General features: G+C 70.9%; 49 protein-coding genes. 28 read left to right on the top strand and 21 right to left on the bottom strand.

Features of this window, described 5'->3' with window-relative positions:
• The first annotated feature begins 103 nt into the window (after positions 1 to 103).
• Together DLJ59_RS20990 and DLJ59_RS20985 are read left to right on the top strand one after the other, a co-directional pair.
• Positions 104 to 751, top strand: coding sequence for an acVLRF1 family peptidyl-tRNA hydrolase (locus DLJ59_RS20990; protein ID WP_124774335.1), 648 nt, complete (start codon positions 104 to 106; stop codon positions 749 to 751).
• 183 nt (positions 752 to 934) lie between these two features.
• Positions 935 to 1,294, top strand: coding sequence for a YybH family protein (locus tag DLJ59_RS20985; RefSeq protein WP_124774334.1), 360 nt, complete (start codon positions 935 to 937; stop codon positions 1,292 to 1,294).
• Positions 1,295 to 1,360: 66 nt separating this feature from the next.
• Here DLJ59_RS20985 and DLJ59_RS20980 read toward each other — a convergent pair whose 3' ends face one another.
• Both DLJ59_RS20980 and ypfJ read right to left on the bottom strand, forming a co-directional pair.
• Positions 1,361 to 2,353, bottom strand: coding sequence for a DUF6454 family protein (locus DLJ59_RS20980; RefSeq protein ID WP_124774333.1), 993 nt, complete (start codon positions 2,351 to 2,353; stop codon positions 1,361 to 1,363).
• Between the two features lie 139 nt (positions 2,354 to 2,492).
• Entirely contained in the window at positions 2,493 to 3,416 is a 924-nt protein-coding gene (ypfJ, locus tag DLJ59_RS20975; RefSeq protein ID WP_124774332.1) for a KPN_02809 family neutral zinc metallopeptidase, read from the bottom strand.
• 263 nt (positions 3,417 to 3,679) lie between these two features.
• Here ypfJ and DLJ59_RS20970 point away from each other — a divergent pair, with 263 nt between their 5' ends.
• Positions 3,680 to 5,284, top strand: coding sequence for an ABC-F family ATP-binding cassette domain-containing protein (locus tag DLJ59_RS20970; protein ID WP_124774331.1), 1,605 nt, complete (start codon positions 3,680 to 3,682; stop codon positions 5,282 to 5,284).
• Between the two features lie 25 nt (positions 5,285 to 5,309).
• Here the strand turns inward: DLJ59_RS20970 and DLJ59_RS20965 are convergent, their stop codons facing one another.
• The gene (locus DLJ59_RS20965; protein WP_124774330.1) at positions 5,310 to 5,909 is read right to left on the bottom strand and encodes a cadmium resistance transporter; all 600 of its coding nucleotides are present in this window, start codon (positions 5,907 to 5,909) and stop codon (positions 5,310 to 5,312) included.
• A 216-nt stretch (positions 5,910 to 6,125) separates the two neighbouring features.
• On the opposite strand from DLJ59_RS20965, the gene DLJ59_RS20960 reads away from it, so the two are divergent.
• The 3 genes from DLJ59_RS20960 (at position 6,126) to DLJ59_RS20950 (ending at position 9,259) form a co-directional block, all read left to right on the top strand.
• The gene (locus tag DLJ59_RS20960; protein ID WP_007462679.1) at positions 6,126 to 6,353 is read left to right on the top strand and encodes a helix-turn-helix domain-containing protein; all 228 of its coding nucleotides are present in this window, start codon (positions 6,126 to 6,128) and stop codon (positions 6,351 to 6,353) included.
• Positions 6,354 to 6,399: 46 nt separating this feature from the next.
• A complete protein-coding gene (locus DLJ59_RS20955; RefSeq protein ID WP_124774329.1) occupies positions 6,400 to 7,167 on the top strand; it encodes an enoyl-CoA hydratase/isomerase family protein in 768 nt (255 codons plus the stop codon).
• Positions 7,168 to 7,282: 115 nt separating this feature from the next.
• A complete protein-coding gene (locus tag DLJ59_RS20950) occupies positions 7,283 to 9,259 on the top strand; it encodes an ABC transporter ATP-binding protein (protein ID WP_208648781.1) in 1,977 nt (658 codons plus the stop codon).
• An 88-nt stretch (positions 9,260 to 9,347) separates the two neighbouring features.
• On the opposite strand, the gene mug is transcribed toward DLJ59_RS20950, so the two are convergent.
• The 6 genes from mug to DLJ59_RS20920 all read right to left on the bottom strand — a co-directional run bounded on the left by mug (position 9,348) and on the right by DLJ59_RS20920 (position 13,621).
• Positions 9,348 to 9,950 carry a G/U mismatch-specific DNA glycosylase gene (gene mug / locus DLJ59_RS20945; protein ID WP_124774327.1) on the bottom strand — a complete coding sequence of 201 codons (603 nt, stop codon included), beginning with the start codon at positions 9,948 to 9,950 and terminating at the stop codon, positions 9,348 to 9,350.
• Complete coding sequence (locus tag DLJ59_RS20940) at positions 9,947 to 10,708, bottom strand: SDR family oxidoreductase (RefSeq protein WP_124774326.1); 762 nt, start codon at positions 10,706 to 10,708, stop codon at positions 9,947 to 9,949. The genes mug and DLJ59_RS20940 overlap by 4 nt, the downstream gene beginning before the upstream one ends.
• Entirely contained in the window at positions 10,693 to 11,226 is a 534-nt protein-coding gene (locus DLJ59_RS20935; RefSeq protein ID WP_244236147.1) for an SCO6045 C-terminal-like domain-containing protein, read from the bottom strand. Before DLJ59_RS20935 ends, DLJ59_RS20940 begins: the two co-directional genes overlap by 16 nt.
• Complete coding sequence (locus DLJ59_RS20930; RefSeq protein ID WP_124774325.1) at positions 11,223 to 12,041, bottom strand: MbnB/TglH/ChrH family RiPP precursor modification enzyme; 819 nt, start codon at positions 12,039 to 12,041, stop codon at positions 11,223 to 11,225. Before DLJ59_RS20930 ends, DLJ59_RS20935 begins: the two co-directional genes overlap by 4 nt.
• Entirely contained in the window at positions 12,038 to 12,967 is a 930-nt protein-coding gene (locus DLJ59_RS20925) for a TIGR04222 domain-containing membrane protein (RefSeq protein WP_124774324.1), read from the bottom strand. The genes DLJ59_RS20930 and DLJ59_RS20925 overlap by 4 nt, the downstream gene beginning before the upstream one ends.
• 81 nt (positions 12,968 to 13,048) lie before the next feature.
• Complete coding sequence (locus DLJ59_RS20920; protein WP_091403732.1) at positions 13,049 to 13,621, bottom strand: TetR/AcrR family transcriptional regulator; 573 nt, start codon at positions 13,619 to 13,621, stop codon at positions 13,049 to 13,051.
• A gap of 77 nt (positions 13,622 to 13,698) precedes the next feature.
• Here DLJ59_RS20920 and DLJ59_RS20915 point away from each other — a divergent pair, with 77 nt between their 5' ends.
• The 3 genes from DLJ59_RS20915 to DLJ59_RS20905 all read left to right on the top strand — a co-directional run bounded on the left by DLJ59_RS20915 (position 13,699) and on the right by DLJ59_RS20905 (position 16,400).
• Positions 13,699 to 14,559 (top strand): carbon-nitrogen hydrolase family protein, encoded by an 861-nt coding sequence (locus tag DLJ59_RS20915; RefSeq protein ID WP_244236146.1) that lies wholly within the window; start codon positions 13,699 to 13,701, stop codon positions 14,557 to 14,559.
• A gap of 65 nt (positions 14,560 to 14,624) precedes the next feature.
• Positions 14,625 to 15,269, top strand: coding sequence for an HAD family hydrolase (locus DLJ59_RS20910; protein ID WP_124774322.1), 645 nt, complete (start codon positions 14,625 to 14,627; stop codon positions 15,267 to 15,269).
• Positions 15,270 to 15,467: 198 nt separating this feature from the next.
• On the top strand, positions 15,468 to 16,400 hold the full coding sequence (locus tag DLJ59_RS20905) for a serine protein kinase RIO (RefSeq protein WP_124774321.1): 933 nt from the start codon (positions 15,468 to 15,470) through the stop codon (positions 16,398 to 16,400).
• Between the two features lie 44 nt (positions 16,401 to 16,444).
• On the opposite strand, the gene DLJ59_RS20900 is transcribed toward DLJ59_RS20905, so the two are convergent.
• A complete protein-coding gene (locus DLJ59_RS20900) occupies positions 16,445 to 16,693 on the bottom strand; it encodes a DUF2630 family protein (RefSeq protein WP_124774320.1) in 249 nt (82 codons plus the stop codon).
• A gap of 432 nt (positions 16,694 to 17,125) precedes the next feature.
• Between DLJ59_RS20900 and DLJ59_RS20895 the strand changes: the two genes are divergently transcribed.
• The 9 genes from DLJ59_RS20895 to DLJ59_RS20855 all read left to right on the top strand — a co-directional run bounded on the left by DLJ59_RS20895 (position 17,126) and on the right by DLJ59_RS20855 (position 26,853).
• Entirely contained in the window at positions 17,126 to 18,463 is a 1,338-nt protein-coding gene (locus tag DLJ59_RS20895) for a cytochrome P450 (protein ID WP_208648780.1), read from the top strand.
• The gene (locus DLJ59_RS20890) at positions 18,460 to 19,377 is read left to right on the top strand and encodes a terpene synthase family protein (protein ID WP_124774318.1); all 918 of its coding nucleotides are present in this window, start codon (positions 18,460 to 18,462) and stop codon (positions 19,375 to 19,377) included. Before DLJ59_RS20895 ends, DLJ59_RS20890 begins: the two co-directional genes overlap by 4 nt.
• Positions 19,370 to 20,986, top strand: a complete 1,617-nt coding sequence (locus tag DLJ59_RS20885; protein ID WP_124774317.1) for a prenyltransferase/squalene oxidase repeat-containing protein — start codon at positions 19,370 to 19,372, stop codon at positions 20,984 to 20,986. The genes DLJ59_RS20890 and DLJ59_RS20885 overlap by 8 nt, the downstream gene beginning before the upstream one ends.
• A gap of 124 nt (positions 20,987 to 21,110) precedes the next feature.
• Positions 21,111 to 23,669 (top strand): sensor histidine kinase, encoded by a 2,559-nt coding sequence (locus DLJ59_RS20880; RefSeq protein ID WP_124774316.1) that lies wholly within the window; start codon positions 21,111 to 21,113, stop codon positions 23,667 to 23,669.
• Positions 23,670 to 23,759: 90 nt separating this feature from the next.
• Entirely contained in the window at positions 23,760 to 24,182 is a 423-nt protein-coding gene (locus tag DLJ59_RS20875) for a roadblock/LC7 domain-containing protein (protein WP_030337269.1), read from the top strand.
• Positions 24,183 to 24,187: 5 nt separating this feature from the next.
• Positions 24,188 to 24,574 carry a DUF742 domain-containing protein gene (locus DLJ59_RS20870; RefSeq protein WP_030337267.1) on the top strand — a complete coding sequence of 129 codons (387 nt, stop codon included), beginning with the start codon at positions 24,188 to 24,190 and terminating at the stop codon, positions 24,572 to 24,574.
• Positions 24,555 to 25,166 (top strand): GTP-binding protein, encoded by a 612-nt coding sequence (locus tag DLJ59_RS20865; protein WP_124774315.1) that lies wholly within the window; start codon positions 24,555 to 24,557, stop codon positions 25,164 to 25,166. Before DLJ59_RS20870 ends, DLJ59_RS20865 begins: the two co-directional genes overlap by 20 nt.
• Positions 25,167 to 25,252: 86 nt before the next feature.
• Positions 25,253 to 25,588 carry a YciI family protein gene (locus tag DLJ59_RS20860; RefSeq protein ID WP_124774314.1) on the top strand — a complete coding sequence of 112 codons (336 nt, stop codon included), beginning with the start codon at positions 25,253 to 25,255 and terminating at the stop codon, positions 25,586 to 25,588.
• Between the two features lie 29 nt (positions 25,589 to 25,617).
• The gene (locus DLJ59_RS20855; protein WP_124774313.1) at positions 25,618 to 26,853 is read left to right on the top strand and encodes an RNA polymerase sigma factor; all 1,236 of its coding nucleotides are present in this window, start codon (positions 25,618 to 25,620) and stop codon (positions 26,851 to 26,853) included.
• 353 nt (positions 26,854 to 27,206) lie between these two features.
• Here DLJ59_RS20855 and DLJ59_RS20850 read toward each other — a convergent pair whose 3' ends face one another.
• Both DLJ59_RS20850 and DLJ59_RS20845 read right to left on the bottom strand, forming a co-directional pair.
• A complete protein-coding gene (locus DLJ59_RS20850; protein ID WP_112588675.1) occupies positions 27,207 to 27,395 on the bottom strand; it encodes a DUF397 domain-containing protein in 189 nt (62 codons plus the stop codon).
• On the bottom strand, positions 27,386 to 28,153 hold the full coding sequence (locus DLJ59_RS20845) for a helix-turn-helix domain-containing protein (protein ID WP_124774312.1): 768 nt from the start codon (positions 28,151 to 28,153) through the stop codon (positions 27,386 to 27,388). The genes DLJ59_RS20850 and DLJ59_RS20845 overlap by 10 nt, the downstream gene beginning before the upstream one ends.
• 294 nt (positions 28,154 to 28,447) lie before the next feature.
• Here DLJ59_RS20845 and DLJ59_RS20840 point away from each other — a divergent pair, with 294 nt between their 5' ends.
• A complete protein-coding gene (locus DLJ59_RS20840; RefSeq protein WP_244236145.1) occupies positions 28,448 to 28,711 on the top strand; it encodes a hypothetical protein in 264 nt (87 codons plus the stop codon).
• 60 nt (positions 28,712 to 28,771) lie between these two features.
• Here DLJ59_RS20840 and DLJ59_RS20835 read toward each other — a convergent pair whose 3' ends face one another.
• From DLJ59_RS20835 to DLJ59_RS20825, 3 genes are all read right to left on the bottom strand, one after another.
• Positions 28,772 to 28,963 (bottom strand): type II toxin-antitoxin system VapC family toxin, encoded by a 192-nt coding sequence (locus DLJ59_RS20835; RefSeq protein ID WP_425271447.1) that lies wholly within the window; start codon positions 28,961 to 28,963, stop codon positions 28,772 to 28,774.
• 32 nt (positions 28,964 to 28,995) lie between these two features.
• On the bottom strand, positions 28,996 to 29,175 hold the full coding sequence (locus DLJ59_RS20830; protein WP_124774310.1) for a type II toxin-antitoxin system Phd/YefM family antitoxin: 180 nt from the start codon (positions 29,173 to 29,175) through the stop codon (positions 28,996 to 28,998).
• A 107-nt stretch (positions 29,176 to 29,282) separates the two neighbouring features.
• On the bottom strand, positions 29,283 to 32,135 hold the full coding sequence (locus DLJ59_RS20825) for an aconitate hydratase (protein WP_124774309.1): 2,853 nt from the start codon (positions 32,133 to 32,135) through the stop codon (positions 29,283 to 29,285).
• 212 nt (positions 32,136 to 32,347) lie between these two features.
• Between DLJ59_RS20825 and DLJ59_RS20820 the strand changes: the two genes are divergently transcribed.
• Positions 32,348 to 33,049 (top strand): DedA family protein, encoded by a 702-nt coding sequence (locus tag DLJ59_RS20820; protein ID WP_244236144.1) that lies wholly within the window; start codon positions 32,348 to 32,350, stop codon positions 33,047 to 33,049.
• Between the two features lie 79 nt (positions 33,050 to 33,128).
• Here the strand turns inward: DLJ59_RS20820 and DLJ59_RS20815 are convergent, their stop codons facing one another.
• A complete protein-coding gene (locus DLJ59_RS20815) occupies positions 33,129 to 33,791 on the bottom strand; it encodes a C39 family peptidase (protein ID WP_124774308.1) in 663 nt (220 codons plus the stop codon).
• Positions 33,792 to 34,286: 495 nt separating this feature from the next.
• Here DLJ59_RS20815 and DLJ59_RS20810 point away from each other — a divergent pair, with 495 nt between their 5' ends.
• Genes DLJ59_RS20810 through DLJ59_RS20800 form a run of 3 tightly spaced genes read left to right on the top strand, consistent with a single transcriptional unit; the run spans position 34,287 to position 36,943 of the window.
• Entirely contained in the window at positions 34,287 to 35,507 is a 1,221-nt protein-coding gene (locus DLJ59_RS20810) for a macrolide family glycosyltransferase (RefSeq protein WP_124774307.1), read from the top strand.
• Between the two features lie 3 nt (positions 35,508 to 35,510).
• On the top strand, positions 35,511 to 36,002 hold the full coding sequence (locus tag DLJ59_RS20805) for a hypothetical protein (RefSeq protein ID WP_124774306.1): 492 nt from the start codon (positions 35,511 to 35,513) through the stop codon (positions 36,000 to 36,002).
• Entirely contained in the window at positions 35,999 to 36,943 is a 945-nt protein-coding gene (locus DLJ59_RS20800; RefSeq protein WP_124774305.1) for a hypothetical protein, read from the top strand. The genes DLJ59_RS20805 and DLJ59_RS20800 overlap by 4 nt, the downstream gene beginning before the upstream one ends.
• 4 nt (positions 36,944 to 36,947) lie before the next feature.
• Here the strand turns inward: DLJ59_RS20800 and DLJ59_RS20795 are convergent, their stop codons facing one another.
• From DLJ59_RS20795 to DLJ59_RS20790, 3 genes are all read right to left on the bottom strand, one after another.
• Positions 36,948 to 37,955, bottom strand: coding sequence for an FUSC family protein (locus DLJ59_RS20795; protein ID WP_244236143.1), 1,008 nt, complete (start codon positions 37,953 to 37,955; stop codon positions 36,948 to 36,950).
• A gap of 235 nt (positions 37,956 to 38,190) precedes the next feature.
• Positions 38,191 to 38,343: a hypothetical protein gene (locus tag DLJ59_RS36395; protein WP_158630879.1), complete on the bottom strand. Its 153-nt coding sequence runs from the start codon at positions 38,341 to 38,343 to the stop codon at positions 38,191 to 38,193.
• Positions 38,344 to 38,385: 42 nt separating this feature from the next.
• Positions 38,386 to 38,574 (bottom strand): hypothetical protein, encoded by a 189-nt coding sequence (locus DLJ59_RS20790; protein ID WP_124774303.1) that lies wholly within the window; start codon positions 38,572 to 38,574, stop codon positions 38,386 to 38,388.
• Between the two features lie 19 nt (positions 38,575 to 38,593).
• On the opposite strand from DLJ59_RS20790, the gene DLJ59_RS20785 reads away from it, so the two are divergent.
• The 5 genes from DLJ59_RS20785 (at position 38,594) to pulA (ending at position 46,942) form a co-directional block, all read left to right on the top strand.
• Complete coding sequence (locus tag DLJ59_RS20785; protein ID WP_124774302.1) at positions 38,594 to 39,283, top strand: hypothetical protein; 690 nt, start codon at positions 38,594 to 38,596, stop codon at positions 39,281 to 39,283.
• A gap of 37 nt (positions 39,284 to 39,320) precedes the next feature.
• Positions 39,321 to 39,710: a hypothetical protein gene (locus DLJ59_RS20780; RefSeq protein WP_124774301.1), complete on the top strand. Its 390-nt coding sequence runs from the start codon at positions 39,321 to 39,323 to the stop codon at positions 39,708 to 39,710.
• A gap of 98 nt (positions 39,711 to 39,808) precedes the next feature.
• A complete protein-coding gene (locus DLJ59_RS20775; RefSeq protein ID WP_124774300.1) occupies positions 39,809 to 40,489 on the top strand; it encodes a hypothetical protein in 681 nt (226 codons plus the stop codon).
• A gap of 110 nt (positions 40,490 to 40,599) precedes the next feature.
• Positions 40,600 to 41,295, top strand: a complete 696-nt coding sequence (locus DLJ59_RS20770; RefSeq protein WP_124774299.1) for a cellulose binding domain-containing protein — start codon at positions 40,600 to 40,602, stop codon at positions 41,293 to 41,295.
• Positions 41,296 to 41,404: 109 nt separating this feature from the next.
• A complete protein-coding gene (gene pulA, locus DLJ59_RS20765) occupies positions 41,405 to 46,942 on the top strand; it encodes a pullulanase-type alpha-1,6-glucosidase (protein ID WP_124774298.1) in 5,538 nt (1,845 codons plus the stop codon).
• An 86-nt stretch (positions 46,943 to 47,028) separates the two neighbouring features.
• Here the strand turns inward: pulA and DLJ59_RS20760 are convergent, their stop codons facing one another.
• Positions 47,029 to 48,684 carry a hypothetical protein gene (locus DLJ59_RS20760; RefSeq protein WP_124774297.1) on the bottom strand — a complete coding sequence of 552 codons (1,656 nt, stop codon included), beginning with the start codon at positions 48,682 to 48,684 and terminating at the stop codon, positions 47,029 to 47,031.
• 291 nt (positions 48,685 to 48,975) lie between these two features.
• On the bottom strand, positions 48,976 to 50,943 hold the full coding sequence (locus DLJ59_RS20755; protein WP_124774296.1) for a right-handed parallel beta-helix repeat-containing protein: 1,968 nt from the start codon (positions 50,941 to 50,943) through the stop codon (positions 48,976 to 48,978).
• Between the last annotated feature and the right edge of the window lie 652 nt (positions 50,944 to 51,595).

Here is a 51,595-nt window from a genome sequence, read left to right as displayed (position 1 = left end):
GCGCGGCTCGGGCCGGGCCGCGCTGGCCCGCGCCGGGCCGGGCCGCCTGGCTCGCGTGCGGCCCGGGGGTCCGGTCGGGCTCGCGGTGCCGTACGGTCGGGCGGTGACCAGTCGACCCGCAGCCGGCGGAGGCCGGTGGGTCGAGGTCGATCCGGCCCGCGTCGGCCGCTGGGTCGAGGGCTTCGCCGACCGGCACGGCCCGCCCACCACCAGCGCACGGGAGTACGGCCTGCTGCTCGCCGCCCCGGACGGGGCGACCGCCGAGCTGTACGCCCCACCGGGTGCGCCGGCCGGCGTGGATGTGGCCGGGTTCGTGGCCTCCGCCGTCACGCCCCGCCGGATCGGTCTGCTGCTGGCCCGTAAGGGCGCGGTGGCGATCGGGGTGGCCGAGGGCACCGAACTCGTGGCCTCCAAGGTGGACACCCGGTATGTGCAGGGGCGCACCGCCGCGGGGGGATGGTCGCAGCACCGGTTCGCCCGTCGGCGCGACAACCAGGCGAAGGCTGCGCTGGGTGACGCGGCGGACCTGGCCGTACGGCTGCTGTTGCCGGAGGCGGCGGCGCTCGCCGCGCTGGTCTGCGGTGGTGACCGGCGGGCGGTGGACGGGGTGTTGGCCGACCGGCGGTTGGCGCCGCTCGTGCCGTTGCGGGCGGAGCGGTTGCTCGACGTGCCGGAGCCGCGGCACGCGGTGCTGGTCGCGGCGGTGGGCGCGGCCCGTGCGGTTCGGATTCTGGTACGCGACCCCGACTGAGCTCGGCGGTTCCCGGCGTCGGCGGGGAGATGGCCGCCACCCAAAACGGGGGTTCCCGGGCGTGCCGCCCGGCTGGCGGCCGGAGGATGGACGCGTGGAGTTTCTGGTTGACCTGGTGACGGCGGTGCCGTCCGGAACATCGGGCGACGACGTCGCCGGCATGCGCGTAGCGGGGAGACCGTCATGTCCGAAGCGCAGATTCTGCGTACGGTCCTCGACCTGTGGAAGTCGGCTGTCGACGCCCACGAGCCCGATCGGGTCGCCGCCTGTTTCACGGACGATGCGATCTTTCAGGGGTTGCAGCCGTACACCGTCGGTCGGGCCGGTGTCGCCGCCTACTACGCCGCCCAGCCGCTCGGCCTGACCGCCGCGTACGACATTCGGGAGATCCGCCGTCTCGCCGACGACCTGGTCCTCGGCTACCTGGAGGTGGAGTTCGGCTTCACTGACCGGCCGGCCCTGACGGTCAACCTCGGCGTACTGCTGCGGCGGGTCGACGACGACTGGCTCATCGGGCACTACCAGGTTTCGCGGCTCGCCTGACCGGGGCCCGCCCGTCGGCAATCCTCTCCCGTGCACGGCAGGTGGGTGGCCGACGGGCGGTGCGGGCTACGGGGCGACAGTGGCCTGGTAGGTCAGAATCTCGGTGCCGTTGCCCTCCTCGCCGTTGTCCGGCGCGGCCCACATGGTGAGCCGGTTGCCGTCGGCGGCGAGCTTGACCGGGTTGCGGGTGGCCACGTGCCCGGCGGTGGACCACTGCTGGAAGGGCACCTCACGAAGCACGTTGTGGCTGCGCAGGTCGATCAGGGCCAGGCCACCGAGTTCGTACGTGGCCGTGCTGCCACCGGCGGTGGGGGTCTGGGGCAGGTTGGTGACGCCACCGCAGAGCATCTTGCCGTTCGGCACGTACTGGCAGTCCTGGTAGTCGACGAAGAAGTTCTCGTTGTCCCAGGTACGCAGCTGTTTGCCCGATGCGTTCCACTCCGCGAAGCGTCGCGATCCCCAGGTGTTGCCGACGAGGTGGCCGGTGGTCTTGTCGAGTACCACCCCGCCGAAGTGGTCGGTGACCTCGAACTGCCGGTGGACCCGGAGGTTGGAGGCGTCGACGCGGTAGACGATCGTGCTGCTGTCGGGGCGGTACTGCGCCACCGGCACCCAGACGTTCGTTCCGTCGAAGTCGATGCCGCCGGGGTGGTACATGTCGCCCTCGCCGAGGACGAGGTCCTTCTGCAGGTTGCCCTGGCGGTCCATCACGAACAGGTGGCCGATGCCCTTGCCGGGGCTGCGGTCGTACCCGTTCTGCGGGGTGGGGTATTTGACGGTCGGTTCAATGATCTCGACCGAGGAGAGGAAGATCCGGTCACCGGCGAAGGCGATGCCCTCGGTGTGGAACGTGGGGAAGTTCAGCTTCAGCTTGCTGGTCTGCTGCCAGGCGGTGTTGCGGTCCACGGCGCCGAAGGCGGTCGCGAGCGCGGTGTCCCGGGAGTGGCCGCCGCTGGTGTGCCCGGTTGCCGGCCCGGTGGCCTGGGCGGTGGCGGTGCCACCGAGGATGGCGGTCAGGGCCACGCCGACGGCCAGGGTCCACCTGGTGGTCGTCTTCATCGTTACCTCTTCACAGCGGGTTGCAGGGACCCGGTGAACGTAGGTAGTCGTCGTGAACGCCCGCTGATGCTGCGGTGTCATGGCTCCGAACGATCGTGGCGGGCCCGCCGAGGGGGCCCGCCACGGTCCGGTGGCGAGGTCAGAGCTGGTCGGTGCCGAAGGTGTCGCAGGTCTTCGGGTCGCCGCGGTCGTAACCCTGGGTGAACCAGCGCTTGCGCTGCTCGGACGTGCCGTGGGTGAACTGGTCGGGGTTGACCCGCCCGCCGGAGCGTTCCTGGATGCTGTCGTCACCGATCGCCTCGGCGGTGTCGACGGCCTGGTCGATGTCGGTCTCGGTGATCGACTTGAACAGCGGCTGCTGGCCGGTCTTGTCCTTGCTCTCGGTGGCGTGCTTGGCCCAGGCGCCGGCGTAGCAGTCGGCCTGCAACTCCAGCCGCACGGACGCCGAACGAGGGCCGCTCTGGTCACCCTGGCCGGCCTTGGCGTTGGTGCCGAGCAGGTTCTGGATGTGGTGGCCGTACTCGTGGGCGAGCACGTACGGCTGGGCGAACTCACCCTTTGCGCCGAACCGGGTGGCCAGCTCGTCGTAGAAGCTCAGGTCGATGTACACCTTCCGGTCGGCGGGGCAGTAGAACGGGCCGACGCCCGAGTCGGCCTGCCCGCAGCCGGTGTTCACGGCGGCCTGGAAGAAGTTGGTGGTGGTCGGCTCGTAGTTGCCGTTGCCCACCTCCGGGTACGCCTTCTGCCAGTAGGCCTGGATGCTGTTGACGTAGAGCAGGTTGCGGCAGCGCGCGTCGTCGAGCCGGTCGGGGTTGGCGGTGGAGCAGGCCTGGTCCAGATCGCCGCCCCCGGCCTGGCCGCCCTCGTCGCCGTTGGTCATGGCGTTGAGGCCGAAGCCTCCGCCGAGCAGGGCGACCAGCACGGCCACCACGATGCCGATGATGCCTCCCCGGCCGCCGCCGCCCGGGATGGGGATGCCGATGCCGCCGCCGCCCGACCCGCCGCCCCGACCCAGGTCGTTGGCCTGGGAGGTGTCGAGCTCGGCCCGCTCGTTGAGTTCCATGCTGACCCCGATCGCCGTATGTCGGTGAGTGTCTGTTGTGTGTCGTTTCGTCCATCGAGTGCCGGATGGGGTCCGGACAGGCGTTCCCGTACCCGATGATCTTGATTGGTAATCCGAGCGGACCGCGCGGCGCCGCCCGGTACACTTGTCGGGTGCTGCGCTGCGAAGGCTGAACCGCCCCGCGCCGTCGGGCCCCTCGAGCCCGCCGGCCGTTTCGCGTGCCCCGAGTCAGCCTTCCGAACCCCGAGAGCGAGCCCGCAAACATGATCACTGCCACCGGCCTGGAACTGCGTGCCGGTTCCCGGATCCTGCTGTCCGACACCACCCTGCGCGTGCAGCCCGGTGACCGGATCGGCCTGGTCGGCCGCAACGGCGCCGGCAAGACCACCACCCTGAAGGTGCTCGCCGGCGAGGGGCAGCCATACGGCGGGCAGATCGACCAGCGCAGCGCCATCGGCTACCTCCCGCAGGACCCGCGTACCGGCGATCTTGAGGTGACCGGCCGCGACCGGGTGCTCTCCGCCCGTGGCCTGGACGTGCTGATGGCGCAGATGAAGGAGATCGAGGAACGCCTCGCCGAGGACGCCAGCGAGAAGCTGGTCCGTCGCTACGGCGCACTGGAGGACCAGTTCGCCGCCCTGGGCGGGTACGCGGCCGAGGCTGAGGCCGCCCGGATCTGCGCCAACCTCGGCCTGCCGGACCGGGCGCTCGCCCAGACCATCGGCACCCTCTCCGGCGGTCAGCGCCGCCGTATCGAGCTGGCGCGGATCCTGTTCCGCGACGCGGGCGAGAACGGCGGCGGCATCCTGCTGCTCGACGAGCCCACCAACCACCTCGACGCCGACTCGATCACCTGGTTGCGCGGCTTCCTCGCCAACCACAAGGGCGGCCTCATCGTGATCTCCCACGACGGCGCGCTGCTGGAGTCGGTGGTCAACAAGGTCTGGTTCCTCGACGCCACCCGGTCCGTGGTCGACGTGTACAACCTGGGCTGGAAGGCGTACCTGGAAGCGCGCGAGACCGACGAGCGGCGTCGCCGTCGGGAGCGGGCCAACGCTGAGAAGAAGGCCGGCGCGCTGATGGCGCAGGCCGACAAGATGCGGGCCAAGGCCACCAAGACCGTGGCCGCGCAGAACATGGCCCGCCGTGCCGAGAAGCTGATCTCCGGCCTGGAGGAGGTGCGGGTCGCCGACCGGGTGGCCAAGGTGCGCTTCCCCAACCCCGCGCCGTGCGGCAAGACGCCGCTCACCGCGACCGGCCTCTCCAAGTCGTACGGCTCGCTGGAGATCTTCACCGACGTCAACGTGGCGGTGGACCGGGGCTCCCGGGTGGCCATCCTCGGGCTCAACGGTGCCGGCAAGACGACCCTGCTGCGGATGCTCGGCGGGCTGCTCACCCCGGACACCGGCGAGGTGCACGCGGGGCACGGCCTGCGGCTGGGCTACTACGCCCAGGAGCACGAGACGCTGGACGTGGAGCGGACGGTGCTGGAGAACATGCGGGCCGCCGCCGTCGAGCAGTCCGACACCGACCTGCGCAAGATCCTCGGCGCGTTCCTCTTCTCCGGTGACGACGTGAACAAGCCGGCCGGGGTGCTCTCCGGCGGCGAGAAGACCCGGCTGGCGCTGTCCACCCTGGTCTGCTCCGGTGCCAACGTGCTGTTGCTCGACGAGCCGACGAACAACCTCGACCCGGTCAGCCGCGAGCAGGTGCTCGACGCCATCGCCAACTATCCGGGGGCGATCGTGCTGGTCACGCACGACCCGGGCGCGGTGCTGGCGCTCAAGCCGGACCGGGCCATCCTGCTGCCCGACGGCGACGAGGACGCCTGGAGCGACGACCTGCTCGAACTGGTCGAGCTGGCCTGATCCAGCACGGCGGCTGGTCGGCCTCTCAACCGAGCAGGTCGACCAGTCGGCCGAGCACGCCGGAGCTGACCAGGATGACCAGCCCGATGGCGATGAAGATCGTCGGCACCAGCCAGGCGCCAGCGCGTTCGACCAGCCGGATCACCCTCCGGTGCCTGCCCAGCCACGCTCCGGCCACGCACCAGAGCGCGATCAGCAGCACGAAGACCAGCAGGAACACCGCGCTGTCGGCCACACCGAGGGCCCGGAAGACGGGGACGTAGACCGCGACGTTGTCCGCGCCGTTCGCGATCGTCACCCCGGCCACGCCGAGCGCTCCGGTGACGACCGCGGGTGCCTCGTCGTCGGCCGAACCTCGCAGTGCGCGTACGCCGAGCGCGATCGGCAGCAGACCGAGCAACCCCGTCCACGGGTCGGGCACCACCAGGAGGCCGCCCGCGATCACCGCGCTGGCCAGCGCGAGCGCGCCGATGCCGAGGTATTGCCCGGCGACGATCTCCCACGTGCGCGGTTGGCCGGTGGTGCGGGCCGCGACGAAGAACAGCGTCAGGAGGACGATGTCGTCGATGTCGGTGGCGGCGAAGACCACGGCCGCCGCGCTGGCGGCGCTCAACAGGTCGATCACGATCGAAGGCTACGGGTCGTCGGCAGCCACCAGCTCCCAGCGGTGGTACGCCCGGACACCGCGGCGGGCCGGATCGCCAGGATCACTCTATCGGGAAGCTGACATTGCATAGCGTGTCGGTTGGCGAAGAGTTGATATCTGGCGCATGATCGTTCGAGGCGGTCTAATAGGTGGGACCGTATCCGAACCGCACAGTCTGGGACGTGAGGACACAGCATGGCAGCCACTGGCACAGCCACCAGCACTGAGAAGGGTCGCCGGATCGTCGGAGCCGAGCGTCAGACGCTCGCCAAGGACCTGGTAAAGCGGTACACCTCGGGGGAGAGCATCCGCGCGTTGGCGGCCTCGACCGGCCGTTCCTACGGGTTCATCCACCGAGTGCTCACCGAGTCCGGGGTGCAGCTGCGTCAGCGCGGTGGTGCCCGGCGCCGCAAGAAGGCGTGACCCGCCCCTCAGCGTCGTTCACCAGCGCCGCGCCCCGGGACGTCCGGTGACCGCCGAGGCGACCGGGGTTCGGCTGACCTGCGACGGGCCGGTCGCCACGGTGACGTTGTGCCGGCCCGACGTGCTCAACGCTCAGACGCCCGCGATGTGGCGAGCGATGAGCGACTTTTCCCGCGACCTGCCCGGCGACGTGCGGGTGGTGGTGGTCCGCGGTGAGGGTCGGGCGTTCTCGGCCGGCCTCGATCTCGCGGTGGCGGGCGCCTCCGGCCCGGGGTCGTTCGCCGAGTTGGCCACGTTGCCCGAGCCTGAGTGCGCCGAGCGCATCGCGGAGTTCCAGGCCGGTTTCACCTGGCTGCACCGGCCGGATCTGGTCTCCGTCGCGGCCGTGCAGGGCCATGCGATCGGCGCCGGCTTCCAGCTCGCGCTCGCCTGCGACCTTCGGGTGCTGTCCGCGGACGCGAAGCTGTCGATGGCCGAGGTGACCCTCGGTCTGGTGCCCGACCTGGCCGGCACAAAACGCCTCGTCGAGTTGGTCGGCTATTCGCGGGCGTTGGAGATCTGTGCGACCGGCCGCCGGATGGACGCCGCCGAGGCGGACCGGATCGGGCTGGCCACCCTGGTCGTGCCGGCGGCTGACCTGGACGGCGCGGTACGGGACCTGACCGCCGGCCTGCTCTCCGGGCCCCGCGACGCGGTGGTGGAGATCAAGGCGTTGCTCGCCGGCGCGGCCGGGCGGTCGCACGCCGACCAGCAGCGCGCCGAGCGGGAGGCACAGACCCGTCGGCTGCGCGATCTCGCCGGCAGGGGAGAATAGGTAAGGACCGCACGGGAAGATCCGGGTTACGACTGAGGTTGTCACACTCGTCGGGAGAATCGACCTGACGGATGCGGTCTGCCCGGCAACCCGGAGGTGAGCGATGTCCAACCCGATGTCCGGCGGTGGCATGGCCGGGTGGAGCATGCTCCGGTCGATGCGTAACAGCGACGAGGTCTCCGGCCACCAGCTCAAGCGCGGCACCGCCAAGCGGATCATCGCCTTCGCCAAACCGTACCGGCGCGACATTGTGATCTTCCTGGTCACAGTGGTGATTGCCGCAGTGATCGGCGTGGCGACTCCGCTGCTGGCGGGTGAGGTGATCGACGCCATCGCCGATCGGGGGCCGCAAGCCGGCTCCATCGTGGTCAAGCTCGCCCTGGTGATCGCCGCGCTGGCTGTCGCCGACGCCCTCTTCTCCCTCGCCCAGCGCTGGTACTCCGCGCGCATCGGCGAGGGCATCATCCTCAACCTCCGCACCCGGGTCTACGACCACGTGCAGCGGATGCCGTTGCAGTTCTTCACCCGTACCCAGACCGGTGCCCTGGTCAGCCGGCTCAACAACGACGTGCTCGGCGCTCAGCGGGCGTTCACCTCCACCCTCTCCGGGGTGGTCAGCAACGTCATTCAACTGGTGCTCACCGCCGGTGCGATGATGATCCTGTCCTGGCAGATCACGGTGCTGTCGCTGATCCTGCTGCCGGTGTTCATCATCCCGGCTCGCCGGGTCGGCAAGCGACTGGCCGAGATCACCCGAGAGTCGTACAACCTCGACGCCAAGATGAACGCGACAATGACCGAACGGTTCGGAGTGGCCGGCGCGCTGCTGGTGAAGCTCTTCGGCCAGCCCGAGATCGAGGCCCGTCGGTTCGCCGACCGGGCCGAGCGGGTCCGCGACATCGGCATCCAGTCGGCTATGTATTCCCGCACCTTCTTCGTGGCGATGTTGCTGGTCGCCTCACTGGCGCAGGCGCTCACGTATGGCCTCGGTGGTTGGCTGGCGGTCGCCGGCGCGGTCAGTGCTGGCACCGTTGTGAAGCTCGCGCTGCTGCTCACCCGGCTGTACGGCCCGCTCACCGCACTGTCAAACGTCCGGGTGGACGTGATGAGCGCGCTGGTCTCCTTCGACCGGGTGTTCGAGGTGCTCGACCTGAAGCCGGGCATCGTGGAGAAGCCCGACGCCGTGGCGGTGCCCAGGGGCACCGGCCGGGTCGACTTCCGCGACGTGCGATTCCGTTACCCGAGTGCCGCCGAGATCTCCCTCGCCTCCCTGGAAGAGGTCGCCACCCTCGACCGGACGGTCAACGAACCGGTGCTCAAGGGCGTCTCGTTCAGCGTCGAGCCGGGGCAGATGGTCGCGCTCGTCGGCCCGTCCGGGGCCGGCAAGTCGACGCTGTCGATGCTCATTTCCCGGATCTACGACGTCACCGACGGGCAGGTGCTGGTCGGCGGGGTGGACGTGCGTGACGCGACGCTCGCCTCCCTGCGTGACGAGATCGGCGTGGTCACCCAGGATTCGCACCTGTTCCACGAGACGATCGCCGAGAATCTTCGCTACGCCAAGCCGGACGCCACCGACGACGAGATCTGGGCCGCGCTCGCCGGAGCCCAGGTCGCCGATTTGGTCCGGTCGCTGCCCGACGGTCTGGACACCACTGTGGGGGAGCGCGGTTACCGGTTCTCCGGCGGCGAGAAGCAGCGCATCGCGATCGCCCGGCTGCTGCTCAAGGCCCCGTCGATCGTGATCCTCGACGAGGCGACCGCCCACCTGGATTCGGAGAGCGAGGCGGCGGTGCAGCGGGCGCTGTCGGTGGCGCTGGCGGGGCGGACCGCCCTGGTGATCGCGCACCGGCTCTCCACCGTGCGTGACGCAGACCAGATCCTGGTCCTGGACGGCGGGCGGATCGTCGAGCGGGGGCGGCACGACGAGTTGGTCGCGGTCGGCGGGCTCTACGCCGAGCTGTACCGCACCCAGTTCGCGGTCGCCGACTCGCCCACCCCGTTCGTCGACGCGACCGGCCCCGAGCCGGTGGTCATGCCGCTGGGCACCTACCGCGCCGACGAGGTGCTGCCGCCCGCCGCCGCCAACTGACGGCTGCGCGGTGTCGGTCGACTCGGGTTGCTGAAAGTCGGGGTGTCCTGGTCACGTTGACACTCCGACTTCCTTGAAGCCGAGTCGATCAACGGTCGGTCTGACGGTCCGGCAGATCGGTCGCCACCCGCAGCTCGGCGAAGGCCAGGCCCAGGGTGACCGGGGTGAAGTGCGCGTTCAGGCCGCTCGGGTTGGGCAGCACCCACAGCCGGGCGCCGGCCAGCGACTCCGGCTGCGGCCCGAAGGTGGCCTTCGGGCGCTGAAAACCGATCCGGTACGCGGTCACCCCCACCACGGCCACCCAGCGCGGCCGGTACCGGGCCACCTTGTCAGTCAGGATCGCCGCGCCGTCGAGGAGTTCCTTGGCGGTCAGCTCGTCCGCGCGGGCGCTGGCCCGGGCGGCCATGTTGGTGATGCCGAGCCCGAGCGCCGGTAGTTCGTCCTGCTCGCTGGGATGCAGCAGTCGGGGGGTGAACCCGCCCCGGTGCAGGGCGGGCCAGAACCGGTTGCCGGGCCGGGCGAAGTGCCACCCGGTCGCGGCCGACCACAGGCCCGGGTTGATCCCGACGAAGAGCACCGCCAGCCCCGGCGCGAGGACGTCGGGGATGGTTCGGTCCGCAGCCGCCGCCAGCTCAGCCCGGGTCGGCCGGACCGTTCCGGGACGGGCCGGCCGGTTCCCTTCCGGGGTCACAGCCCGCGTAGCGCGCCGCCATCCACCGGCAGGGTGATCCCGGTGAGGTAGCTCGCGGCGGGTGAGAGCACGAACGCGGCCACCCGGCCGAACTCGGCCGGGTCGCCGACGCGGCGCAGCGGGATGCCGGCCTCCGCCTCGGCGCGGGCCCGCTCCGGGTCGCCGGTCGCTCCGAACAGCTCCCGGTTGCGATCGGTCATGATCCGGCCGGGCAACAGGCCGACCACCCGGACCCCGCGCGGGCCGTAGTCGTCGGCGATGTCCTTGGCGGCCCCGACCAGGCCGGGCCGCAGACCGTTGGAGATGCCGAGACCGGGCACCGGGCCACGCGCCGAGGTGGAGAGCACGAGCCCGATCGCGCCGCCCTCGGGCAGGGCGTTGGCGACCGTGCGTACGGCGCGGATGGTGCCCAGGAAGACGGTCTCGAAGGAGAGCCGCCACTGCTCGTCGGTGACCGCTGCGGCGTTGCCCGGCGGTGGCCCACCGACCGAGATCAGCGCGCCGTCGAGCCGGCCGAAATGCTCCTGGGCGGCGGCGACGAGCTGCTCCGGGGTCTCCGGGTCGGCCAGGTCGCCGGTCAGCCCGACGGCGTGCTCCGGGCCACCCAGCTGCTTCGCGGCAGCCGCCACGGCATCCGAGTCGCGGGCCGAGAGCACCACCCGCGCACCGTCGGCCACCAGGCACTGCGCGGTCGCGTAACCCAGGCCGCGGGACGCGCCGGTGAGGACGTACACGCGGTCGGTCAGTCCGAGATCCATAACGCAGATCCTGCCGCATCCGAAACGCCGTCGCCAGCAAGGGTGGATACCCGTGGAGCGGGGCGCAACAGGCGTACCCGGCCGGCGATCTGCACCGCGACGGCGCCGCCGGCGCGGCCCACCGCCGGCAACCGGCGCGGACGCGGCGACCGCAGCCCGTCGTAACGCAGGCGTGCCTCCCGGACGGCCAGCTCCTCGGCAGCCACCGGGGGCAGCGCACCGTCGGCGTGCAGCGCGCGGGCCAGGTCCCAGCCGTCGCGCAGCGACCCGGCGGTGGGTCGCCGGGCGGCCCAACCGGCGAAGGTCGTCGTCCACCTGGCACCGAGGCCGGCGGCGAGCAGCGGCCAGTGTCGGGCGACGTCGCCGGCCCGCTTGCGCAGCAGGGCCGCGCGGGTGGCGGCCAGCGGGCCCGGCGCGAACCCGGGCGGGGGTGGCCCTCCGGCGACCAGCGCGGCGACCAGTTCGGCCTGCCGTTCGGCGAGCCCCGCGCGGGAAGTGGGAACGGGTGCGCCGGTCATGTGACGGCCGGGTAGCCCGCAGCGGCGGCCAGGGCGTCCAGTTCGGCGCGGAGTTCGGCGGCCGGCGGGTAATGGCCGTCGCGTTCCAGCAGCAGCGCCGGTGGTCGCCGCCGGGCGCAGAGCGCGCCGACCAGCTCCAGCACCGCCGGCGGCACCGGGTCGGTGTGGGTGTCGTGGTAGAAACCGCAGTGCTCCGCGCCGCCGGCCACGTGGGCGTACGCGACCCGCTCCAGCGGCAGCCGGTCCAGCAACGCCAGCGGGTCGGCGCCCCGGTTGCGGGCGTTGGCGTGCACGTTTGCCACGTCCAGCAGCAGCAGGGCCCCGGTCCGGTCGAGGATCTCGGTGAGGAAGTCCGCCTCGTCCAGCTCGTCGTCGGGCCAGTCGACCAACGCGGCGATCGGTTCCAGCGCGATCGGCACCGGCAGCTCGGCCTGGGCCCGCGCGACGTTGGCGCAGACCGCGTCGACGGCTTCCCTGCTGCGCGGCAGCGGCAACAGGTGCCCGGCCTCCAAGCCACCGGCTCGGACGAACGCGATGTGCTCGCTGACCAGCGGGGCGTCCAGGCGTTGCGCCACCGCGGCCAGGTGGGCGACCCGGGCCGGGTCGACCGGCTCCGCGCTGCCGAGGGAGAGCCGCACCCCATGCGGCACTACCGTCACCGCGCGCTCCCGCAGCTGCGTCAGGCCGGACGGGAGTGGTCCGGACGCGGATACTCCCTCGGCCACCACCTCGACGAAGCGCAGCCCGGGCAGCTCGGCCACGAAGCCGGCGATCTCCGGACGCCAGCCGATGCCGACCCCGGTCGGTCCGGTCATCCGCCGCACCCGCCTCCGCCACAGCCGCCACCGCCACCGCCGCAGGAGCTGCCCCCGTCTCCACCGGAGCTGTCGCCTCCGCCGCCGGACGATCCGTCGGAGCCGCCCGTCCAACCGCTGCCGGCGGCGGCCTGGCGTTGAATCTCGGCCTGTTCGGCGAAGCCCGGGTCGAGCGCCCAGAGTGAGGCGGTGCCGTACAGGGCGACGCCCATCGCCGCGCCGGCCGCTCCGTAGGTGGCGTAGGCGGGCGCGGAAGCCGGCGCGAGGTGGGTGTGCGCGCGGCGGACGGAGCGTAGGGCGGCGCGACCGGCCCGGGTGACCACGGGCGCCCGGCGCAGCACCAGCGTGATGATCAGCAGCGGAACCAGGGTCAGCAGCAGGTAACCGACCGGGTGATCGTTGAACAGGCCGGAGACCAACCGGAACACACCGATGCCCAGCAGGGTGGTGAGGATCGTGGCCCAGAAGCGGGCCCGAGCCCGCTGCGCGTCATCGGTGAGCAGTCCGCGCTGCTCCAGGCCGTTGCGGATCTGGTGTAGCGCGACGCGTACGCGCTCGTCCCGCGGTAGGTCGCCGGCGCGGGCGTGCTGGTGCGCGGCCCAGTGGATGGCCTGATCCAGCGGGGTGAGCCCGGCCGGCGGGGCCCCGGTGGTGGTCAGCCGACGGTCCGGTCGCACGCCGATCGCACCGCTGCCGCGCAGCCCGCCGAGTGCGGCGTGTACGGCGAGCCGAGGCCCGCCGTTGAGGTACGCGAGCTGCTGCGGCCCGAGTGGGTCGGCGGTCATGGCGGCCGTCGATCCGGCTGCGAGACGGACCCGGTGGTACGCCGCGATCGCCACCACCAGGATGGCCGCCGCGATGTAGTACCGGAGGAAGGTCGGGCCGGAGATGCCCCAGGTGTCACCGGACGCGGCATTGGCGATCATCGACTGCTCCTGTCACCGGAGGGATCGGCGGCCCCATTGTGGAGCAGCCTCGCCACGGTCGACCAACCGGCATCCGCGCGGTCAGTGCCGGCGGACCGCCTCCTCGACGAGGTCGAGCACCGGGCCCAGGTCACCGGCGGGTCGGCCCATGGCCAGGTGCAGCACCAAACCGTCGTAGGCCAGCTCCAGGAACTGGGCCAGCACGTCGATCGGGACGTCCTCGCGCAGCACCCCGGCGTCGCGCTGGCGGGCCAGCCGGTCCCGGGTCGCCTCCGCGATCGCGGCGGACCGCTCGGCCCAGCGCCGGGCGAACGCGGGGTCGGTGCGCAGCCGCCGGGAGACCTCCAGTTGGCTGCCCAGCCAGCCGGTGGTGTCCGGGGAGACGGCGCGGGCGAGCAGGTCGCGCATCACCTGCACCAGACCGTTGCGGGCCACGGTCTCGACCATGGCCGCGGCGTCGTCCTCGGCGACCGCCAGGAAGAGCGAGTCCTTGTCGCGGAAGTGGTGGAAGATCGCGCCGCGGGACAGGCCGGTGGCCTCCTCAAGGCGGCGTACGGTCGCCCCCTCGTAGCCGAGCCGGGCGAAACACGCCCGCGCGGCGGCGAGGATCTCCTGCCGGCGCGCGTCGAGCTGGTCCTGGCTTACTCTGGGCACAGGGCGATCGTCGCAGGTCACCTCGGGCCATGCAAACCGTACGTACGGCTTGGGACGTTGCCGATTACCATCGCCCGGTGACCCAGCCCCGCACCCTGCCCAGTTCCCCGCTGACAGTGGCCGCCGTCCAGGCCACCCCCACGCCGGGCGACGTCGCCGGTAACGCGGTCGTCGCCGCCGACCTGGTCCGCCAAGCCGGTGAGCGGGGCGCCCGGGTGGCCGTCCTGCCGGAGCTGTTCCTCTGCGCGTACCACCCGCCGGCCCTCGCCGCCGACCCGGCCGGCACTGACGTCGCGGCCGATCCGGCCGGGATGGTCGCGGATCCCCGGCTCGACCCGCTGCGCGTCGCCGCGCGCGAGTCCGGCGTCACCGCGCTGGTCGGTGCGGCCGTCCGGCACCCGGACGGCCGGCGGACCATCGGGGCGCTGGTGGTCGACCGGGCCGGCGAGGTGCGGGTCGGTTACGACAAACAGCAGCTGTGGGGTGACGAACGGGAGCTGTTCACCCCCGGTGATCGGGGTGCCACGCTGCTCGTCGACGACTGGCGGCTCGGGCTGGGTATCTGCTACGACGGCTGTTTCCCGGAGCACGGCCGGGCCGCCGCCCTCGACGGCGCAGACGGCTACCTGTGCCCCAGCGGATACCTGGCCGGCTCCGAGCACCGTCGGGATCTCTACTACGCCGCGCGGGCGCTGGACAACACGATGTTCGTGGTCTTCGCCAACGCCGTCGGCGGCGTCGACCCGTGGCGGTTCAACGGCGGCGCGGCTATCTACGACCCCGAGGGGCGGGTGCTGGCCCGGGGGGCCGACGACGGCACGGCGGTGCTCGTGGCGACGCTGGATCCCGCCGTGCTCGCGGCCACCCGGGCGGCCCACTCGATGCTCGTCGATCGGCTGTCGGAGCAGGGCGGCCCGCGGGTGTCGATGCCTGGCTGAGCGCTTCGTCAGGTCGATACCCGCCGCATCTGTTGGCGGACACGTCGGTCCCGTAGGGTGCCCGAGTGCCACTGCTCCTGCTGGACCTGGACAACACCCTGCTGGACCGGGCCGGGCCGTTCCGCCGCTGGGGTGAGCGCTTCCTGGACAGCATCGACGCGCCCCACACCGACATCGACTGGCTGGTCTCGATCGACGCCGACGGTCTGACCGACCGCTGGGACCTCGCCGACGCCATCAGGGACCGCTACGAGCTGCGCATTCCCTCGATCGACCTGGTGGAGGAGCTGCACGACGGGGTGGTGGCGCAGACCCGCCTCGACCCGCTGACCGCCTGCGCGCTGCGGATCGCCGATGACGCCGGCTGGGTGCCGGTGGTGGTCTGCAACGGCACCGTACGCGTCGAGGACGCCAAGATTCGCCGGACCGGGCTGGACCAGTACGTCGCCGACTGGGTGATCTCCGAGGAGGCCGGCGTCAGCAAGCCCAACCCGAGAATCTTCGCGCTCGCCGCCCAGCGGGTGCGGATGCCGCTGCGCGGCTCGTGGGTGATCGGCGACAGCCCGGAGGCCGACATCGGCGGCGCCGCTGCCGTCGGGCTACCCAGCGTCTGGCTGCACCGAGGGCGCACCTGGTCGGACGTCCGGTTCGCGCCGAGCCGGACCGTGGACGGGTTGATCGCCGCCGTCGCCACCGTCCTCGCCCGCTGAGGGTTTCCCGCGTTGGCCGTCGCCTTCGAGTGATGGCTCGGTAATTCGGTTGACCAGCCGCAGTGGTGGTACCAGCATTAGCCGCGCATCGTGCATCCCGGGTGTGTGCCCGGTTGAGGAGAGGGGGTCGGTAATGGCCGTCTTCACAGGTCGTTTCCAGCAACCTATCTCAGTCTCGACCAAGGGAACCTCACCACAGTGCGCGATCATGACCTTCCGGCGCTTGAGCGCCGGACCCGCGGCAAGAGCCGCTTCGACGACGACGAACCGCAGTTTCTGAAGCGCGGGCGGCCCACCGAGCCGCTCGCGGACCCGGACAGCGAGCCCGACCCGGCCACCGGTGAGCGCTGGTCTTCCTGGGACGACGCCGTGCACGGGCCACAGCCGCACCCGGCCTGGCTGATCACCGAGCTGGCCGCCAAGGACACCGAGTTGGGTGTGCTGAAGACCGGCAAGGAGGCGGACGTCCACCTGGTCCGTCGGGCGGTGCCCGACACCGACCGGTCCTGCCTGCTCGCGGTGAAACGCTACCGCGATCCCGAGCACCGGCTGTTCCACCGCGATGCCGGCTACCTGGAGGGCCGTCGGGTGCGCCGGTCCCGGGAGAACCGGGCGATGGCCAGTCGGACGGCGTTCGGCCGGCAGATGATCGCCGGGCAGTGGGCCGCGGCAGAGTTCGCGGCCCTGAGCCGACTCTGGGAGATCGGCGCCGGGCACGACCGGATCGCCGTGCCGTACCCGGTGCAGTTGCGGGGCACGGAGCTGATGCTGGAGTTCGTCGGTGACGCCGAGTCGGGGGAGGCGGCGCCCCGACTGGCCCAGTTGCGACCCGACCCGGCCGAGCTGCGTGACCTGTGGGCCCAGCTGGTGGAGGCGCTGCGGGTGCTGGCTCGGGCTGGCTACGCGCACGGCGACCTGTCGCCGTACAACCTGCTCGTGCACCAGGGTCGGCTGGTCGTGATCGACCTGCCGCAGGTGGTCGACGTGGTGGCGAACCCGCAGGGGCCGGAGTTCCTGGCCCGCGACGTGCGGGTGGTCGGTGCCTGGTTCGCGGCCCGGGGTCTCTCCGGCGAGCAGACGGATCCCGGCCCGTTGGCCGGAGAGCTGCTGCGCGAGGCGGGGCTGCGCTGATCGGAGCGGGTCGGGCGGACCCGCCGCCCGACCCGCCGCGTCGGCTATTGCATGTAGCGCTCCACCTCGGGCTTGGGGCGTTCGCCCTGGGCGTCGGCGTCGCCGTGGGTCTCCCGGGCGGCCCGCCGGCGGCGCAGCAGATCCCAGCACTGGTCGAGGGACTGCTCCAGGGCGCGCAGTCGCTCGCTGGCTTCGCCCTCGGTGCCCGACTCGTGGGCCTGGGCGTCGGCACGCAGCTTGTGTTCCTCGTCGACCAGCTCGGAGATCCGGTTCAGGATGGTCTTGTCGTCCATGCCACAGAGCCTGGCACAGGGTGCCGGGCGTCGCCCGGATTCGGGGGTACCGGTGCGTCCTGGGTCACCGACCCGCACCGGCCAACCCGCCGTCGCCCGTCTGGTGCCGATGCCGCGCAGCCAGGTCGGCGACGCGCGGGGCCGTCCCACCCCGCCGCGCCGATTCGCCGCTCGCCTGAGTGTCCAATCAGGATCCGCCCGCATTGGAATATCGGCATGCGTGCGTTGGTGTAGACGGAAATTGCGCCGTCCGCAAGTCTGGAGGTGCTCCTCGTTTGGTGAGATGCTTCCCGTTGGCCCAGAAGGTGAAAGTTTCATCAGCCTGCCCGACCGAAGTGGATCGCTGCGGTCGCCGGGACGACGAGGAGACGTGGTTCGATGTCGCAGGTGTCCGAGGCGCGCCCCGCCACCGTCAGCACCGAACCCCGGACGATCCCGTTACGACGCGCGTTACCCGCGCTGGTCCGCGATCCACTGGGAGCGCTCGTCGACTTCGCGGAGGCCGCCGACGGCGAGGTCGTCCGGCTCAACCTCGGCTCGTTCCGCCCCTATCTGGTCAGCCATCCTGAGCACCTGCAACGCGTGCTGCGGGACAACGTTGCCAACTACATTCGGGACGGCGACGGGTTGCTCTGGCGACCCGTACGTCGGATCGTCGGTGACGCCATCCTGGTCGCCGAGGGTGAGATCTGGGAGTCCAGCCGAGGCGCGCTACAACCGTTGTTCACCGCCAAGCGGGCCGAGACGCTCGTCGACAAGATGGCCGAGGCGATCAACGAGGCGGTCGACGAATGGCTCGAACCGGCCCTCGCCGATCGCCCGATCGACGGCGGCGCCGAGCTGACCCGGATCGTCCTGCGTACCACCATGCGGGTGCTCTTCGCCGACCGGATCTCGGTGCCGGACGCGCTGCGGATCAGCGGCGCGCTGGACACCCTCACCACCGCGATGCTGCCACGACTGGTGATGCCCGCCGTGCCGTACGCGGTGCCGATGCCCGGCGACCGGCGCTTCCGCGAGGCGGTGCGCACCATCGACGAGGTGGTGCTGCCGATCATCCGGGAGGCTCGGGCCCGTCCCACCGACGGCGACGACATCATCTCCACCCTCTGCCGGCCGCGCGCCGACGGCAGCGAACCCGACGAGTACGCGATCCGCGGCGACGTGGTCGCGATGTTCTCCACCGCCACCGAGACCACCATCGCCCTGCTCTCCTGGCTCTGGCCGGTGCTGGCGTCCCGCCCCGACGTCGCCGAGCGGATGACCGACGAGATCGAGCAGGTGGTCGGCGCCGAACGGGTCGGCCGTGCCCACCTGCCGCAGCTGCGCTACGGCCGGATGGTGCTCGACGAGATGCTGCGGCTCTACCCGGCCGGCTGGATGATCCCGCGCACCGCGGTCCGCGACGACGAGCTGGGCGGGGTGCGGATCAAGGCCGGCGGTACCGTGCTGGTCAGCCCGTACGTGACCCAGCGGATGTCGACGTTCTGGGACGACCCGGCGCTCTTCGACCCGGAGCGGTTCGCGCCGGAGCTGCCTCGGCGGCGCTACCGCTACTCCTACTTCCCGTTCGGCGGGGGCCCGCACCAGTGCCTCGGGCAGTACCTGTTCCTGCTGGAGGCCCAGCTCATCGTCAGCACCGTGCTGAGCCGCTACCGCTTCCGGCTGCGCGAACCGGTGGACCTCACCCCTCGGATGGGCGCCTCGCTGCAACCCAAGCAGCGCGCCGAGCTCTTCCTCACCCCGGTCGAGCGCACGGCCGCCTCGTGACGGAGACCCCGCGACCGGCACGGGCAGGTCAGGACGCGATCGCCGAGCAGGGCCGGGTGTGCGCACTCGCCGTGCGGGGCGTACGCGACCTGCAGAGTGTCACCGCCGCCCATCCCGAGCTGTTCGACGCCGCGCCGTTCGACCCGGCGCTGCTCAGCTCGGTGGCCACCACTGTCGCCTTCATCGCGCCCTGGCACACCGTCGCCGAACTGCGGATCACCACCCGTACCGTGCTCTGGGTCTTCGCGGCCGACTGGCAGGTCGACTACCTCGCCCGGTCCGTGGACGACATCCGGGAGGTGGTGACCGACTGCCTCGCGGTGGCCGACGGCGCCACCCCGCCGCCGGGCCGCCACCTGGCGCGACTGCTGGCCGACCTGCGCGACGAGCTGGCCACCGTGCCGGCGTTCGCCCGGCTGCGCCCGATCTGGCGCGACGAGCTGGCCCGGATGCTCGCCGCCATGGCCCGGGAGTGGGACTGGAAGAACCTGCCGACCGACCCGACCACCGGGCGACGCCTGCCGGACCTGGACCGCTACCTGGACAACGCCGACAACTCCGGCAGCTCCTTCGTCAACGTCACCCACTGGATCGCCACCGGCGACGAGAAGACCCTCGCCCAGCTGACCGACCTGCTGGACGCCGGACGTGGTGTGCAGCGGGTGCTGCGGCTGGTCAATGACCTCGCCACGCAGGGGCGCGACGCCGAGTGGGGTGACCTGAACGCCCTTTCGCTGGTCGACGACCCGGCGCAGGTGCACGACCGGCTGGCCGAGCTGACCGCCCGGTCCCGGGGGGACCTGGCCGCCCTCGCCGAGCGTTGCCCCCGCCAGGCGGACTACCTCAACCGGCAGATCTCCTTCACCGGCGGCTTCTACCAACTGTCGGACTTCTGGGGGGCGCGCGATGAGTGACGGCGCCACCCGGGTGTTCGCCGACGCGGCGACCGCAGCCGACCCGGTCGACGACGCCGCCCGCGGGTTGATCGCCGGTCTCGGCCTGCGGCCGTGGGGGCAGGTCGCCGCTTCGGTGTACGAGACCGGGCGGCTGGTCGCCGACGCTCGCTGGCTGCCCGGGCACCACCAGCGGATCGCGTTCCTGCTGCGCAGCCAGCGCCCGGACGGGGCGTGGGGCCCACCCGAGGGGTACGCCCTGGTGCCGACGTTGAGCGCCACCGACGCGCTGCTCGCGGCGTTGGCCGACGGGCGGGCCGGGACGGAGCTGCTCGCCCCGGTGGCCGGTGGCCTCGGCGCGCTCGTCGGCACGCTGCTCCGCGCCGACGCCCGGACGCTGCCGGACACCCCGGCGTTGGACATCATCGTTCCGGCGCTGGTCGACACGATCAACGACCGGCTCGCCGGGCTGGCGCCGGCCACCGCCGACCGGCTGCCCCGCCCGCCGCTGCCGCTGCCCACCGGGCTGAACCGGGACCGGCTGCGCGCGGTGCGGTCCGCGGTGGCCGCCGGAGTGACGCTGCCACCGAAGCTGGCCCACTTCTACGAGATCCTGGACGCGGTACCCGCCGACGCCGGCCCCACCCTCACCGCGGTCGGCGCCTCACCCGCCGCGACCGCGGCCTGGCTGACCGCGGTCGGCCCGGCCGCCGGTCCCGCCGCGCACGCCTTCCTGCTGGCGTTGATCCGTGACGGCGGCGGCCCGGTGCCCTGCCCAGCCCCGATCACCGTCTTCGAGCGAGCCTGGGTGCTGAGCGGCCTGCGCCGCGCCGGGATCACGATCAACCCGCCGGCCTCCGTGCTGGAGAGCCTGACCGCGGCCACCGCCGGTCAGGGCATCGCCACCGGCGACGGCCTGCCGACCGACGCCGACACCACCTCGGTGTCCCTCGACGCGCTGGCCCGGCTCGGCCGCCCGGCGGACCCGGCCAGCCTGTGGGCGTACGAGACGGCTGACGGTTTCTGCACCTGGCCGGGGGAGGACGGCTTCTCGGTCACCACCAACGCCCACGTGCTGGACGCTTTCGGTCAGCACCTGACCCGGCATCCGGACGCGGACGCGCGCTACCACCGGGCTGTCGATCGGCTCAGCACGGTTCTGAGCGGGCATCAGCGCGCGGACGGCGCCTGGCAGGACCGGTGGCACGCCTCGCCGTACTACGCCACCGCCTGCTGCGTGCTGGCGCTGGCCGAGTTCGGGCGGGGTGCGGCGGCCGCCGAGGCGGTGGACCGGGCGGCCGGCTGGGTGCTGAACAGCCAACGCGCGGACGGCTCGTGGGGGCGGTGGGACGGCACGGCCGAAGAGACCGCGTACGCCCTCCAGGTGCTGCTGGCGGTGCCGACGACCGTGGCCCGGGTCGACGACGCCGTGGCCCGTGGACACGCCTACCTGCATGAATCCGCCGACCGGGAACACCGTCCACTGTGGTACGGCAAGGAGCTGTACTGTCCGACCATGATCGTTCGTTCCGCCGTGCTCGCCGCCTGTCGGCTGGCCGCAATTCGGGCCTCCGGAGTGGACCGATCGGTGGCGGATTGCGGCTACCAGTCAAGAAAAGCAACAACTTGAGGGGTTGTGTGGACACTGCTAGCGTACGCAGAGCCTCAGCCCCGGATGCCCCACCGCGGTGGGACGTCGCCCCCTCTGATCATTCGTTGATGAGCTGAGTCAACGCCCGGCCTGGGACGGTTCAATGCGTTCTCGCGGTACGAGTATCCGCACCAAGGTTGTTGCCCTGTTGCTCTCCCTGGTCGCGCTCTGGATGTTCGCGGCCTGGGTGACCCTGCGCGACGGCTTCAACCTGCTCGGTGTCCAGGTGATCAACAGCAAGGTCTACACGCCGACCGAGCCGTTGTTGCAGGAGCTCCAGTTGGAACGGCGGTTGACCCAGGCGTACCTGAGCAACCCCGAGGCCGCGCAGCGGACGGCGCTCGAGGCCGAGCAGCGCAAGGCCGCCGAGCTCGCCGCCGACTTCGCCGACTCGGTGCGCGACTGGCAGGTCGACGTCGCCGGCAGCTCCGCACTGGACACCCAGCTCAGCATGACGATCGCCCAGGTCAACGCGTTGGAGCAGACCCGCGCGGAGGTGCTGGACCGCAAGATCGACCGGCTCGGTGCCGCCGAGGCGTACACCGAGGCGATTGAGTCGATCTTTCAGATCTACGACGTGACGGGCAGCCTGGACGACAAGCAGATCGCCGGCGAGGCCGCGGCCCTGATCCAGCTCAACCGGATGAAGGAGCTGATCTCCCAGGAGGACGCGCTGCTCAGCGGGCTCTTCGGCAACGGCCGGATGAGTGGGTCGGAGTACGCCCGCTACGTCAGCCTGGTCGCCGCCGAGCGGTTCCTCGGCGACGAGGTCCGCACCCGCCTCTCCGACGCCGACGAGCGCCGCTACCAGCAGCTCGTCGGAGGAGAGGCGTTCACCCGACTGCGCGCCGTGCAGGACAGCATCATCCGCGAGGGCCGGCCGTCGACCCAGCTACCGATCGGTGCCGAGCAGTGGCGGGGCACCGTCGAGCCGGCACTGACCGAGGTGAACGACGCCGTCACCGCCGGCGGCGAGGGCATCGTGGATCGGGCCACCGGCGTGGCCGTGATGGTCGTCGTCCGGCTGGTGCTCGCCACCGGTCTGGGTCTGCTCGCCGTCATCGCCTCCGTCGTCGTCTCGATCACCACCGCGCGGAACCTGCTGCGCCAGTTGGACCGGCTACGTGAGGCCGCCTGGCAGCTCGCCGACGAGCGGTTGCCCCGGGTGGTCGAGCGGCTCGGCCGTGGCGAGGAGGTCGACGTGGCCACCGAGGCGCCCCCGCTGGAGTTCGGCACCGACGAGATCGGCCAGGTCGGCAAGGCGTTCAACGCCGTTCAGGAGACCGCCCTGCGCACCGCCGTCGAGCAGGCCGACCTGCGTCGCAACGTCCGCGAGGTCTTCCTGAGCCTGGCCCGACGCACGCAGGCGCTCGTACACCGTCAGCTCACCCTGCTCGACGCGATGGAGCGCCGCGAACACGACGCGGAGGAGCTGGAGGACCTGTTCCGGGTCGACCACCTGGCCACCCGGATGCGGCGCAACGCGGAAAACCTGATCGTGCTCTCCGGCTCCACCCCCGGTCGGGCCTGGCGGCGCAACGTCCCAATGGTCGACGTGGTGCGCGGCGCCGTGGCCGAGGTGGAGGACTACACCCGGGTCAACGTGCTGCCGCTCGGGCCGGTCTCGCTCGCCGGCCGCGCGGTCGGCGACATCATCCACCTGCTCGCCGAGCTGATCGAGAACGGCCTGTCGTTCTCCCCGCCACACACGACGGTCGAGGTCCGTGGCCAACTGGTCTCCAACGGGTTCGCCATCGAGATCGAAGACCGGGGCCTCGGCATGAGCGAGGAGGACCTGGCCGCGGCCAACCACCGGATCGTCGACCAGTCCGAGCTGAACCTCGCCAACGCCGCCCGGCTCGGGCTCTACGTGGTGAGCCGGCTGACCGAACGGCACGGCGTGCGGGTCCGGCTCAAGGAGTCCGCGTACGGCGGCACCACGGCCGTCGTGCTGATCCCGCTGGAGCTGGTCACCGAGGCCGACGCCGCCCCGGAGGACTCGGGCTCGTTCCGGGCCGGTTCGGGCATCCCGATGTCGTCGACGCCCGCCACGGAGAGCGGCCGTCCGGCGTCGTCCGCACCGGTCGCGCTCGCCGCACCGACGACCACCGCGCCGGACGTACCGGCGACGTCGGCGGCGCCGACGCCGACCGCCACCACCACCCCGACGTCGGACGAGGAGGCCGAGGCGGACACCGTTCTCCCCACCCGGCAGCGGAGCACCCCGGCAACCAGCACACCCGACCTGCCCACCCGCGCCCGGCGCGGCCCGGGTCAGCCGGCCCTGGAAGCTCCCACCGTGCCCACCGGCCTGCCCGCCGTCGACCGCACCCGCCCGGAGGCCCGCGACGCGGAGCCGGTCGCGGCCGGCGACGGTGGTCCGGTGCCCGCCCGCGCCGACGCGGAACGGACCGACTCCGGCCTGCCCGTCCGGGTCCGACAGGCGAACATCGTTCCCGAGTTGCGAGACGACCCGGCGATGTCGGAGACCGACGACGAGGATGTGGTGCGGCCACCGGAGCAGGTCCGCCGGATGATGAGCTCCTACCAGACCGGCACCCGGCGTGGGCGGACCGACGCGGCTCGGCTGCTCGGCGGCGCCTCCGGCACCCCGGCGGCGACACCGTCCGAGTCGACCGACGAGGATCCACAAGCGACCTGACCGAGCACCGATGACGCGGGTTTCCACGCGGTGTGACGGTCAAGCCCCAGACGAACACGGCGCACAGCCGGGCGAGAAGAGGACGACGAAGTGACCCAGAAGACGGCTTCGAGCGCCGACCTGACGTGGTTGCTGGATGACCTGGTGGGCCGGGTGAAGCAGGCCGAACACGCGGTCGCGCTCTCCACCGACGGCCTCTTGATGGCCTCCTCCCAGGGGTTGAGCCGGGACGACGGCGAGCACCTCGCAGCGATGGCGGCCGGCATCCAGAGCCTCGCCCGAGGGGCCGGCAAGCGTTTCGGTGGCGGGCAGGTGCAGCAGACCATCATCGAGATGCAGTCGTCGTTCCTGTTCGTCACAGCGGCCGGCCGCAACGCCTGCCTGGCGGTGCTGGCCACCGAGGACGCCGACGTCGGCCTGATCGCCTACGAGATGGCGATGCTGGTCACCCGCGTCGGCAAGTACGTCGCATCGCCGTCGCGCGGCACCGATCAGCAGGTCGGCGAGAGGTAGCGGCGATGACGGTCCAGGGGGAGTCCGCAGACCATCAGTGGGTGGATGACCATGCGGGTCCGGTGGTGCGTCCGTACGCGGTGACGCGCGGCCGGGCCCGCCCGGTCACCGGCACATTCGACCTGATCTCCCTGGTCACGGCGACCCGAGCCGAGGTCACGCCCGAGGTCGGTCTCGGTCCCGAGCATTTGGCGATCGTCGGGCTGTGTCAACGAATACAGTCCGTCGCCGAGATCGCCGCCCATCTCGACCTGCCGGTGGGCACCATCCGGGTGCTTCTCGGTGATCTGGCAGCCCGCAGCCTGGTGCAGGTCCGCGAGCCGCAGACCACGGCCGGTCTTCCCGACAACAGCATCTTCGAGGCGGTAATCAATGGACTACGGGCACTCTGACCGGCCGGCGGGAGCGACGCCACTGCCCACCGCGATCAAGATCCTGGTCGCGGGTGGCTTCGGCGTGGGCAAGACGACCATGGTCGGCGCGGTCAGCGAGACCCGGCCGTTGCGCACCGAGGAGGTGCTGACGGAGTCGGGGGTCGGCATCGACGACCTGTCCGGGGTGGAGGGCAAGACCACCACCACCGTGGCGATGGACTTCGGCCGGATCACCATCAGCGACGACCTGGTGCTGTACCTGTTCGGTACACCGGGGCAGGACCGGTTCTGGTTCGTCTGGGACGAGCTGGCGTTGGGCGCGATCGGTGCGGTGGTGCTCGCCGACACCCGCCGACTCGCCGACTGCTTCCCGTCGATCGACTACTTCGAGGGTCGGGGCACGCCCTTCGTGGTGGCGGTGAACTGTTTCCAGGGCGCCCGGGCGTACCGGCTCGACGAGGTGCAGGCCGCGCTGAACCTGGACCCGGGCGTGCCGGTGCTGCTCTGCGACGCCCGGCAGCGTGAGTCCAGCAAGGAGGTGCTCGTCACGCTGATGGAGCACGCCATGAAGACCCGCGAGGCCCGCCGCCGCGCCGCCAACGGAGACTGACCAGAAGTTTTTCGGGGGACGGTGTCCGGAACCCTGTCGGCCGATCGTCATGCTGGCGATACCCCGAGAGACCAGGGAGTGACCAGATGAAGTACATGATGTTCGTTTGCAGCGACACCGAGCCGGACACCGACCCCACCGAGCTACCCGACATCGACAAGTGGGTGACGGAGAACGACTCTCGTGGCCGCCGCCTGACCGGCGACGCGCTGGCACCGACCAGCGCGGCCACCACCGTCCGGGTTCGCGGCGGCGAACTGCTCGTCTCGGAGGGCCCGTTCGCGGAGACCGCCGAGGTGATCGTGGGCTTCGACCTGCTCGACTGCGCCGACCTCGACGAGGCCATCGAGGTGGCCCGCACCCACCCGATGGCCCGCGAAGGGCGACTGGAACTGCGCCCGTTCGCAGACCTGCCCGACTGACCGGGTTGCCCACCTCGCAGCGCCGGCCGATGCCCACCCAGGCGCCGGCCGGCGCGGCGGTGGCGGAGGCCGTCGCGGCCGCCAGCGTCGAGGCGTACCCCCGGATCGTCGCGACCCTGATCCGGGTGACCGGGGACTGGGCGTTGGCCGAGGACTGCGCCCAGGAGTCGCTGACCGTCGCGCTGGAACGCTGGCCCGCCGACGGTGTGCCAACCAACCCGGGCGGCTGGCTCATGACGGTGGCGCGCAACCGGGCGATCGACGTGCTGCGCCGGGCCACCGTGGAACGGCGCAAGCTGCACGACCTGGCGTTGCTCACGCCGGACGACGCGTCGCCGGAGCCGCAGGTGGGCCGGGACGTGGTGGACGACCGGCTACGGCTCATCTTCACCTGCTGCCACCCGGCACTCGCGATCGAGGCCCGGGTGGCGTTGACGTTGCGAACGGTCTGCGGCGTGCCGACCGCTGACATCGCCCGCCTCCTGCTGGTCAGCGAGTCGACGATGACCCGCAGGTTGACCCGGGCCCGCACCCGCATCGCCCAGGCCGGCATCCCGTACCGGGTGCCCAGCGGGCCGGCGCTGACCGAGCGGCTGCCCGGTGTCCTCGCCGTGCTGTACCTGCTGTTCACCCGGGGCTACGTCACCGACGGCGAACCAGCCTTCGCCGACGAGGCGGTCCGGCTGGCCCGGCTGCTCGACCGGCTGATGCCCGAGCAGTCCGAGGTCGCCGCGCTGCTGGCGCTGGTCCTGTGCCAACACTCCCGTCGGGACGCCCGCCGCGACGCCGCCGGCACCCTGCTCACCCTGCAACGGCAGGACCGCGGCCGGTGGGACCGCGCCGCCATCGCCGAAGGGCTCGCCGCCCTCGATCGGGTACGCCACGACGGGCCGTACGCGTGGCAGGCCCGGATCGCCGCCTGCCACGCCACCGCCGCCTCGGCCGACGACACCGACTGGCCGACCATCGCGCGGGACTACGACGCGCTGGCCGACCTCCGCCCCTCGCCGGTGATCGCGCTCAACCGGGCGGTCGCGCACGGGTACGCGTACGGCCCGGCCGCCGGGCTGGCCCTGCTCGACGCGGCGCGTGCCGGAGGAGGGCTGGACGGCTACCCGCTCGCCGTGGCGGTGGAGGCCGACCTGGTGGCCCGACAGGGCGACCGGCTACGGGCGGCAGGACTGTTCCGGGAGGCGGCGGCAGCGGTGGACTCGACCGCCGAGCGCCGTGCGCTGCTCGACCGGGCCGACGAACTCGCCCGGTAGCGGAGCGGCCGCCCGCCATCAGGAGCGGTACGTCGGTCATCTGGACCGGCACCGCCTCGCCGATCATGGAGTTGTGGTGGGCAACAAAGCCCCCGTGAACTGCCAAACCAGGCACCACAACTCCATGATCGACGGGCCGGGTCTGTCCCCGCTCCGCGATCTTGCATTTTCTGTCCCGACACAAGGGGCATCCCGCCCATGTCGACGACCGAAACTGCAAGATCGGCGCGATCTTCTCGCTCGACACACGCTGATCTACCAGGAGTCCCGTTATCCAGCACGGGTTGACCCGTCGGCCACAGCAACGGTGCTGACTTGCACCGTAGGGCCGCATGCTCGACCGCTGGGAGGGGTCAGCCGCGCTTGGCCAACACCAGGAACCGGGCCCAGGCCGCCGGGTCGAAGGCGAGCGCCGGACCGGCCGGGTCCTTGGAATCGCGTACGCCGATGACGCCCGCGAGGTTGTCGGCCACCTCGACGCAGTTTCCGCCGTTGTTGCCGCTCTTGCTGCTCTTGCGCCACCGAGCGCCGGTCAGGTCCATGATGCCGCCGCTTCCCTGATGAGGTTGAGGGACTGCGCGCGCGACAGGGTTGCGTCGCGAATGCGTTCCCACCGTCGATCGAATGTAGCAACGTCGGCAACCCTGTCGATGAGCTGCGCCTGCGCCTGACTGTCGACGTGCGCGACCCGCGCCCCGTCCGGCATCTCGGCCACTGTGAACGGCCCACCCAGGCCCGGGTACATGCCGACGTCGGTGGGCACGACGAAGAGCGACACGTTCGGCAGCGCGGCCTGCTCGGCCAGCCGCTCGCACTGCTCCCGCATCATGGCCCGGTCACCGTCGAGGGTGCGTCGGAGGATCGCCTCGTCGAGGACCGCGACGAGCAGCGGCGGGCGTTCCCGGCGCAGGATGGCCTGCCGGCTCAGCCGCGCCTCGGCGAGGTCGTCGGCCTCGGCCGGTGTCAACGCCTCACCATCGAGCGTCGCCAGCGCGTACGCCTTGGTCTGAAGGAGGCCCGGTATCCACGTAAGCTCGAACCACCGCAGCGAGAGCGCCTCGCGCTCGATCTCGGCCCAGGGCCGGAACCAGGCCGGCGTCCGGCGCTTCAGCGCGTCCGGCCACAGCTCGTCGACGTTCCGGCCGAGCAACTCGGCGACCCGCGCGCGATGACGAGTCTGGGGAATTCGATCCCTGCTCGCCCACTTCGCTGCCGTCTTCGGATCGACACCGATCTGAGCAGCGAGAGTGTCCGCTGTGTAGCCCTTTTCGACCATCGCCGCCTGTACGGCTCGATTCATCTCCAGGCCCTCCAGAACGTTCCAAACGTCGGAAGGTAATAGTTCTACGCGGTGTAATTGCTTGGCAACCCTCGGCAGGGTGCTGTGTAGACAGCGTCGCGGAGGGAGCACAGAATGCCCGAGGACAGGTCCTGCAACCGCCCACATCGGCCGGACAATCGACCGGCTCGGCCCGCCTCACCCCGGGTGGTCAACACCGGCCCGACCGGGCCACCACACCCTGCGTACCGTGGCCCGGGTCGCGCGCCGAACGTCATACCCGAATCACGCTGGCGGTCCCGGTGCGGGCCGTCGGTGGCGCACACCGCCGACGGCCCGCTCTGGACGTGCGACGCCTGCGGTCGCGACTGGCCCTGCCCGACGCTGCGAGCGACCCCGACGGACGCCGCCCGCCGCGCGACCCTGATCCCCGAGTTCTCCCGGATCACCCGCCGAGCGATCCGCGACCTGCGCGGCCAGCCGGGCGGACCCGACCCGGTCGCCATCGTCCGCCGTTTCCTGTGGTTCCTGCCGCTCACCGACGAGGAGGCCCGCGCTGTCGCGCTGCGGCTGCGCTGAGCACTCAGCGCGCCGCACCCTGACCGACCGGGTCGACGACCTCAATCGCGAGGACGGAAGTCACGCCACCAGGATCGCTACGTCGTACTTCTGGATGCGGTCGTCCCGGGTGACCAGGGTCAGCCCTTCGTGCAGGGCCTGCGCGACCAGCAGTCGATCGAAGGGATCCCGGTGGATCGCCGGCAGCCGGCCGGCCGCGATGGCGTGATCGTGGCGGACCGGGTCACGCTGTGGGAGGTCGCGATCAGACACCCAGAGCACCACGTGCGTGTCGAGCAAGAGCCTCATCCGGGCGGCCCGAAGTCGCGAGAAACCTCGTCATTGACCTCGTCGGAATCCCAGTCACCGGTGAGATCCAGCGCACCGCGCAGAGATCCGCGACCGGTGCGCGTTGTACGACGAAGAGGAATGACCTTGGCGACCGGGTTACCAGCCCGGCTGATCACGATCTCCTCGCCGGCCACCGTGGCACCTCCTTAGCTAAGAGGCTAGCCCGGGACGGGGCCCGACACGGGAACGACGCAGGCTCCCTCCCGCCGAGGGCGGAAGGGAGCCTGGTGACGTCGGTACGTCAGCTGGCGATCATGCGGCGCAGCACGTACTGGAGGATGCCGCCGTGCCGGTAGTAGTCCGCCTCACCCGGGGTGTCGATCCGCACCACGGCGTCGAACTCCACGCCGGTGTCGGTGCTGACCTGCACGGTGCGGGGGACCTCACCGTCGTTCAGGGCGGTCACCCCGGTGATGGTGAACGTCTCGGTGCCGGTCAGGCCGAGCGACTCGGCGGTGACGTCCACCGGGAACTGCAACGGCAGCACGCCCATCCCGATCAGGTTCGAGCGGTGGATCCGCTCGTACGACTCGGCGATGACCGCCCGGACCCCCAGCAGCATCGTGCCCTTGGCCGCCCAGTCCCGCGACGAGCCCGAGCCGTACTCCTTGCCGGCCAGCACGACCAGCGGGATGCCGGCCTCCTGGTAGGCGACGGAGGCGTCGAAGATCGAGGTCTGCTCGCCGGTGAGGTGGTTGACGGTGAAGCCGCCCTCCACCCCGGGCACCAGCTGATTGCGCAGCCGGATGTTGGCGAACGTGCCCCGGATCATCACCTCGTGGTTGCCCCGGCGGGAACCGTACGAGTTGAACTCGTGGCGCGGCACACCGTGCTCGGCGAGGTACGTGCCGGCCGGGGAATCCACCTTGATCGCGCCAGCCGGCGAGATGTGGTCGGTGGTCACCGAGTCACCCAGCTTGGCCAGCACCCGGGCGGCGGAGATGTCGACGACCGGGCTCGGCTCCTGCTGCATGCCCTCGAAGTACGGGGGCTTACGCACGTAGGTGGAGTCGTTCTCCCAGGCGAAGGTGTCGCCGGTCGGGGTCGGCAGCGACTGCCACCGCTCGTCGCCGGCGAAGACATCGGCGTACGCGGCGCTGAACCCGGTGGCGCCGATCGCCTGGGCGATGACGTCCTGGATCTCGGCGCTGTTCGGCCAGATCTCACGCAGGTAGACCGGGTTGCCCTCGGTGTCCTCACCGATCGGCTCGTTGGCCAGGTCGATGTCCATCGTGCCGGCGAGGGCGTAGGCGACCACCAGCGGCGGGGACGCCAGGTAGTTCATCTTGACGTCCGGGTTGATCCGGCCCTCGAAGTTCCGGTTGCCCGAGAGCACCGAGACCACCGACAGGTCGTGCTCGTTGACCGCGGCCGACACCTCCTCGGGCAGCGGGCCCGAGTTGCCGATGCACGTGGTGCAGCCGTAGCCGACCAGGTTGAAGCCGAGCTTGTTCAGGTACGGCGTGAGGCCGGCCCGCTCGTAGTAGTCCATGACGACCTTGGAACCCGGGGCCAGGGTGGTCTTCACCCACGGCTTGCGGGTCAGGCCCTTGTCGACGGCGTTGCGGGCCAGCAGCGCGGCACCGATCATCACCTGCGGGTTGGACGTGTTGGTGCACGAGGTGATCGCGGCGATCACCACAGCGCCGTGGTCCAGCTCGTACTCGACACCGTCGGCACCGGTGACCCGGATCGGGTTGCTGGCACGACCGCCGGCACCGACCGCGGCGGTCTCCAGGTCACGCGGCTCGTCGGCCGGGTCGCTGAACTCGTTGGCCGGCGGGTCGCTGGCCGGGAAGGACTCGGCGCTGGCCTCGTCGGCCGGGCCGTTGGCGCCGCGCGGCAGCTCCTCGCGGGGGACACCCGGCTTGAGGTCGCGCTCACCGACGGAGTCGTCGGCCACGTAGTCGGTCAACGCGGAGCGGAACAGCGTCTTCGCGGCACCCAGCGGCACCCGGTCCTGCGGGCGCTTCGGGCCGGCGAGCGACGGCTCGATGGAGCCGAGGTCCAGCTCCAGGCGCTCGGAGTACTCCGGCTCGGCGTCCGGGTCGTGCCAGAGGCCCTGCTCCTTGGCGTACGCCTCGACGAGCGAGACCTGCGCCGCGTCGCGGCCGGTCAGCTCCAGGTAGCGGATCGTCTCCGCGTCGATCGGGAAGATCGCCACGGTGGAGCCGTACTCCGGGGACATGTTGCCGATGGTGGCCCGGTTCGCCAGCGGCACCGCGCTCACGCCGGGGCCGTAGAACTCGACGAACTTGCCGACCACACCGTGCTTACGCAGCATCTCGGTGATGGTCAGCACCAGGTCGGTGGCGGTGGTGCCGGCCGGCATCTCGCCGGAGAGCTTGAAGCCCACCACCCGCGGGATCAGCATGCTGACCGGCTGGCCGAGCATCGCGGCCTCGGCCTCGATGCCGCCGACGCCCCAGCCCAGCACGCCCAGGCCGTTGACCATCGTGGTGTGCGAGTCGGTGCCGACCACGGTGTCCGGGTAGGCCTGGCCGCCCCGCTCCATGATGGTCCGGGCCAGGTACTCGATGTTGACCTGGTGCACGATGCCGGTGCCCGGCGGGACGACCTTGAACTCGTTGAACGCGGTCTGACCCCAGCGCAGGAACTGGTAGCGCTCCTTGTTGCGCTCGTACTCCAGCTCGACGTTGCGGGCGAAGGCGTCCTCGCGGCCGAACAGGTCGGCGATGACCGAGTGGTCGATGACCAGCTCGGCCGGGGCGAGGGGGTTGACCTTGCTGGCGTCGCCGCCCAGGTCGCGTACGGCTTCGCGCATGGTGGCCAGGTCGACCACGCAGGGCACACCGGTGAAGTCCTGCATCAGGACCCGAGCCGGGGTGAACTGGATCTCCACGCTCGGGGCGGCGGTGGAGTCCCACCCGCCGAGCTGGCGGATGTGGTCGGCGGTGATGTTCGCGCCGTCCTCGGTCCGCAGCAGGTTCTCCAGCAGGATCTTCAGGCTGTACGGCAACCGGGCGTGGCCGTCCACCTTGTCGATCTTGAAAATCTCGTAGCTCGCGTCTCCGACGCGTAGCTGGGTCTTCGCACCGAAGGTGTCGAGGCTCGCCACGTCGTACTCCTTCACACCAGCGACCGTGAGTAGTCCTGAGCAGTCTGTCGCACCGGTCGGGGTGCCGCCGAGGTTAGGTGACACTTACCGCCCGATTCCGCTTCCAACAAAACCGTACGTCCGTCTTGCTATATGTGCAACCCGGGCGTCACGGGTTGGGTGGCCCACGACCGCGCCGCGTCGTCGGATCGGCGGGTAGGGTCGGGGCCGATCGGAAGGGGTGCCGAGTGATCGACGTTCAGCACTGGCTCTCGGCGCTGCCTCCGGGCGTTGTCTACCTGCTCGTCGCCGGGGTGATCGGCGTGGAGAGCATGGGCGTCCCGCTGCCCGGCGAGATCGTCCTGGTCAGCTCCGCCCTGCTCGCCGCCACCGGCGTGGTCGAGCCAGAATGGGTGGCCAGCGCCGCCGCGTTCGGGGCCATCGTCGGCGACTCCGTCGGATACGCCGTTGGCCGACGCGGCGGTCGCCCGCTGCTCGCCCGACTGGGCAGACGTTTCCCCAAGCACCTGGGCCCGGCGCAACTCGCCCGCGCCGAACAGAGCTTCGCGCGACACGGCGTCTGGGCGGTCTTCTTCGGTCGGTTCGTGGCACTGCTGAGGATCCTGGCCGGGCCGCTCGCCGGGGCGCTGCACGTGCCGTACCGCCGCTTCCTGCTGGCCAACGCGGCCGGCGGGTTGGTCTGGGCCTTCGGCACGACATACCTGCTCTACACGGTCGGCCGGGCAGCCGAACACTGGCTGAAGGACATCTCCTGGGCCGGGTTGGTCCTCGCGGTGCTCGCCGGGCTCGCCAGCACCTGGTGGCTGCGCCGACGGGCTCACCGCGTCGAGGCGGCCGAGGTCGCCCCCGGCATGGAGGCGGCCTCCGGCGGTCAGTCGGCAGCGGTGGCCCCCGACGTCGATCCGGTCCGCGCGGGCAACGAGCACTGACCTCTGGACATGCCGAAGGGCCGGACCCCGTGGTGGGGGTCCGGCCCTTCGGCATGTGCTTCTGGTGCGGGTGCTGGGGTTAGCTGGTGGCGTAGCCGCGGGTGGCGATCCAGTCGGCGAGGTGCTCGACGGTGATCTGGTAGGCGGCGGTGTTGGGGTTGGCGGAGTCGGCGATGGTGACGGTGTTGCCGTTGTCGTGGTAGCCGACGACGCTGATGTAGTGCCCGCCCTCGTAGGAGTGGCTGACTCCGTCGGTGTCGGTGCTGGTGCCGGCGATGTTCGCGACGACAGCCCGGCCGTTGTCGACGGTGCGGACGATGTCGGCGCGCAGTTGGTCGGTCTGCTTGGCGTCGGCGTCGGGGGTGCTGATCTCGACGCTGTGGTAGGCGTCGTTCTTACCGGTTTCCTTGTTCAGTACCGGGGTGATGTCGTTGATGGAGTTGGTGCCGGCCTCGGTGGTGCCCATCTCCTTGGCCATGTCGTCGACGTTGATGTTCTTGCCCTGCACGGACAGGGCGTTGCGGGTGGCGGCGGGGCCGCAGTAGTAGAAGTTCGGCTGCGCCTCGTAGCGCACGCCCAGTTCCCGCTCACCGTGGCCGCCCTTGCGGTCGGTCTGGGTCTGCGACGTGGGCTTGGTGGTGGGGGCGGCGAAGGCGGTGGTGACCGGTCCGGCGATGGCGCCGCCGGTGAAGGCGAGGCCGGCGGCGGTCAGGGCGGTCTTACGGATCAGATCGGTACGCATGATGGCGTGCTCCTCTGCATCGGGGGTGCCCGCACGGCACTCAACGGGGGTCAGTGCGACTGTGCGGGGAGGAAGTGCGAGAAACGCCGGCGATCCGGGGGACCTGCTCGGGCGTTCAGGGTATGTAACCGGGGCGGCCTGCCGAATGTTCCCGGCGGCTGCCGCGCCCCACGACCCGACGGTCGCGGTGGCATGCCAGGTATAACGACCCCGCCCGGCCCCCGATTCCACGCTGAAGGTGGCGTCGACCACCCGACGTCAGCCCCCAAACCGGCCGGACGACGCAGCCTGACCAGCACCAAACCGGACACCCGCCGCTAACGGGACATCGGGGGCTGATCGGTCGTCGGACGATCCGAGCTGGCTGCGTACGAGTCGAGTACCTGGTCCACGGCGCGCTGCCACCAGCCAACATTTAGGCTCTGACCGAGAAGGGTGGATCATGGACGCTGCAATATGCCGGGCTCTGGCTCCTTCCCCGACCGGGGTCGGCCGATGAGCGCAGTGGCATTCCTGAACATCGCCATGCACGGGCACATCAACCCCACGTTGCCCGTTGTGGGGGAGCTTGTTCGTCGTGGTCACTCCGTCACTTACCACACGACGCCGGCCTACGCCGAGCAGATCGCGGCCACCGGGGCACGGGTGCTCCTCTACCCCGGGGACGACCTACCGCTCTCCGGCCCGCCGACGCCCGTCACGGTGATGGAGCAGCTTGCCCGTACCGCCGTACGCGTGCTGCCCGCCGTCCTCACCGACCTGCGGGGCACCCGACCTGATCTGATCGTGCACGACTCCCTCTGCCCGTGGGGGCCGGTGGCCGCCCGGGAACTCGGTGTGCCGCCAGCATCGTCGTTCACCACGTTCGCCTTCAACCGGCACGTGCCCAGCCCGACCCGCGGCTCCTGGGAACTGCTCAGCGCGGCGGCGGCCCTTCCCCGTCCCACCATGGGGTACCTGAGGTCGCGTTGGGAGCTGCGCCGCCGGTACGACACCCGCGGGTTGCCCCTGATCGACCTGGCCAACATCCGTCAGCCGCTCAACCTGGTATACACCTCACGGGCGTTCCACCCTGAGGCGGACAGTTTCGACCAGTCCTACCAGTTCGTCGGGCCGAGCATCGGTGACCGCCCAGCAGACTCGTCGTTCCCGGTCGATCGACTGCGGGACCCGGTGATGTACGCCTCGATGGGCACGGTGTTCGACGCCCCGCAGCTGCTGCGCACCTTCGCCGACGCGCTGGCCCCGCTGGGTGGCACCGTGGTCATCTCCACCGGGCACACCGATCCCGCCGCGCTCGGCCCGCTACCGGGCAACGTGCTCGCCCACCGTTCCGTACCGCAGTTGGAGGTGCTGGCCCGCGCGGCGCTGTTCATCACCCACGGCGGGGTGAACAGCGTCAACGAGGCCCTGTACGCCGGCACCCCGCTGCTGGTGGTCCCGCAGGGCGCCGACCAACTGCTGGTGGCTTCCCGCATCGTCGAGCTCGATGCTGGCCTGTCGATCCGCACCGAGGACGTCACGGTGCAGGTTGTGCGGGCCCTCGCTCAGCGTCTGCTCGACGAGCCTCGATTCCGGGCCGCCGCGAGCACCCTGCAGGTCGCCCAGCGTCAGGCGGGCGGTTATGCGCGTGCCGCCGACGTACTCGAGCGCTTCGTGCAGCAGACCGGCTCGGTCACTCGTCCAGGCTCCGCCGATCTGCCGCCACAGGGCTGACCGATGTCTTCCGTCGTCGTCATCCTGCTGCTGGTCGCCGGGCTGTCCGAGGCCGCCGGGCGTCTCCTGCCGGTGGTGGCACGCCTGTCCGGCGTGTCGCAAGCGAGGGTGGTCAGCTTGTTGCTGGCGGGCGCGATCGTCGACGGCGCGGTGTTCGCGCTCTGGCCGCTGTCCGCGTGGGCCGTTGCCGGTCTGGTGCTGCCCACCGCACCGGCCGACGAGGCCGCACTGGTCTGGACACCAGGCTTGGCCGTTCCGTTGGTGCTTGCGGGAGTCCTCGCGTTCCCGCTGCTCGGGCCACTGCTGCACCTGTTGCTCATGGTGGGAGTGGGGGCCGGCCTCGCCGGTGCACTCGCCACGGTGGCCGGAGTCGGCTGGTGGGAGGCCGCCGGCTGCGTAGCGATCGCGGGAGTCGGGCTCGGCGTCTCCGTCGAGGCCGTCCGCCGCCTTGTCGTGAAGCTCAACACCACACGAGCAACGGAGCCCGCCGCGTGATCGAACTGGCGCTCCTGCTGCTGCTCGGCGGGCTCGGACTGGTGCTGATCGCCGAGGCCCTGCTGGCCCGCTACGAGGTGCTGGTCTACGCCGCCGGCTGGCGCACACCCACCATCTCCCGCCCCGAGGGCATGTCCTACGCCCGCGGGGCGGATCCGGACCGCCCGCCGGACGCCTACCTGGTCTATCTGGACGGCATCGGGAAACGCCGTTTCCACGACACCCGCGATGGTGGCCGACTGGTCAAGGCGCTGATCAATCGAGCGCCGGAGCTCAGGGTGCTGGGCCAGGTGCAGCCCTACTCCCCGCTCGCCGTGCCGCTCGCCGACCGGCCGGTCTGGACCTGGGTGCGCCGCCACATCGGGCTGCTGCTGTTCCTGCACAACGTGATGCAGATCTTCGTCGCCGCCGACCGGCGCTACCGTCCCCTGTACAACCGTGCCGTCGGTGCGCAGATCGCCACCGAGCTCCTGGTCGCCGGTTACCGGCCGGACAGCGGCATACCCGTGGTGTTGCTCAGCTACAGCGGTGGTGCCCAGGTCGCCAGCGGTGCGGTGAACGAACTGTGGTTCCAACTGCGCACCCCGCTCTGGCTGATCACTCTCGGCGGGTTCCACAACGGTGCCAACGACATCACCCATGCCCAGCACCTCGACCGGCTCACCAGCGCCGGTGACTGGATCGAGCGAGTCGGCACCTGGATCTTCCCGCAGCGGTGGCGGCTGTTCCGCTGGAGCGGATGGAACCGGGCGGACCGCGAAGGCAAGATCACCGTGCACCGGCTCGACCCCGCCACGCACATCGGTCCCCGCAGCTACATCGCCCCGGAGGCCCGCCTACCCGATGGCCGCAGCCACCTCGACCGGACCACCGACACCGTGATCGCGCTGATCCGGGATCGCCTCAGCCTGACTGCGGAGACCGACGGCCCGCTGCCCTGAACGCTCACACGTCGGCGTTCAAACCGGCCTGCTGATTCGCCTCCGTCTGGGGGAGTCCGGAGACCTGGAGCAGTTGACTGACGACAACGCGCAGTTGCGAGACGACGACAGCCCCGGAGGACTCGACACCCTCGGCGCATGCCTCGTTGATGTCACTGATCACCTGGAGTGCTCGCTTCCGCGCGCGGTCCGGCTCCCGTCCGGCCAGGAAGTCACGATGCAGGAGCCTGAACGCCTGGCCGAAGTGCTCGATCGCTGTGGAGAGGCCGCCCGGCAGCGTCTCCCGGGCGTGTAGTGCCGACACCGCCCACTGCACCATCTCGCGGCTGCTGGTGTAGGCGAGTTCGAGGTGCTCGGCCGCCCGCGCGTACCGACGCATGATGCCCAGCCGTCTCCTCCGCCACGGTGAGAGAATCGCGACTTCGCATGCTGCGGCGACCACGTCTGCCGTGTTTCGTCGTTTCGCCTCTGCCGCACGCAGTCGCCGCAGGGCATCCTCGGCCTGCCGCACGTCGCGGTGAGCCAGCGCATTGGCGATAGCGGTCATCTCCCGGGCGATGGCATCGACTGTCGGACCAGCGGCGCGGTGCACGATCCGCACCGGATTGAGCGGCAGAATCAGCAAGGCCACCACGATGGCCACCACCACACCGACCAGCGCATTCGCCGTCCGCGGCACGGCCAGGTCCGGCCGGTCCGGAGACACCGTGCCGAGCAGGACGGCGGTGCTTCCCGCCTGGACCATGACGGCTCCGGTGCCTCGAAAAACGGCCGCCGCCGAAATGGCAAGTGCCACGACCAGGCCGGTCTGTATTGGTCCCGCCCCGATGAACTGTATGATCCCGTTTCCGACCAGCACCCCCAGGATCACCCCGGCGAGAAGTTCCAGAGTTCGACGGGCCCGATTACCGACGGCCGCCGCGATCGTGCCGACCGCGGCGGCGGGTGCGAACAGCGGCTGCGGATTGTGCAGCACATCGCTGGCAACAAACCAGGCCAACCCGGCGGCCACCCCCGCCTGCACCGCGAGGATGAGATAGGTGCGGAGCCGTTCATAGGCCTCCCGGCCCTCGCGCAGCGCACTCTCGGCCGGTTGGGCACCCCGACGTCTGCCCCGCACCTCTCACCCCCCACCACCGATCGGCTCTCTGACGATCGTCGTACGGCGGCGACCGTCGGGTGCGCGAGATCCCCAATCTGATGCGCCACCGACGGAAGAGTGCGCATCCGCGCGTTGGGGTATTCGGCTAACCCTGCGCGGTCGCCGCGGCGGGCGCGGGACCGGTGTGGGTGGGCAGGTGCGGGTCGGCCTTGCCGTGTCGTTCGACCGGCGCGACCGGGGTGGACAGGACGAAGGGCCGCTGCGCGACGGGCGTCGTTATGGCCTCATCCTCGATCATCGACCTGCCCGGTTGCCCCGATGATCTACAGGGGGCGGTCGGTCAGGCCGGGTCGGTGGGCTTCGCGGCGTCGCCGGCTTGGGCGTGCCGCTCCAGGAGCCGCTGCCGGATCTCCTCCGGGGTGTACGCGCGCCGACGTCGTTCGGCCCGCGCGATGACCACACCGGAGGCCGCGACGCCGGCGAGACCGGCCAGCCCGAGAACCTTCCACCACCGCATTCGTTGCCGCATCGGCCTAGGCTAGTCCCTCATGAGCATCAGCCTGGATGAGGCCGTCGAGTTGACCCGCACCGGTGACGTGTGGGTGTTCCGGGGTCGCAGCGTGCCGGACCGGGCGATCCAGATCACCACCAACAGCCCGGTGAACCACGTCGGAATGGCGGTGGTGTTGGACGACATGCCGCCGCTGATGTGGCACGCGGAGTTGGGCAGGTCGTTGCCGGACCTGTGGTCGGGCACCCACCAACGCGGCGTCCAACTGCACGACCTGCGGGACGCGGTCTGCGTCTGGGCCAACCGGTACGGCCAGCGGGCCTGGCTGCGGCAGCTCGACCCACCCGCCGACGCGGAGATGGAACGGGCGGTGCTGCGGACGATCGCGCGGCTGGACGGCACCCCGTTCCCGTCTACTGCGCAGTTGGCGTGGCGCTGGGTGCGCGGTCGGGTGCCGGCGCTGCCGCGTCCTGGCCGGCCAGCACTTCGGCCACTCCCGGCGACGCCCGCCAGCCCGGCCGGATCGGCTGGGGAACGGGACCGGGCGTTGGAGACGGCGTACTGCGCCGAGGTGGTGGCGGTGACCTATGAGGCCATGGGGTTGTTGCCGGCGGGCCGGCGTCCGAACTGGTACGACCCGGGGCGGTTCTGGAGTGGGGACGACCTTGGTCTGGCCGCCGATGCCCGGTTGGGTTCGGAGATCGAGGTGCGGGTGCCGCCGCGCTGAGGTTTGACCTGGGCGGTGACCGGCAATTGCTGTGACCGTGAACGCCTCCACGAATCTTGACACGTTGGCCGACTTCTTCGACCGGTACGGCGTGGCGTTGACCTCCGGCGATCTGCCGGCCATCGCCGGCTGCTATGCCCTGCCGGGGATGGTGGTGGCCGACACCTACAGCTTCTCGTTCACGTCCGCGGCGGCGGTGGCGCTGTCCTTCGTGGGCGCCGCGCCGGACTACCAGGACCGGGAGTTGGTAGCGGCCCACGCCCGGATCGAGGACGTGCAGCCGGTGTCCGCGCTGCTGACGATGGTGGCGGTGGAGTGGGAGTTCCTGGACAGTCGGGGGCAGGCGGTGCCGGGGGAGCGGTACCGCTACCTGCTGCGCACCTCGGATGACGGCCCACAGATCTGCACGGTCGTCCGGACGGGCTGACCGACCGGGGCCGGTCGGTCCGATCCGTACCCGCCTGGTTTCCGGTTCGTGCGGCGCTGGCTACGCTGTCGCGTCGGTGGGGGACGAGGGGAGACCTGATGGCGGTGCGGCCGGACGGTGCGGCAGATTCGCGGGCGGCGCGGGTGTTGGTGTCGGTGCCGTGGATCGTGGTGCTGCTCGGTGTGTGCGCGCTGGTGGTGCTCCTGGTGGTGGCGCTGCTGTCGTTCCGGACCAGGGAGCGGGATGCCGCACCTCAGTCCGCGCCCCCGGCGTTCCTGCCGACGATGCCGGCGGCCGCGTCGGCCACGGGTGGGCCGACCCCGGTTGGGGTGGAGCGGCGCTCGGCGTCACCGCGCCCGTCGCGCAGCAGTCGGACGCCGTCGCCGCGGGCCACGGTGACCGGTTCGCCGACTCCGGGGCGGACGGGCGTCCTGACCGCGCCGACGACACCGGCGGGCGACACGGTCAGCGCCCGGTACCAGGTTGGTACGAACGGCTGGGACGGGGACGCGGCGGTGCTGTCGATCGCCAACAAGTCGAGTCTTTCGGTGGACTGGCAGGTGGAGTTGACGTTCGACGACGACACGTGGGCTCTGCGAGTCGGTGATGACTCGGGTGTCTCGGTGCGGGGGCGGGGAAACGGGGAGTTCGTGTTGCGTGGCACCCGTTCGCTGGAAGCGGGTGACTCTCGGACGCTGCGGCTGCGCGTCGGCTGGGGTGATTCGGCGCAGCGACCGCTCAAGTGCACGATCAACGGGGTCGGCTGCCGGATCGGCTGAGCTGGAGCCGGGTCGGTGGTGTGACGGCGTTGCGCGGCCAAGGGTTTCCGGCCCGGGCCGCCGATCGCTACGCTGCGCGGACGGTCCGCTGAGGGAGGTACATGTCCGGCATGCGCCGTGTTCCGCGCCCGCCGCATGGTCCGGTCGCGATCGCAACGTCGCCCTGGATCGTGGTGGGTGCCGGTGTCGTCGTGATGGTGGTCCTGCTCTTCGTGGCGTTGGGCGCGTATCGGGGACGTAGCCCTGCGCCGGACGGTGCGCAGCCGCCGGCGCTGCCGGTGCCGTCCGCGGTGGCGGCGCCGAGCGTGCCCACGTCGGTGCCGTCTGTGGCGCCGTCTTCGGCGGCGGTCTTGCCCGGGTTGTCCGGGCGGGCCAGCGTGCTGCCGTCGAGCACTCCCGCTGGGTCCGGTTCCCCGTCGGTCGATCCGACGGTCGGTGCGACCGGGAGGCCGACGGCGACGCGGTCACCGACCCGAGCGGCGCCGGGTCAGCCGGCGATGACCGGGCGGTACCGGGTGGTGCAGAGCTTCGACGGGGGTTTCATCGGCGAGGTGTCGATGCTGAACAGGTCCGCCCAGAGCCGTGGCTGGACGGTGCGGTTGGAGTTCTCCGGTGGACGGCTGGTGACCGCTTGGGTGGAGGGCGTCCCACAGGGAACGATCCGGCAGAGCGACGACGGCTTCACGTACGTCAGCGGGGTTGAGGTGTCACCCGGCGGGTCGGTGTCGTTGCGGTTCCACATGGAGCGGACGTTCAGCACGCCACGGGAGTGCACTGTGGACGGGGTGCGCTGCAACGGGCTCTGAGCGGCTATTTCGCAAGGATGCTGCTGTGTTGCGACCATGTTTGCAAGGTATTGCAGAATGTTTCGGCAAGGGTTAGCGTGCGGCCATCAGCGACCAGAGGAAGGCGTCGATGAAATCCCCGCCGATACCGCGTACCGCCCTGCTGGCCCTTACCTCCCTGCTCACCGTCACCCTCGTCGGCGCTCCGGTCGCCGTGCACCCCGCCGCCGCGGGCCCGCAACCGACCGACAGTGCCCCACTCGCGGTCGGCGGCGCGACCCAGTGGCGCGACGAACCCAGCGCCGACGCACTGCTGAAGGCCGGCGGCAACTCCGCCCGAGCCGAGCAGTTCTACTTCGTCCTGCCGGACCGGTTCGCCAACGGAGACCCCCGCAACGACCGGGGTGGCCTCACCGGCGACCGACTGCGCACCGGCCTCGACCCGACCGACAAAGGCTTCTACCACGGCGGCGACCTCAAGGGCGTCATCGACAAACTCGACTACATCCAGGGGATGGGCACCACGGCCATCTGGCTCGCCCCGATCTTCAAGAACCGGCCGGTGCAGGGTGCCGGCAACGACATCTCGGCCGGCTACCACGGCTACTGGATCACCGACTTCACCCAGGTGGACCCGCACTTCGGCACCATGGAGGAGATGAAGCGCCTGGTCAAGCTCGCCCACCAGCGCGACATCAAGATCTACCTCGACGTGATCGTCAACCACACCGCCGACGTCATCAAGTACGCCGAGGACAAGTACGCGTACGTGGACAAGGCGACCTCGCCGTACACCGACGCGCAGGGCCGGGCGTTCGAGGACCGCAACTACGCCGACGGCAGCCGCCCGTTCCCGCCGGTCAACAAGGAGTCCTTCCCGTACACGCCGACGTTCGCCGAGCCGAAGGACGCGAGCGTCAAGGTCCCCGCCTGGCTGAACGACGCCACCATGTACCACAACCGGGGTGACTCCACCTTCGCCGGCGAGAACAGCGAGTACGGCGACTTCTTCGGCCTCGACGACCTGTGGACCGAGCGTCCCGAGGTGGTCCGGGGTCTGACCAAGGCGTACGGGGACTGGATCGGCGCGACCGGCGTCGACGGGTTCCGGTTGGACACCGTGAAGCACGTCAACATGGATTTCTGGCCGCAGTTCAGCCAGGGCATCCAGCGGGCCGCCGAGCGGGCCGGCAAGAAGGACTTCTTCATGTTCGGCGAGGTGTACAGCGCCGACCCGGAGATCAGCTCCAGCTACGTCCGGCAGGGAGGCCTGCCGGCCACCCTCGACTTCGCCTTCCAGGAGGCCGCGCGGGGCTTCACCGCCGGCGCCGGCTCCGCGAAGGCGCTCGCCGACGTGTACGCCCGTGATGACCTCTACGCCGCCCGGAACACCGACGCGGGCAGGTCGACCACCTTCCTCGGCAACCACGACATGGGCCGGATCGGCTCGTTCATCGCCGGTGGCGGCACCGACCCGGCCAGCCACCTGCGTCGCGACCAGCTCGCGCACCAGTTGATGTTCCTGACCCGCGGCCAGCCGGTGGTCTACTCCGGCGATGAACAGGGCTTCACCGGCCCGGGCGGGGACAAGGACGCCCGTCAGGACATGTTCGCGTCGTCGGTCCCCGACTACCTCGACGACGACCTGCTCGGCACCGACCGCACCCACGCCAGCGACCAGTTCGACCCGGCCCACCCGCTGTACCGGACCATCGCCGACCTGGGCCGGCTGCGCCAGGCACACCCGGCGCTGCGCGACGGTGTGCAGGTCACCCGGTACGCGGCCGACGGGCCGGGCGTCTTCGCCGCCTCCCGGATCGCCCCGGCCGACCGCACCGAGTACGTGGTGGCGGTGAACAACGCCGACACCGCGCAGACTGTCACGGTGGACACCTGGTCGGCCGGCGCCACCTTCACCGGCATCTACGGCGGCGCCGAACCGGCCTCCGGCACCGAACCGGCCGGCGGCGCATGTTGCGCCGCAGCGCGGGCCGACGGTGACGGCGAACTGACCCTCACCGTGCCGCCGCTGTCGGCAGTGGTGTACCAGGCGGGCAGCCCCATCGCACCGGCGGCCGACAAGCCGACCATCACCATCACCAGCCCGATTCCGGACGCGCCCGTCGCCACCCGGGCCGCGGTCACCGCCCGGGTGACCGGCGATCCGCTGGCCACCGTCACCGTCGCCGCCCGGGTGGCCGGCGGCCGGTGGACGCTGCTGGGCAGCGCCGACCACGCCCCGTACACCGTGCAGCACGACCTGACCGGCCTGGCCGGCGGCGTCCGGGTCGAGTACAAGGCGGTGGTCCGCGACGGCCGGGGCCGAACCGCCACCGCCCGGTCCACCGCTGTGGTGGGCACTCCGGCGCAGGGCAACTCCCGGGAGTGGGCGGTGGTGCACTACCAGCGCCCCGCCGGCGGGTACGACGACTGGGGGCTGTACGCCTGGGGGGACATCGACCCGGCGTACGTCACCGAGTGGCCCAAGGGGCAGCCGTTCGACGGGGAAGACGCCTACGGCCGGTTCGCCTGGGTGAAACTCAAGCCGGGCGCGACGTCGGTGAACTTCCTCGTTGTCGACGCGGACGGCACCAAGGACGTCGCCCAGGACCGCAGCATCGACGTCACCCGGACCGGCGAGATCTGGCTCAAGCAGGGCGACCCGGCGGTCTACCCGAGCAGGCAGGCGGCCACCGGCGAGCCGGCCCCGCCGGTCGAGGAGGGCACCGCCGTGCTCCACTACCGGCGGGCCGACGGCAACTACGACGGCTGGGGCCTGCACCTGTGGGACGGGGCGGCCAACCCGACCGAGTGGGCCGCCCCGCTGCGGCCGACCTCCGTCGACGCGTTCGGGGCGGTGTTCCGGGTGCCACTGGCGGCCGGCGCCACCGGCCTGAACTACATCATCCACCAGGGCGACACCAAGGATCTGCCCGATGACCAGCGGATCGACTTCGCCAGCGCCGGCCGGGAGGTCTGGCTGCTCGCCGCCACACCGGGCCGCCTGCTGCCGCCGACGGCCACCACCGCCAGCGGGGACACCGACATCAGCAAGCAGAAGGCGCACTGGATCGACAGGTCCACAGTGGCGTGGCAGACGACCCCGACCGACGGCAGGACGTACGCGCTGATCGCCGCGCCCACCGGCGGGGTCGGCGTGGTCGACGGCGAGCTGACCGGCACGTACACCAGCCTGCCGCTGCGGGCGCAGCGCAACGGGCTCACCGAGGCCCAACGCGACAGGTTCCCGCACCTGTGGTCGTACCGTAGCTTCGCCCTGGACCGGACGGACCTGGCCAAGGTCCCGGCGGCGCTGCGGGGGCAGTTGCTGGTCACCGAACGAGACGCCGAGGGGGCGCTGCTCGCCGCGACCGGCGTGCAGATCCCCGGCGTGCTCGACGACGTGTACGCCCGGGCGGCCGACGCCACCCTCGGGCCCACCTTCGCGGGCCGGACGCCGAGCCTCGCGCTGTGGGCGCCGACCGCCCGGAGCGTGAGCCTGCAACTGTTCGACTCGCCCACCGGTGCGCCGAAGACGGTGCCGATGCGCCGCGACGACCGCACCGGCGTCTGGTCGGTGCGCGGCGACCACACCTGGAACGGCAGGTTCTACAGGTACGAGGTGCGGGCGTGGCAGCCGGCGGTGCAGCAGATGATCACCGCGGCGGTCACCGACCCGTACTCGGTGGCCCTCGCCGCGGACTCCACACACAGCCAACTCGTCGACCTGAACGACCCGGCGCTGGCCCCTCCCGGATGGCGCACGTTGCGCAAACCAGCCCCGGTACCGGCCGCGAAGGCGCAGATCACCGAACTGTCCGTGCGGGATTTCTCCATCGCCGACGAGACCGTGCCGGTCGAGCGGCGAGGGACGTTCCTCGCGTTCACCGACCCGAAGACCGCCGGCATGACCCACCTGCGGGCGGTCGGCGCCGCCGGGGTCACCCATCTGCACCTGCTGCCGGCATTCGACTTCGCGACCATCCCGGAGAAGCGGGCCGATCAGCGCCAGCCCGCCTGCGACCTGGCGGCGCTCCCGCCCGACTCAGCCGAGCAGCAGAAATGCGTGGCGGCGGTCGCCGAAACCGACGGCTACAACTGGGGGTACGACCCGCTGCACTACACCGTGCCGGAGGGCGGCTACGCCGTCGACCCGGCCGGCGCGGCGCGCACCACCGAGTTCCGGCGGATGGTCGCCGGGGTGAACGACGCAGGGCTGCGGGTGGTCATGGACGTGGTCTACAACCACACGTCGGCGGCCGGTACCGACCCGAAGTCGGTGCTCGACCAGATCGTGCCCGGCTACTACCACCGGCTGCTGGAGGACGGCACTCCCGCCAACTCCACCTGCTGCGCCAACACCGCACCCGAACACGCCATGATGGGCAAGCTGGTGGTCGACTCGCTCGTCACCTGGACCAGGCAGTACAAGGTGGACGGTTTCCGCTTCGACCTGATGGGTCACCACCCGAAGGCGAACATCCTGGCCGTCCGGGCGGCCCTGGACCGGTTGACCGTCGCCCGCGACGGCGTGGACGGCCGGTCGATCCTGCTCTACGGCGAGGGCTGGAACTTCGGCGAGGTCGCCAACGACGCCCGTTTCGTCCAGGCCACCCAGGCCAACATGGCCGGCACCGGCATCGGCACCTTCAACGACCGGCTGCGCGACGCGGTGCGCGGCGGTGGACCGTTCGACCCGAACCCCCGGGTGCAGGGTTTCGCCTCCGGGCTCTACACCGACCCGAACGGCGACCCGGTCAACGGGTCACCGGCTGAGCAGAAGGCCCGGCTGCTGCACGCCCACGACCTGATCAAGGTGGGGCTCACCGGCAACCTGCGCGGCTACCGGTTCACCGACACGGCCGGGCGGCAGGTCACCGGGGCGCAGGTGGACTACAACGGCTCCCCGGCCGGCTACACCGCCGCACCGGGGGAGGCCGTCACCTACGCCGACGCGCACGACAACGAGATCCTGTACGACGCGTTGGCGTACAAACTGCCGCAGTCCACGACGCCGGCGGACCGCTACCGGATGCAGGTGCTGGCGCTGGGCACCGTGGTGCTGGGACAGGGCACCGGGTTCGTTACCGCCGGCACCGAACGGCTGCGGTCGAAGTCGCTGGACCGCAACTCGTACAACTCCGGTGACTGGTTCAACCAGATCCGCTGGGGTTGCGATCGCGGCAACGGGTTCGGCGTCGGTCTGCCGCCCGCGCCCGACAACGAGGACAAGTGGTCGTACGCGAAGCCGCTGCTGGCCGACCCGGCCCTGGTGCCGGACTGCGCGGCGATCAACACCACCGACGCCCGGTACGCCGAGTTGCTGCGCATCCGGGCGTCGTCGCCGGTGTTCGGGCTGGCCAGCGCCGAGCAGGTGCAGCAGAGGGTCGCGTTCCCGCTCTCCGGTGCGCAGGAGACGCCAGGTGTGCTGACCATGACCCTGGACGCCCGTGGGCTGGGCGGGCCGTGGAAGTCGGTGACTGTCGTCTTCAACGGCACCCCGTCGGCGGCCACCCAGACGGTGACCGGGCTGCGCGGAGCGGACGTGGCACTGCACCCGGTGCTGGTCGACTCGGCCGACCCGGTGCTGCGTACCGCCTCGTTCGACCGGGCGGCCGGAACGTTCGCCGTACCGGCGCGCAGCGTGGCGGTCTTCGTCCAGAAGTGAGGCGGACCGGCCCCCTTCCGCGTCTCGCGGAAGGGGGCCGGTCTGTTGTGCTGGCGCTACACCGTCGTCACCCGAAGGGTGAGCGATCAGGCGAAGCAGTTCTCGATGGTGCCGCCCGGGATGGCCAGGCAGTTGGTCGGACGGTTCGCGGTGATGGCGGACTTGTCGTCCACGTTCACGTCTCCGAAGAAGCTGAAGACACCGCCCGGCTCGAAGGTGGAGAAGTTGTGGGCGACATTCGTCTTCGACAGGTTGACCTCGCCGAAGATGTTGAAGATGCCGCCGCCGACCCCGATCGGGCCCAGGGCCCGGTTGCCGACAACCTCGCTGTCGCGCAGCGTGGTGACGCTGCCGACGTTGAAGAGCCCGCCGCCGAAGAAGCCGGCGGTGTTGTCCTTGATGCTGCTCTTCTCGAAGGTGGCCACGCTGTCGAAGGCGATGGCCACACCGCCACCGACACCGGCGGTGCTGTTCTTCTCAATCGTGGCGTTGTGCAGGTTCAGCTGGCTGTCCGCCGCAGCGATACCGCCGCCAGCGAGGACCGCGGTGTTCGAGACGAACTTGGTCTCGTACGCCGTGGTGTTGCCCTCGATGTCGAGGTAGCCACCGCCGAAGCCCAGCGTCTCGTTGTCGGTGATCTCGGTCTTCTTGAGCTCGACCGTTCCACCGTCGACGTCCTCGGTGAAGATCTCCGCGGCGCCGTTGGAGATGCCGCCACCACCGATGACGGCGGTGTTGTCCTTGATCTTCGACTCCTCGACCTTGAGCAGGCCGGCGTTGAAGACGCCGCCACCGAAGAAGAAGGCGGTGTTGCGGGTGACGGTGCTGTGCCAGATCTTCGTGGTGCCGAAGTTGGCCACACCACCACCGTTGCCACCCGACTGGTTCAGGACGACCTCGGACTCCAGGATCTCGGCGGTGCCACCCGGCTGGACCAGGATGCCGGCACCGTCATTCTCCTCCGGCTGCTCGACGAGCGGCGTGACGACGCCCGGCGTGGCCTTCGGGGTGACCTTCGGGGCGGCCTTCAGGCCCGCCTTCGGGTTGGCCTGCCGCGCGCTGAGCGCCTGGGCCAACGGGGTACCCGCCTTCACCTGCGCGGCGATCGCCTCGGAGTCCGAGTAGGCCGCCCAGACCGCGGCCGGCTCAACACCGTTCTCCAGTTCGAGGGTCTGGCCACCCTTGATGGTCAGGCCCTTGATGGTGAGGTGACCACCGGCGCCGACGTTGAGGATGCGGAAGTAGTCCGCCGTGGCTTCCCGAGAGATCGTGGTGTGCTCGCCCTTGAGCGTGATCCGCTCGGTGATCACCGGAAGGCCGTTGCCCTCGTAGTCGTTGCGGGTCAGGTTGTAGGTGCAGCCCTTGGCCAGCTCCAGCACACCGCCGTGCTTGTTGTTGGCGAACACGATCGCCTGAATCAGCTTGTCGGTGTCGCAGGGCACCTCCTTCCCGCGCTCGTGGTCCTTGTCCCGGTCCTTGTCCCGGTTCTTGTCCCGGTCCTTGTCGTCCCGGTTCTTGTCCTTGTCCCAGTCGCGCCCTTCGTCACCCCGGTGGTCGCCGTCTTTGCTGACCTGCGCGGTGTTCCAGTTCAGGCCGACCGCACCGGCGCTGCCCGCGACGCCCACCGCCGCGAGACTGATCACGCCCGTCAAACCGGCCACGCCACTGGCGAGCCAGAGCTTGCGGCGGCGCTTGGCCGTCGCCTGCCCGGAGGCTTCGTTGTTCGTTAGGTAGTTGGACATCGGAGCTCTCTGCCCTCTCCTCGTACCAGACAGGGTCGCCGCCGTCAGACGGGTGTCCCCTGCTACAAATCGGTTGTAGCTCCCAAAACCACCGTATGAGAAGGTTCCTCGCCTCGCGGGCTTATCCGAGAGAAGCCCACATTCGGTTCATGTTGCCCCCAGCGAGGGCCGGACACGCACACCACCACCCAAGCCGGCCGGGAGGCCCGTGACCTGCCCAAATGGGTACGCCCCTCCGAACCGTGACCGGCTCGGAGGGGCGCGCCCTCTATGTGGATCAGCCCCACCCGATCAGGCGAAGCAGTCCGAAACGTTGAAGCAGTTGGTCGGGCGGTTGGCAGTGACCGCGGACTCGTCGTCCAGCGTCACAAGGCCGCCGAGGCTGTTGAAGATGCCCCCCGGCGGGAGGGTGGAGAAGTTGTGCGCCACCTTCGTCCGGTGGAGCGTGACCTCGCCGCCCTCGGTGTTGAGGATGCCGCCGGCGCGGGCGAACGGGCCCACGGCCCGGTTGCCCGACACCTCGCTGTCGCGCAGCGTGGTGACGCTCACCTCATTGAAGAGACCGGCGCCGGAGAAGCCCGCGGTGTTGTCGTTGATCCTGCTGTTCTCGATCGTCGCGACGCTGTCGGAGGTCACCGCCACACCGCCACCCGAGCGGGCGGCGCTGTTCCGGACCACCGTGGCGTCCTTGAGGGTGAGCTGGCTGTCGGCCACCGCGACGCCACCACCGTCGAGCAGCGCGGTGTTGCCACTGACCGTCGTCTGGTGCAACGTCGTGGTGCCCTCGACATCCAGAACGCCGCCGCCGAAACCGAGCGTCTCGTTGTCGGTGACCTCGCTCTTGTAGACCCAGACCGAGCCGCCGTCGACCTCCTCGGTGAAGATCTGCGCCGCACCGTTGGCGATGCCACCGCCGCCGATGATCCCGGTGTTGTCCTTGATCTTCGACTCGTCGACCTGGAGTACGCCGGCGTTGAAGATGCCGCCGCCGAAGAAGAAGGCGGTGTTGTGCGCGACAGTCGTCTTGCTGAGCCTGGTGCTGCCAAAGTTGGCCAGCCCACCGCCGTTGCCGCCGGACTGGTTGTAGAGCAACTCGCTGTCCAGGATCTCCGCGCGACCACCGGGCTGCACCAGCACCCCGGCTCCATCGGTGAACCCGGGCTGCTCGACCAGCGGCGCCACCGCCGGCCCGGCACCCGCAGGCTTCGCCGCCGCGGCTACCGTCTTGGCAGCTGCCGCGGTTGTGGCCTTGGTGGCCGTTGGCGCGGCCTTGGTTGCCGCCGCCGGGGCCTTGGCCGGTGCAGGCTTGGCGGTGGCTGTCTTGGCGGTGGCTGTCTTGGCCTTGGCCTTGGCGGGTTCAGCCTTCGCGGTGGTTGCCTTGGCGGGTGCTGCCTTGGCGGTTGCCTTGGCTGTGGTTGCCTTGGTGGCTGTGGTCGCGGCGGGCTTCGCAGCTGTTGCCGGCTTGGCGCTGGATGCCGCCGCAGCCGCCGGCTTGGCGTTGGGCACCGCCGTGGCCGCCGGCTTGGCCGCGGTCGAGCGGACCAGTGCCGAGTACGGCGCCCAGACCGTCGCCGGGTCAGCGGTCATCGGGGGCTGAAGAGTCTGACCACCCCTGATGCTCAGGCCCTTGAGGGTGAGGTGCCCGCCGGCGCCGACGTTGAGGATGCGGAAGTAGTCGGCCGTGGCATCGCGGCCGATGGTGGTGTGCTCGCCCTTGAGGGTGATGTGTTCGGTGATCACCGGGAGGCCGTTGCCGTTCTGGTTGCGAGTCAGGGTGTAGGTGCAGCCCTTGGCCAGCTCCAGCACGCCGCCGTCCTCGTTGTTGGCGAACGTGATCGCCTGGATCAGCTTGTCGGAGTCGCACGGGACCTGCTTGGTGCGGTCCTTCTCGTCGTGCTTGCCGTCCTTGCCGTCCTTGCCGTCCTTGCCGTCCTTGCCGTCCTTGCCGTCCTTGCCGGGCTGGTCGTCGAAGCCGCTCCAGTCGCCGCCGCTCCACTCGTCGTCCCGATCGCGGTCGTCCTTGGCGCCGTTCTTGTCCGCGCCGCCGTCGTCGCTGACGTTCTGCCGATTGGTCGCCGGCTGCGCGTCGGACACCTGGTCGGACTTTGGCTTGTCGTTTCGAGCGGCGACGCCGCCGAGCGCGGCCAAGCCGACGACCCCGGTCAACCCGGCCACACCGGCGACCCAGAGCGCCCGCCTTCGCCGTGTCGGCGGAGCTGTCGAGGCCCCGCCTTCGGTACTCGTTACGTCGTTGGACATCAGAGCCTTCCGCCCTTTCCTGCTACCAGACGGGATCGCATCGCCCGAGGCGCCACGACCGGCTACAAATGGGTTGTAGCCAACTGATCTCCACCGTATGAGAACCATCTTCGCGATGCGGACGTATCCGAGATAACCACACATTGGGCACAGGTTGGACGGCAGAGGGCAACCGGTCCGGGCTGGCGGAAACGGGCGCTGGCAGCACAAACTCCAGCGGGATGGCATCACTCGGCAAGCCGGACGTCACCGCGCCCAAGTCGAAGCCGTCGTCGCCGTCCGTTGCCGCTGCGCGGCCGTCCACCCTTGTCTGCGGGTCGACGGTGCGGGGGTCGGGCGTCGATACAACCGGCGGCCCAGCCGTGACCCACTCGGCTTCCTTGAAATCGCGCTATCCCCGCCGCTGGGATACCGCGACTTCAGCAAAACCGAGTTGATCACGCCCGAGGGCGCGCATTGTTCGGCATCCGCACACTCGACGTCGCACCCCGTGCACCAATGCCGGCACCAGCCCTTGGCGCGGGTCGGGCGCGTTCGGCCGGGCCAGGGTCGTCTGCGGCGAGGTCGGTCGACGGCATCTGCGCCCGACGAGGACATCGGGGATCTCTTATACCAATCTCCGAGCCCACGAGACGCGTAGTAAGCTCGTATG

It is taken from the genome of Micromonospora inaquosa, assembly GCF_003857055.1.
In the GTDB taxonomy this organism is placed as follows: Bacteria; Actinomycetota; Actinomycetes; order Mycobacteriales; family Micromonosporaceae; genus Micromonospora; species Micromonospora inaquosa.
Note: the sequence above shows the minus strand (reverse complement) of the source record. Positions and strands in the feature narration are given on the sequence as shown.

What these genes read in the sequence shown, in the direction of transcription:
- DLJ59_RS20985 (WP_124774334.1), top strand. Translation starts at nt 935, where the DNA reads ATGTCCGAAGCGCAGATTCTGCGTACGGTCCTCGACCTGTGGAAGTCG.
- DLJ59_RS20980 (WP_124774333.1), bottom strand. Translation starts at nt 2,353, where the DNA reads ATGAAGACGACCACCAGGTGGACCCTGGCCGTCGGCGTGGCCCTGACC.
- ypfJ (WP_124774332.1), bottom strand. Translation starts at nt 3,416, where the DNA reads ATGGAACTCAACGAGCGGGCCGAGCTCGACACCTCCCAGGCCAACGAC.
- DLJ59_RS20970 (WP_124774331.1), top strand. Translation starts at nt 3,680, where the DNA reads ATGATCACTGCCACCGGCCTGGAACTGCGTGCCGGTTCCCGGATCCTG.
- DLJ59_RS20960 (WP_007462679.1), top strand. Translation starts at nt 6,126, where the DNA reads ATGGCAGCCACTGGCACAGCCACCAGCACTGAGAAGGGTCGCCGGATC.
- DLJ59_RS20950 (WP_208648781.1), top strand. Translation starts at nt 7,283, where the DNA reads ATGTCCGGCGGTGGCATGGCCGGGTGGAGCATGCTCCGGTCGATGCGT.
- DLJ59_RS20940 (WP_124774326.1), bottom strand. Translation starts at nt 10,708, where the DNA reads ATGGATCTCGGACTGACCGACCGCGTGTACGTCCTCACCGGCGCGTCC.
- DLJ59_RS20935 (WP_244236147.1), bottom strand. Translation starts at nt 11,226, where the DNA reads ATGACCGGCGCACCCGTTCCCACTTCCCGCGCGGGGCTCGCCGAACGG.
- DLJ59_RS20930 (WP_124774325.1), bottom strand. Translation starts at nt 12,041, where the DNA reads ATGACCGGACCGACCGGGGTCGGCATCGGCTGGCGTCCGGAGATCGCC.
- DLJ59_RS20925 (WP_124774324.1), bottom strand. Translation starts at nt 12,967, where the DNA reads ATGATCGCCAATGCCGCGTCCGGTGACACCTGGGGCATCTCCGGCCCG.
- DLJ59_RS20900 (WP_124774320.1), bottom strand. Translation starts at nt 16,693, where the DNA reads ATGGACGACAAGACCATCCTGAACCGGATCTCCGAGCTGGTCGACGAG.
- DLJ59_RS20885 (WP_124774317.1), top strand. Translation starts at nt 19,370, where the DNA reads ATGAGTGACGGCGCCACCCGGGTGTTCGCCGACGCGGCGACCGCAGCC.
- DLJ59_RS20880 (WP_124774316.1), top strand. Translation starts at nt 21,111, where the DNA reads ATGCGTTCTCGCGGTACGAGTATCCGCACCAAGGTTGTTGCCCTGTTG.
- DLJ59_RS20870 (WP_030337267.1), top strand. Translation starts at nt 24,188, where the DNA reads ATGACGGTCCAGGGGGAGTCCGCAGACCATCAGTGGGTGGATGACCAT.
- DLJ59_RS20865 (WP_124774315.1), top strand. Translation starts at nt 24,555, where the DNA reads ATGGACTACGGGCACTCTGACCGGCCGGCGGGAGCGACGCCACTGCCC.
- DLJ59_RS20860 (WP_124774314.1), top strand. Translation starts at nt 25,253, where the DNA reads ATGAAGTACATGATGTTCGTTTGCAGCGACACCGAGCCGGACACCGAC.
- DLJ59_RS20855 (WP_124774313.1), top strand. Translation starts at nt 25,618, where the DNA reads ATGCCCACCCAGGCGCCGGCCGGCGCGGCGGTGGCGGAGGCCGTCGCG.
- DLJ59_RS20850 (WP_112588675.1), bottom strand. Translation starts at nt 27,395, where the DNA reads ATGGACCTGACCGGCGCTCGGTGGCGCAAGAGCAGCAAGAGCGGCAAC.
- DLJ59_RS20845 (WP_124774312.1), bottom strand. Translation starts at nt 28,153, where the DNA reads ATGAATCGAGCCGTACAGGCGGCGATGGTCGAAAAGGGCTACACAGCG.
- DLJ59_RS20815 (WP_124774308.1), bottom strand. Translation starts at nt 33,791, where the DNA reads ATGCGTACCGATCTGATCCGTAAGACCGCCCTGACCGCCGCCGGCCTC.
- DLJ59_RS20810 (WP_124774307.1), top strand. Translation starts at nt 34,287, where the DNA reads ATGAGCGCAGTGGCATTCCTGAACATCGCCATGCACGGGCACATCAAC.
- DLJ59_RS20805 (WP_124774306.1), top strand. Translation starts at nt 35,511, where the DNA reads ATGTCTTCCGTCGTCGTCATCCTGCTGCTGGTCGCCGGGCTGTCCGAG.
- DLJ59_RS36395 (WP_158630879.1), bottom strand. Translation starts at nt 38,343, where the DNA reads ATGATCGAGGATGAGGCCATAACGACGCCCGTCGCGCAGCGGCCCTTC.
- DLJ59_RS20790 (WP_124774303.1), bottom strand. Translation starts at nt 38,574, where the DNA reads ATGCGGCAACGAATGCGGTGGTGGAAGGTTCTCGGGCTGGCCGGTCTC.
- DLJ59_RS20785 (WP_124774302.1), top strand. Translation starts at nt 38,594, where the DNA reads ATGAGCATCAGCCTGGATGAGGCCGTCGAGTTGACCCGCACCGGTGAC.
- DLJ59_RS20775 (WP_124774300.1), top strand. Translation starts at nt 39,809, where the DNA reads ATGGCGGTGCGGCCGGACGGTGCGGCAGATTCGCGGGCGGCGCGGGTG.
- DLJ59_RS20770 (WP_124774299.1), top strand. Translation starts at nt 40,600, where the DNA reads ATGCGCCGTGTTCCGCGCCCGCCGCATGGTCCGGTCGCGATCGCAACG.
- pulA (WP_124774298.1), top strand. Translation starts at nt 41,405, where the DNA reads ATGAAATCCCCGCCGATACCGCGTACCGCCCTGCTGGCCCTTACCTCC.
- DLJ59_RS20760 (WP_124774297.1), bottom strand. Translation starts at nt 48,684, where the DNA reads ATGTCCAACTACCTAACGAACAACGAAGCCTCCGGGCAGGCGACGGCC.
- DLJ59_RS20755 (WP_124774296.1), bottom strand. Translation starts at nt 50,943, where the DNA reads ATGTCCAACGACGTAACGAGTACCGAAGGCGGGGCCTCGACAGCTCCG.